This is a genomic window from Catenulispora sp. MAP12-49 (assembly GCF_041262705.1).
Classification (GTDB): domain Bacteria; phylum Actinomycetota; class Actinomycetes; order Streptomycetales; family Catenulisporaceae; genus Catenulispora.
The window spans coordinates 454103-511773 of record NZ_JBGCCP010000002.1; the positions used below are offsets into that span (position 1 = coordinate 454103).

A 57671-nucleotide genomic window follows, 5' to 3' on the forward strand; every position below is an offset into this window, starting at 1 on the left:
TTGCCGGATCGATCGTCATCGACCCGGCAACCGCTTTCGACGGCTTCACCGCTACTCAGCCCCCGGATACCACCGCTGAGGCTCCATCCCCTCCGACCGCACCCGCCCGCGCCCCTCCAGGTACACCAGGTGCGCCAGGATCTCCCGGGCCGCGCTGTACTTCACCGCGCCGGACAGCGTCGTCCAGGGGCGGGCCCAGGTCAGCCGGGCGGCGATGGACCAGCAGGCCGCGCCCGGGGTGTCGGCGACGGCGGCCTCGATCTCGGACAGCCGATGCTCGTGGTGGCCCAGAAGCTGGTCGACCCGGGTGCGCAGGCCGCGGAAGCGGTATTCGTGGGCCGGCAGGACCTCCTCGACCCGCAGGTCGCCGACCGCGGCCAGGGCCCCGAGGTAGTCCTGGAGCGGGTCGGGGCGCTGGCGGGAGTGCAGCGAGACGTTCGGCGAGATGCGGGGCAGGATGTGGTCGCCGGACAGCAGCAGGCCGTGTCCGGCCTCGAAGAAGCACACGTGGCCCGGGGTGTGGCCGGGGGTCCAGATCGCGCGCAGGTCCCAGCCGGGCAGGTCGAGCTGCTTGCCGTCCTGGAACAGGACGTCGGGCTGGGTCTGCTGGATGTACTTGCGCGCCTTGCGCTCGGACATGCCGCCGGATCCGCTCCCCGGGACGCCCAGGCGCGCGCGCATGGTCTCCCAGCCCGCGGCCAGCCCGGCGCGCAGGGCGTCGTCGTCGCGGTCGCCGATGGTCGCGGCGTCCTCGGGATGCAGGCCCAGCCAGGCGCCGGAGACGTCGCGGACCCGCGCGGCCAGGCCGTAGTGGTCGGGGTGGGCGTGGGTGGTCAGCACGGCCCGCACGTCCTGGATCTGCCGGCCGGCCTCGGCCAGCCCGGCGACCAGCCCGTCCCAGGCCTCCTCGGAGTCCCAGCCGGTGTCCACCAGCGCCACCCCGTCGGGCAGCTCGAAGGCGTAGGACAGGACGTAGCGCATGCGGCCCGGCATCGGCACCGGGATCGACCACAGGCCCGGACGGACCTGCTCGACCGGCGGGAACTCCTCCCGCGCCCAGGCCTCCTTCTGCAGGACGCCGGTGATGTCGAGCGCTGCGATGTCGGACGCTGAGATGCCGGACGCTGAGGTGTCGGTGCTGTCAGGCGCTGCGGAGTCCTCACCAGACTCGGCGGGGCGAGCGGGCTCGGCGGTGCGGGTGCCGCGCGCCGGGCGGTCGTCGCGCTCTGAGAAGATCCGCTCGTACGTCGGCAGCCGGCGGGCCGCGTCCGTGCGCGCTGCCGCGGCCTGCTCGCGGCTGGCCATCGAGCGCACCAGCCGGCGCTCCTCGGCCATGGCCTCGGCCAGGTCCAGGTCCAGGGTGATGTTCAGCAGCTTCTTGGCGGTGCGCAGGGCGTAGTCGGCGTGGCAGGTGAGCGAGGCGGCGAAGCGCTCGGCCTCGGCCAGCAGCGTCTCGCCGGGCACCACCCTGTCCACCAGGCCGATGCGCTCGGCCTCCGCGGCGTCGACCGGTTCGCCGGTCATGATCATCCGTCGGGCGGCGGCCAGGCCCACCAGGCGCGGCAGCCGCGCGGTGCCGCCGCCGAGCGGCAGCGCGCCGAAGCGGATCTCGGTGAGCCCGATCTTCGCCTCGGCAGCCATGATGCGGAAGTCGCAGCTCAATGCGATCTCGCAGCCGCCGCCCATGGCCGCGCCGTTGATCGCGGCGATCACCGGCTGCGGGATCCCGCTCAGGTCCGTCGAGCCGGGGTAGCGCTTGCGCGCCGCGGCGCGGACCTGACGCGATTCGCGCAGGTCGGCGCCGCCGGAGAAGTGCTTGCCGGCGCCGGTGAGGATCACGGCGCGCACCGATTCGTCGGCGGCGATGTCCGCCGCCGCCTCGAACAGCCCGGCGCGGATCTCGGCGCTGAAGGCGTTGGCCCGCTCGGGGCGGTTGAGGGTGATGATCGCGAGTCCGTCGCGGCGCTCGACCAGGACGGCCTGCCCGGCCGCCCCGCCGACGGTCCCGCCAACCGTCTCGCCGGTCACTTGAAGCCGTCCTTCCCAGCCCAGAACGGGGCGCGCAGCTCGGTCTTGAGGACCTTGCTCATCCCGTTGCGCGGCAGGTCCTCGACGAACTCGATCCGGCGCGGCCGCTTGAACGGCGCGAGCGTGGGCGCGATGAACTCCAGCAGTTCGGCCTCGGTGGCGCTGAAGCCGGAGCGCAGGATGCAGAACGCCATCACCTGCTCGCCGAAGGTCTCCTCCGGGATGCCGATCACCGCGGCCTCGGCGACCGCCGGATGCCCGGTGAGCGCGTTCTCGACCTCCGCGGGGTAGATGTTGGCCCCGCCGGCGATGATCATGTCCTTCACCCGGCCGGTGATGTAGAGGTAGTTGTCCTCGGTGAGGCGGCCGACGTCGCCGGAGCGGAAGAAGCCGTCCGGCGTGATGCGGTCGTCGCCCTCCTCGTGGTCGCCGAGGTAGGAGGAGATGGTGACCGGGGTGCGGATGTAGAGCTCGCCGGTCTCGCCCCGGGGCAGCTCCGAGCCGTCCGGCGCGATGACCCGGACCTCGACGTGCGGCCGCAGCAGGCCACAGGAACCGGGCCGCTCCAGGTGGCCGTCGGGCCGCATGACGGCCACCATGCCGACCTCCGAGGCGCCGTAGCCCTCGTGCAGCACCGGACCGAAGTACTCCATCACCCACTCCTTCACCGCCCAGGGCGTCGGAGCCGAGCCGGTGGAGACGGCCTTGACGGAGCCGACGTCGTAGGAGGCGAGCACCTCCGGCGGCAGCGCACGCATACGCTGCAGCATCGTCGGCACGGTCTTCCAGTGCGTGATGCGCCGCTTCTGGATGATCTCCAGGGCGGCTTCCGGGTCGTAGCGGTCCAGCAGGTAGACCGTGCCGCCGACCTTGTGGCAGGTCCGCGCGGACTTCGGCCCGACGCCGTGGTGCAGCGGCAGGGTCAGCAGGGTGCGGCCGCGCGGCCGGGACCGCTTGAGCCGGCTGACTTCGGAGAACTCGTTGATCCGGCGCTGGTGCTCCTCGTCCTGGGCGACCTGCTTGCGGGCACCCTTGGGGGTCCCGGTGGTCCCCGAGGAGTAGGTCGTCAGCGTGGCCCGCGGCGTGCTCAGCCGGCCGACCGGCTCCCGGGAGGCGATCAGCTCCTCCAGGTCCTGCGCACGGGAGTCCGGGGTCCGGAGCGAGACCAGGATCGGGACGCGCTCGGCGGCTGCGTCCAGCAGCGGCCCCGCCTCCTCGTCGTCGAAGAACAGCACCTCGGGGTCGACGTCCTCGACGATGCCGAGGACCTCGTGCGGCGTGAGCCGCCAGTTCACCGCGATGTGCTCCCAGCGCGCCTTGTTCAGCGCCAGGTTGATGACGAACCACTCGAAGCTCTGATGGGTCCGCACGCAGGCCCGCTTGCGCTCCGAGTCGAGGGAGACCAGCCAGTCGGCCAGCCGGTTCGCCCGGTCGTTCCACTCCTTGTAGGTCATCGAGCGGTCGCCGTCCACCACGGCCGGGTGGTCGGGCGTGACCTCGGCCCAGTGCTCGGGCTGCCCGCGTCCACGGACCGCCGCCGACTTCGGCGCCGGCTTGGGCTCGGTCTCCGACTGCATCTCGGTGTCCGGCTTCGGCTCGTTCGGCTCGGTCTTCAGCTCGGTCTCCGGCTCCGTCTGGCTCACGACAGTCCCTCCCCTATCGCTGCGGGCGCACGCACCCCGGTGAACACGTACTCGATCATGCCGCCGCCACCTCGTCGGCGGCCGCTACGACTCGCCGTAGTACGGACGCGACGAACGCGTCCGGGAACCTGCGGCGGTCATAGGAGGCCGACAGGCACGGCCGGTCTGCGATGTCGATCCAGAACCAGAGCTTGGACTTGCGCACGGCGAACGCCGAACCGCCGCCTTCGGCATCCGCGGGATCGGCGACATTGGCGCGATCGGCGGTGTTGGCGGCATTGGCGGCATTGGCCGGACCGCCGCCGGCCGGACCCACCGCCGCGCCGCCGGGCTGCGGTCCGGCGAGCCGGACGTTCACCGTGATCTGCGACAGCGGATGGGCCAGCCGGCCTTCCGGCCGGTACAGCGATTCGTCCAGCTCCCGGGACAACCGGGTGATGGTGTACGGCGGGGCCGACCGCTCGATGCCACGCCCGGTCGCCAACAGCGTGGCCCGGCACCGGGCGGCCAGATCGGCCGCCGGATCGACCTGGTGGCGCAGCACGATGCTGCGCGCGAAGAAGCCGATCAGCGCGTCGCTGCCGGGCCGGTCCCGGCCGTGGTGCATGAAGTAGTAGAGGAAGTCGTCACACTGATACTCCTCGGCGAGCGCCGAGAGCAACAGCGTCTGCCACACCGCGGCCGTCGTCACCCGCGCGGTCCGGGCGAACAGGGCGATGCGGCCGGCGGTCCCGGCGGCCGGCGCGGGAGCGGCCACCGATCCGGCCCAGCCCAGCGAACCGATCTCAGTCGCCCTGGCAAGCTTCGGGACGCTGCTGCTGTCCGAGACCAGATCCCGCCAGTACTCGAGCTGGCCGCCGGACAACTCGGCACCGGCCGCATGCTGGGCGGCCACGTGCGCACTCCAACTGGTCCGCAGCCGAGGCAGGACCGGACGCCGGCCGGCCAGCACGGCACGGTAGGCGGCCGACAGCTCGCCGACCAGGATGTCGCGGCACCAGTTGTCCCACGCCAGATGGTGCACGATCAGCAGCACGTCGCAGCCCGAGCCCGGCACCGCCCGCCGCAGCACCGCCGCCCGCACCGGCCCGGCCCCCCACACATCCAGCGGCACCCGCGAAAGCTCGGCGACCAGCCGCTCGACCGTCACACCGGCCCGCGGCTCGTGCACCGCGACCGGGATCAGACCCCCCGGCGCGCCGATCCGCTGCCGCACAACCCCGTCCGGACAGGCCACCAGCCGCATCCGCAACGGCTCATGCCGGTCGGCGACGAATCCCAGCGCGCGCGACAGGAGGGCGGGCTCGACGTCGAACGGCAGCCGCAGCAAGACCGGGAACTGCCAATGCCGCAGCATGTACCCCTGCGTGATCGCGGCCTGTTCGGTGGACAGCGGCAGCAGACCGGGCTCGATCGGCAGCCCGGCGCGATCGGCGGGCTCGGCAGGCAGGTCGGCCCCGGCACGCACGGCGGCCAGCTCACCAGGCAGCCCGGCCCGATCGCTGGGCAACCCCGCCCGACCGGCAGGCAGCCCCGCCCGATCAGAGAGCATGGGCCGCGTTCGCCAGCTGGGCGTACCTGCCGTCTCGCGAGACCAGTTCGCTGTGCGTGCCGATCTGCGCGATCCTCCCGTGGTCGAGCACCACGATCTGGTCGGCGTTGACGATCGTCGACAGGCGGTGCGCGATCACGATCGTGGTGCGGCCCTCGGCCAGGTTGTCCAGCGCTTCCTGGACGGCGCGCTCGGTGCGGGTGTCCAGGGCGCTGGTGGCCTCGTCGAGGACCAGGATCGGCGGGTTGCGCAGGATCATGCGGGCGATGGCCAGGCGCTGGCGCTCGCCGCCGGAGAAGCGGTAGCCGCGGGCGCCGACGATGGTGTCGTAGCCGTCCGGCAGGGAGGCGATCAGGTGGTGGATCCGGGCGCCCGTGGCGGCGTGCTCGATCTCGTCCTGGGTGGCGTCGGGGCGGGCCAGGAGCAGGTTCTCGCGGATCGTGGTGTGCATCAGGTACGTCTCCTGCGACACCAGGCCGACCGCGCGGCACAGCGAGTTGAGGGTGACGTCCCGGATGTCGGCGCCGTCGATGCTCACCACGCCCTGCTGCTGCTCGTACAGCCGGGTGACCAGGTAGGCCATCGTGGTCTTGCCCGAGCCGGTCTCGCCGACGATCGCGGTGACCGTGCCGGGGGCCATCGTCAGGGTGATGTCCTGCAGCGTCCACTCGGGGCTGTCGGCGTACCGGAAGCACACGTCGGTGTAGCGCACCTCGCCGCCGGTGACGGCCAGCTCGGCGGCGCCGGGCTTCTCGTCGATGTCGATCGGCAGGTCCAGCACGTCGAAGATGCGCGCGAAGACGGCCAGCGAGCTGGTCAGGTTCTGGGTGATGCCCTGGATCGAGCTGGCCGGGGCGACCAGCCGGTTCACCATGCTGGTGAAGGCGACCACGGTGCCGACGGTGGCGGCCTTGGCCCCGTGCGCGAACTCCAGTCCGGCCAGGCCGTACAGGATCGCCGGGATGATGGTCAGGCTCATCCGGCGGCTGGCGGTCCGCCACCGGCCGACCATGCTGGCCCGCAGCTCCAGCTGGGAGATCGCGCGGGACTGCGCGGAGAACCGGTCCCGCATGACCTTCTGCAGCCCCATGGTCTTGCTCAGCAGGACCCCGGGCAGCGACAGGGACTCCTCCACGTGCACGGTCAGCTGCGCCATCAGCCGCTGCCGGCCGCGGACCAGGTTGCGGCGCTGTCGGCCCAGGCCGATGGTGATCAGCAGGAACACCGGGACCACCAGCAGCGCCAGCGCGGCCAGCTGCCAGTCCAGGATCATCATCGCGCTGATCACCGCGACCACGGCGGTGCCGTTCTGCACGGCCGAGCTCGCCGTCGAGGTCAGCACGGTGTCCACGCCGCCGACGTCGTTGATCACCCGGGACAGCAGCTCTCCGGAGCGCATCTGGGTGAAGAAGGCCAGCGACATGCTCTGCAGCCGGGTGTACACGGCCAGGCGCAGGTCGTGCATGATCGCCTGGCCGATGATGTTCGACAGCTGCTGGGTGATCACGCCCAGGCCCCCGGAGGCCAGAGACGCCAGGATCATGCCGCCGACCAGCTCCAGCAGGAACGTCACGTTGCGGTGCGGCAGCGCGTTGTCCAGCAGCGTGCGCAGCATGAACGGCGAGGCGACGCCGGTGACCGCCTGCAGGATCACCATGACCGACAGGCCCAGCAGCCGCATCCGATAGGACTTGAACAGCCGGGCGACCCGCAGCAGCGGCGCCTTGCGCAGCCTGGTGCCGTCAGAGGTGGTGCCGATCTGGCCGGGGACGTCCACGCCGGCCTCGGCCGGGTCCGGACCCCGCTGCTTGCGCAGCGTCGGGATCCAGGCCTTGTCCTCTTGCTGCCCCGGACCGGGATCCGATCCGTTGGAGGGGACTGAAATTCTGAGCCACCTGCCCCTCGCGTCGTGCGATTCGGTGCCGGAACTGGCGAAAAATCCCATGGGGGAACGGCGACCGGGATCAGGCCCGGTGATCCACCCCGGGTGAGAATACCCCACCGGGGGTCGATCGCAGAAGCCTGATCCGGACGCCCCGGAAGCCGGTGGCCGGAAGGCCAACTGCGGGCCGCATCCGGGCACCGCCCCGGCGGACGGAGCACGGCTTGGCCGCCCTTCGCAGAACACTGCCACCGAGCTCGGTAGGATCGCGGCGTGACCCCCTCCTTCCCGGACGCCGGTCCCCCGGTCGGCTTCGACCTCGACATGACGCTCGTGGACAGCTCCGCGGCGATGACCGTCGCGCTGAACGCGGTCGCGCGCAGACTCGGGGTGGACATCGATGTCGAGTCCTGCGTCCGCTCCATCGGCGCGCCGCTGCGCGATCAGCTCGCCCGGTGGATCCCCCCGGAGCGGATGGAGGAGGCCATGACGGTCCTGGCCGAGGCGTTCGTGAACGAGGGCGTTTTGAAGGTACGGCCACTGCCGGGGGCCAAGGCGGTGCTGTCCCGGATCCGGGGCGGCGGCGGCCGCGTGCTGGTGGTCACGACCCGCCGCGAGCGGGTCGCACGGCTGTGCCTGCGCCGCGCCGGCCTCACCGTGGACGGGGTGTCCGGCGGCCTCGACCCGGCCGGGAAGGCGGACGTGCTGCGCGGCTCGGGAGCCGGATGGTACATCGGCGACCATCCGCTCGACATGGCCGCCGCGGTGACCGCGGGCATCCCGGGCATCGGCGTGACCACCGGATTCCACAGCGGGGAAGAGCTCACCGCCGCCGGCGCCACCCTCGTGCTGCCGGACCTGGCCGCCGCCGCCACCGGCACCGGCACCGGCACCGCAGACTCGGGACAGAGCTGGCCGTGGGAACGGTGAGCGCGACCGCCGAGCGGACGGGATTCCCCGTACGCGCCCACGTGATCCTGCGGTCCGACGACCGCATCCTGCTCACCCTGCGCGCCGCACGGATGGCCGGCGGGGGCTTCTGGCAGCTGCCCGGCGGACACCTCGAACCCGGCGAGACCATTGTGGAGTGCGCCCTACGGGAAGCCCGTGAGGAGATCGGCGTCTGCCTGACCGCCGAGCAGATCGCCTTCGTCCACGTGAGCCACGTGCTGACGGGACGCGGCGAATCCCGAGTCGCAATGTTCTTTGAAGCTCGCGCCTGGCAGGGCGAGCCGGTCAACCTCGAACCAGAGCTCTGCGACCGGATCGGCTTCTTCCCCATCGACGCGCTACCCCGCCCGACAGTGCCCTACATCGCCGAGGCGATCGAGCACTGCCGGAGGGGAGAGCCGTTCGCGGTCAGCGCAGGCGGACAGGCAGTTTCGCGAGCCCGCGCATGACGCGGTTGTCCTTATATATAGGGGGCCCTTCAACAAGCTCGAGATCCGGCGCACGTTCGATGAGGCTGCGCACCGCGATCTCGACCTCCATCCGCGCCAGTTGGGCCCCGAGACAGAAGTGGATCCCCATGCCGAAGCCCAGGTGCCGGACGTTCGGACGCGTCAGGTCCAGGCGCGCGGGATCGGCGAAGACCTCCGGGTCGCGGTTGGCGGCGCCGAGTACGAGCACTGCGTTGCTCCCCTTGGGCAGGCTGAGCCCCGCGAACTCCACGTCCTTCAGCGTCCGCCGCGCCATGAACTGCACCGGCGAGTCATAGCGGAGCAGCTCGTCGACCCATGGGGCGTTGTCCGGCAGTTTGCCGCCGCGCAGCAGGGCCAGCTGGTCCGGGTTCAGCAGCAGCGCCCGGACCGCGTTGCCGATCAGGTTGACCGTCGTCTCGTGCCCGGCCATCAGCAGCAGCACGCAGGTGGCCAGCAGGTCGCCGTCGTCCAGCCCCTGCTCGGACTCGCGGACCTGGGACAGAGCACTGATAAGGTCCGCACCGGGATTCCGGCGGCGCTTGACGAGCAGCTCGCCGAAGTACATCCGGAAGTACATGATGGCCCGGCTGCGCTCCCGCTTCTCCTCGCCGGACAGCGAGGACTCCGGGTCCTCGCCGCGGGCCAGCGCCGGCGCGAACCGGCTGAACTGCCCCCGGTCCTCCAGCGGGACGCCCAGCAGCTCGCAGATGACGGTGATGGGCAGCGGGAAGTTGAGCGCCTGGACCAGATCGACCTCGCCGCCGTCCCAGGCCGCGTCCAGCAGATCGTCCGTGATCTGCTGGACGCGCGGACGCAGCTCGGCCACCACGCGCGGCGAGAACGCCTTGGACACCAGGCCGCGAAGCCTGGTGTGCTCGGGCGGATCCTGCCGCAGGAAGGAGCGCCGCTGGCCGGCGGTCTCCCGGCCCCGGGCCCGTTCGCCCGGGGCACCCCGGCCCCACCGGTCGTCGCGCAGCACCGCCGAGCAGTACTCGTGGCTCAGGAACGTCAGCCCGACGGACGTCTGCTGCACCGTCGATTCGGCGCGCATCCGCTCGTACTCCGGGTACGGATCGGTGGTGCTGGTCAAGGAGAACGCGTCGGTCATGGGACGCGCGCCCCGCTGGGAGCCATCGGCGCTCAGACCTCGGTGATCGCGGCGAGATCGACGACCAGCTGCGCCGCGGTCGGCGAGATCAGCGCCGGGACCATGCCCAGCAGCTTCTGCTGGTCGCCCTCGACGACCACCCGGCCGGCCAGCAGGATGTCCGCCGGGTCGACCTGGCCGCGCAGCACCGCCAGCTCGTCGCTCCAGTCGTTGGTGATGGTCACCGACGGGTCGTCGATCTTGCCGAGCCCGGTGGTGACCAGCCGGCCCTCCACCACGTCGTCGTAGTAGTGGATGGTCCCGTCCGGACCACCGGTGACCACGTGCTGGATCCGCACCGTGGAGTCGCTCAGGGTCGGCGGGGCCGTCCAGGCCAGCCGGGAACGCTCCGCCAGCCACTCCTCGGACAGGAACTTGATCACGACTCTCCCGCTTCCCCGGCCGCGCCGCGGGCCGCGGGCACTGCCTTCTCCTTGAGCGCGTCCAGCGCCGCGGCGGCGGCCGCGAGCAGCTCCGGTATCTTGCTGTACTCCTCGAACCCGACGGTCGCGCCGACCTTCTTGCCCGGTGTGAACTCCACCGGCAGACCGCGGTCGGTGCGCACCTCCCAGGCCGGGCCGAGGCGCTCGCCGGGGCGGTCGCCCGCCTCGGCGGTGGCGGTGCCGGTCCGGTCGTAGTCGGCCAGCTGGTAGTCGCCCATCCGGTCCAGCACGTGCTGGATCATGATGTCGGCCTCCATCTTGCCCAGCAGGCCGCCGATGCAGAAGTGCAGGCCGTGGCCCAGGGCCAGGTGCCGGTTCGGGCTGCGGTCGATGCGGATCTCGTTGGGCTCCTCGAAGACCTTCGGGTCCCGGTTGGCCGCGGCGTAGCCGAGCACCACGCGCTCGCCGGCCTTGATGTCCTGCCCGCCCAGGCACACGTCCTTGGTGGCGGTGCGGGACAGGAAGGGCACCGGGCTGTAGTAGCGCAGGAACTCCTCGATGGCGCCGGGCAGCAGCGAGCGGTCCTTGTCGACGCGCTCGCGCTGGTCGGGGTGGACCGCGAAGTAGGACAGCCCGCCCAGGGTGAGCCGCGCGGTGGTGGCCATGCCGCCGATCACCATGGTGAAGCAGAGCTCGTACAGCTCCACGTCGGTGAACTTGTGGCCGTCGATCTCGGCCCGCAGCAGGTGCGAGATCAGGTCGTCGCGCGGCTCGGCGCGGCGCGCGGCGATGGCCTCGGAGGTCCGCTTGTACAGCAGCGCCCACGGCGGCTTGAAGCTGAACCGGTCCTCGCCGCGCACGTGCACCGCGTCGGCGATGATCTCGGCGTCCTCCACCGGCAGGCCCAGCAGCTTCATCGTGGTCATCGCCGGGACCAGCTTGGCCAGGTCGTGGAACAGGTCGATGCGGCCGGACTCGATCCGCCGGTCCAGGCACCAGTCCACGAACCGCTCGACCTGCGGACGCATCGCGTTGACCGCCGAGGGCGTGAACTTCGGGGCCAGCAGCCGGCGGTAGGCCAGGTAGTCCGGCGGGTCGATCTCGATCGGCACGGCGCGCACCGGCGTCGAGGGGATCATCACGCCGCCGAAGTCGGTGCTGCCGTTGGGCAGGTCGTGGCGCGAGCAGAAGGTCTCGGCGTCCTTGGCGGCCGCGGAGGCCTCCTCATAGCCGGCCACCATCCAGCGCCCGCCCTGGTACTCCCACCAGCTCACCGGCGAGGGCCGCAGATGGAACAGGCTGTACCGTTCGTCGAGGTCGAATCGGGATTCGGTCGGATCGGCCAACGACTCAGCGCCCACGGACGCCCCCCTACCAGGTTCCGATGGTCATAGCACGCACGAGTCCGAGGCGAATCAATCTTCTAATTCGCTTCGGACTGCGCCACCATAACGACGCCCCGTAGTACCGGTCAAGGCACTGCCGGCGGGGCGAACAGGCCCTGATCCGAGCCCGAAACAGCGCCTTTATATCAGCGGGCTTTTACCGTGGCGATCAGGAAATGCAGGGTTCTGCGCAGCTCCGGGTCCGGGGTGTCCAGATACCCGGTCAACAGATCCCAATCCGCCGCCGAACCGTGCCGTGCGATACACCGGGCCGCCTGCTGCCGGACATGAAAATTTTCACCGGAGTCGGCCAGCAGCGCGCGGCAGATCCCGGCCACCCCCGCGTCCGGCGCGGCGGCCGCGTTCAGCGCGATGAGCACGTGCGACACCACAAAGGGGTGGGCCCGCCGGTGCCCCTCCCGCAGCAGATCGACGACCCGGACGGCCAGCTCGGGCCGGTCGGGTATCAGGATGCCGAGATACTCCCCGGCGGCCGGGGCCAGCGCGGCGTGCCCGGGCAGCTCGGCCAGCAGCCAGTCCACCGCGTACGGGTCCTCGGCGGCTCCCAGCCGGGCCAGGGCGAACCGCAGGTCGCGGACGGCGGGCTCGCCGGCGGCCAGCGCGGCGTCGAACGTCTCGCGCGGGCTCAGGCCGCGCGGCAGGAAGTCGGCGACGATCTGGCGCGCGCCGGCCAGCTTCGTCTTGCCGCCGGGCAGCACCAGCCGCCGGGACCACAGCTCGCGCTCCAGCGCCGCGAACGCGCGCGCCAGGTCCTCCGGCGAGTCGCCGAACATCCGGATGTCGTCCTGCATCCGCACGAACCCCACGCCCAGGTCGCGCAGCACGGCGTCGCCGGTGCTCAGATAGAACGTGCCCAGCAGCGCCGCCGCGGACTGGTCGTGCGGCAGGCCCCAGGGCGCGACCGCCGCCAGCTGGTTCATCAGAGCTCTGATAATGTCCTCGGCGACCCCGCAGCCGGCGAGGTCGGCGGCCAGGACGCCGAGATCGACGTTCTGGCCGAAGGCCGCGACGTCCGTGGTGATCCCCCACCGGGCCTCGCGGGCGAGGGCGCGGGCGGCCTTCTCGAAGTCCAGCCAGCCCCGGCCGCTGACTCCGGTCGCGCCGCACACCTCCGGGCCGAGCCGGTCCTGGATCGCCGGACGGACGGCTTCGGCCAGCGCGGTGAGCACCACCCGGTCCACCGGGTCCAGCAGCGGCACCGGCCGATGGGTCAGCGCGCTCTTGGGCAGCTCCACGACGCGGGCCGGACCAGGCCGGTAGCGGCCCGCGGCCAGCTGCGCCGCCAAGTCCTCGCGGACGCGGTCCCAGTCCAGGGCCAACTCGCGATAGCGCTCCGGTTCGGGGACGGCGTCATTGAGGGCGTCCTCGCGCACCGTGCGCCATGCCCGGTCGAGCAGGTCGCGGTCGTACCACCGCGGCCCGCGGTCTCCCGGGGATCCGTATGCGGCCTGGCCCTGGCCGGGGCCGGCGGCCGACAGTACGACGGGCTCCATCAGCTCGCCCTGGCCGGCGCCCGCGCTGCGCAGTTCCTTCTTGAGCACCTTGCCGACGTCGTTGCGCGGCAACTGTGGCAGAACCCTGATCTCGGTCGGCAGCAGCTCCGCGGGCACGGCCGCGAGCAGGCGGCCGAGCTCGGCGCCGTCCGGGGCCTTCGCACCCGGCACGAGTTCGCAGAACACGACGACGTCCGGGAAGTCGGCCCGGCCGGGCAGCCCGACCGCCGCGGCGTCGACGATCGCGGGGTGTTCGCCAAGTGCGCGTTCCAGGACGGCGGCGGACAGCGGACCCGAGGGCCGCTGAATCAGGTCGCTGACCCGGCCGCTGAGGAAGACGTAGCCCTCGTCGTCGAGCCTTCCCATGTCGCCGACCCGCAGGAAGCCGTCGGCGGTGATCGGGAGTTCGCGGGCGTCGGCTCCCAGATAGGCCGAGTGCGCGGTCTGCGGAGTGCGGACGAGCAGCTCGCCTTCGGCACCCTCGGGCAGCGTCCGGCCGTCGGCGCCGACGACGCGCACCTCGACGTGCCGCAGCAGCCGCCCGGAGGAGCCCGGCTTGCGGTGCTGCTCGGCCGGCGGCATGGCCGCGATCACGCCGGCCTCGGTGGAACCGTAGAACTCGTACAGCCGCCCCTCGCCGAAGTAGGACGAGATCCAACGCTTCAGTCCGTAGGAGACCGCCGCGCTGCCCACGTTGACCGCCTCGATCGAGGAGACGTCATAGGCCAGCAGGACCTCGCGGGGCAGCGCCCGCAGCCGGTGCAGCATCCACGGCGCCGCGGCCCACTGGGTGATCCGCTCCCGCTCGATGGCGGCCAGGACGGCCACCGCGTCGAAGACCGGCGCGACGTGGACGGTGCCGGCCAGACTCAGCGCCCGGTGGGCGAACCCCGGTCCGGAACCGTGGTGCATCGGCATGCTGAGCAGGGTGCGGTTGCGCAGCCGGGCGTGGTGGGCGGCGACGATGTCCCGCTGGTACTCCTTCAGCCTCCGGGTCCGCTCGGCGTCGGCGCCGGGATCCGGGATCGCGCGGCGCACGCCTTGGCGCTCGCCGGTGGTCCCGGAGGTGTAGACCATCAGCGGTGCGTCGGCCCGGCTGCCGCGCGGCGTCCGGGTGCCCTCGTCGAGGAGCGCGGCCAGGCCGGATCGGCCGCAGACCAGGAGCACGCCGGGCCCGACGGTGTCCTGATCTGCTGCTGCGTCAACGCTGTCGGCGGACTCCTCAAGGAACAGGACAACCGCCCCGGTGTCGCCGACCATGCGGCTCAGCTGGCTGGCAGGCGCGTCCGGAGGCAGCGTGGCCAGTGTCCAGCCGAGTTTGGCCAAGGCCAGGGAGACGACGAACCAGTCCGGTCCCGGCGCCAGGGCCACGGCCGCGACAGTCGTCCCGGCAGCGGTGGTCCCAGCGTCGCTTGCCCCGGCCGCGTTTGCCCCGCCATCGTTCGCCCCGAGTCGGCGGCGGGCCAGCGCGTCGGCCAGGCGGTCGGCGCGCTCGTTCCACTCCCGGAAGGTCAGCGTGCCGCCCTCGGCGGTCACGGCGGGCTGGTCGGGGTAGAGAACCGCCCAGTGTTCCGGTCGCTGGCCGTGCACACGGCCGGCCGGTCGGATAGTCATCGAGCACGCACCGCCGTCTGTCGTACGGGCACTGACGGGACCGCAGTATATGAGGATCCTCAAATACCGGGCGGGTCGCGGACCCCCCGGCCGTGGGTGCGCTGATCTGCCTGCGCACGCTAGGGTCTGTCCCGGAACCGGCGGCCGCAAACGCCGTGCGCGCGCCGTGAACGGCGCCCCCATCCGCCGTCGCCGCCTGTTCATCGACCGCTCATCATCGATTGCTGATTCCACCCCTGCCGGGAGAGGACACCACCGTGCCGAGCCGCCGTTTGCGGATCCTGATGACCACCGGGACCCAGCCCGGGCACTTCTGGCCGATGGCCCCGCTGGGCTGGGCGCTGCAGGCGGCCGGCCACGAGGTCGAGGTGGGCTGCCTGCCGGATCTGGCGCCCTTCGTCGGCGCGGCCGGACTGACCGCGCGCGTGGTCGGCCAGGGCGTGGACCTGGAGGAGATCCTGGCCGAGCTCGGCGGGGGCGGCAGCGGCTTCTGGTCCCAGATCGGCGACCTGCGCGGACTGGTCCGCTGGAACGCCCGCGCCGCCATCCCCCTGGTCGACGGCCTGCTGGAATCGGTCCGCGTCCGGCCGCCGGACGTCATCGTGCATCCGCCGACCGAGCTGGCCGGCCCGCTGTTCGCCGGGCTGCTCGGCCGTCCGGCGGTGCTGCACCCCTTCGGCCTGCCGCTGCGTCCGTCGGTCAGCTCGGCCTTCCGCAGCGGCGGCGCCGCGCTGCGCAACCGCTATGGACTTCCCGACCGCCCCGGCGACCCGTCGCTGGTCCTGGACTTCTGCCCGCCGACGCTGGCCGCTGCGGCAGACCTTCCCGAGAGCAAGGCCCGGCCTTTGCGGTATATCCCCTACAGCGGCACCGCGACCATTCCGGACTGGGTCCGCGAGCCTTCCGCCGGTCGCAGGGTCCTGCTGACGTTCGGCACCGAACCGCCGGCCGCCGAGTCCGTGGCCCGGCTGGCCGAGACCGCCGAGGCGGTCGCCGGCGACGGGGTGGAGGTCGTCCTGCCGCTCCCGGCGAGCCTGTCGGGCGAGCAGCTTCCGAAGGTCGGCCCGGACGTCCGGGTCGTCGACTGGTCGCCGCTGCCGGTCACCGCTGCGAGCTGCGACCTGCTCCTGCACTCCGGCGAGGCCGGCAGCACCTTCACCGCGCTGTCCGTCGGGGTCCCGCAGGTCGCCATCCCGACCGTCGCGGAGGAGAACCGCCACGCGGGCGCGCTGGAGGGCGCCGGGGTCGGGCGGTCGGTGCGCTGGGACCGGCCGCTGTCGGAGGTCGCCGCCGCCGTGCGCCGGGTCCTGGACGAGCCCGCGTATCAGAAGGCTGCTTCAGCGCTGGCCGAGGAGTCGCGGCAGATGCCCGCGCCGGCCGCGGCGGTGTCGTGGATCGAGGAGCTCGCTCAGGGCTGAGCATCCCGGGCGGTCTCACGGCCGCCCGGACTCTGTCCATCCAGCCCATCCAGCCGGTCCAGCCGGTCCAGCCGGTTCAGCTCCACATGGAAGTCCTGGCCGCTGTGCTCGCCCGGGGTGAACGTCACGACCAGTCCCCGCTGCAACCGGTCGGTCCAGGTCACGCGCACCGGCTCCGCGGTCGGCTGATACTCGTTGGCGATCCGGTAGTCGGGCATGCGCCGGAGCACCTCCTCGATCATCACCGTGGTCTCGGCGCGCCCCAGCGCGGAGCCGATGCAGCTGTGGATCCCGTGCCCCATGGCCAGGTGCCGGTTGGGGGTGCGGTCCAGCAGGATCTCGTGGGCCCGCGGGAACACCGCGGGGTCCCGGTTCGCCGCGGCGAACCCCATCGCGACCCGATCGCCCTTGCGGATCCGCCGGACCCCGAAGTGGACGTCCGTCGACGCGGTCCGGCACATGAACGGCACCGGGCTGTAGTACCGCAGGAACTCCTCGATCGCGCCGGCCAGGAACTCAGGGTCCTGCCGGGCCCGCTCCCGCTCGTCCAGGTGCACCCCGAAGTACGACAGCGCCCCGAGCACCAGCTTCGCGGTCGTGGACATCCCGCCGACGACGACCGCAAAGCAGATCTCGACGATCTCCTCGTCGGTGCACACCCGGTCCCCGGCGCCGGGGCGCAGCAGCGTCGATATCAGGTCCGAAGCCGGCTCGGCCCGCCGCTTCTCGACGGCCTGCCCGATGCGCTCCAGCAGCACCTCCCACGCCGGGTTGAGGTCGAACCGGTCGTCGCCGCGGGCGTGCACCGCCTCGGCCACGATCAGCGAGTCCTCCAGCGGCAGCCCCAGCAGCCGCATCGTCGTCAGGCCCGGCACCAGCGCGATCATGTCGTGGAACAGGTCCATCTGCCCGGTGCCGATGTACCGGTCCAGGCACCACGTGGTGAAGCGACGGATGTCCGGGGTCAGCGCGCGCACCGCCGACGGCGCGAACGTCGATCCCAGAAGCCTGCGATAGAAGTAGTAGTCCGGCGGGTCAACCTCGGTGGGCACGGCCCGGATCGCGGTGGCCGGGGTCATCACGCCGACCCGCTCGGTGGAACCGGTCGGCAGGTCGTGCTCGGAGGAGTAGGTGTCGTCGTCGCGCAGCGCCCGCAGCAGTTCGTCGTACCCGGTGATGAGCCAGGTGGCGCCGTAGTACTTGAAGCGCGCCACCGGTGTGGCGATCTGCTCGTACTTCGGGTCGGTCTCGAAGCCCAGGTAGCGCTCGTCGACGCTCTGGTCCCCGCCCTGGTCCCCCGCGCCGCGCTCCGCCGGCCCGTTCATCGCTCACCGCTCTTCCGAGTAGACTCAGAATCCTGATCAAAGACAGAGCATACTGACCGGATCCAGCCCGCCCGGCGCCAGCACTGGAGGACCGAGTGCCGCAATCCGCCGTTCATTCCCTGGACCCCGACCGGTTCGCGGCCGACTATCTCCAGCCCGGTTTCCCGGTCGTCGTGCGCGGCGCGCTGGCCGACTGGACGGCCGCGCCGCCGTGGGATCTGGCAGCGCTGGGCGCGCGCTTCGGCGGGCACCGGGTTCCTTTGTACGACACGCTGTTCTCCCTGCAGAGCGTCTCGACGTTCGGCGAATACGTGGCCGCATACACCGACCGGCCGGCCGACGCCGCGGGCGGCCCGCCGTACCTGCGCTGGTTCACCCGGCAGAGCCGCGACCGGATGCCGTGGGCCGACGAGGCGTTCGCCGAGCTCGCCGGCGACTGGTCCATGCCGTCCTGGCTGCCGGACTCCGACTACGTCTTCCCCCGCCTGCCCGGCCCGGCCGATCCCACCCGGGACGCCTTCCCGGCCCGCGGACTGTTCGTCTGCGGCACCGGCGGGCGGACCCGGCTGCACGTGGACCCGTGGGCCAGCGACGCCTGCCTGTGCCAGATCACCGGCAGCAAGCGGTTCGTCATGTACCCGCCCGAGGCGGCCCCGCTGCTGTCCGACCGGACCGGCGCGCTCGTCGATCTGGAAGAGCCCGACGACGCGCGCTTCCCCCGCTGGCGCACGGCACAGCCGGCCTTCGAGGAGGTCGTCGGCCCGGGTGACGCGATCTTCATCCCGGCCGGCTGGCACCACGCCGCCGTCGCGCTGTCCGACAGCATCTCGCTCACCTGGAACTTCGTGCACCGCACTCACGAGCGGCGGTTCACCGACTACCTGCGCGCCGGCGGCTCGGCCGACCCGATCGTGGCGTTCTTCCGGTCCTCGGCGGTCAGCCGGCCCGCAGGTCCGCCCGCAGCGGCCGCATCACCTCGGTGAGGAACCGCTTGCGGAACTCGCCCTGGTACTCGGAGTCCGGACCGATGATGTGGAACCGGTCGACGCCCAGGGCCGCCAGTTCTTCCAGCCGTTCCCGGCAGCGGGCCGGCGAGCCGAGCACGGCGAAGCGCTCGGCGAACTCGGGGGTCAGCGCCTCGGACTGCGATCCGCGGCCGCCGTGCCGGGTCATCTGGTAGGACTTCGCCAACCCGGACAAGACTTCGCGCTGCCCCGGGGCCAGCGGGCCGCTGGGCTCGCCGTACATCGCCGAGAAGCGCGCGAACGAGGCGATCCGCCCGCCGGCGCGGCGCAGCGCGGCACCCGGGTCGTCGTGCACGTCGACGTTGACGAACGCCCCGATCGGCACGTCCGGGCGCACCGACCGGGCCAGCCGGATCGCCCAGGCGACCCGGTCCGGGTCGGCCCCGACGGCCAGCGTCACCCGGTCGGCCAACTCGGCCGCGGTACGGATCACCTGCGGCCCGGAGGCCGCGACCCACACCGGGACCTTCTGCTCCGGCGGAAGCCTGGCCACCCACTCCAGCCGGCTGGCGGACGGCAGGTCGGCCAGGGGCAGCCGGCCGTCGGCGATCAGGTGCGAGGCGCCGCGCGCGGCCTCCTCCATCGGCACCTCCTCGCCGCGCAGGTACGCCTGGACGCACGTGAGGTACCACCGGAACACCGGCAGCGGCGCCGGCCGCAGCCCCAGGTGGGCCAGGGCGCTGTCACCGCGCCCGAGCCCCAGGCTCACCCGGTTGCCGCCGGCCTCGGCCTGCACCGAGGCGATGGCCGAGGCGGTCACCGCCGGATGCCGGGTCCAGGGGTTGGTCACGCCGGTGGCCAACTGGATCCGGGAGGTGGTGACCGCCGCCGCCGTGAGCGCGACGTAGGGGTCGCCCGCGCGGTTCTGGGACTCGTTGAACGCCAGCCCGTCGAATCCCGCCGCCTCCAACTGCGCGGCCCGGCGGCTGCCGGGCACCGAGCGCGTCGAGAGCCAGAACTCCGGTCCCATATGCGTGGACGACCCTTTCGTTGTTCTACTGCACTTGTCTTCTTCGCTGTTCTTCTTGGCTGCTCGTCGACCGCCGCCGGGCGCTCAGCTGCGCCGGTCGCGCATAGACTCGGCGAGCTGCTTCAGCGCGCTGCGCGCCGGGATGGCCGGAACCCCGTCCAGGATGGCCAGGCACCGGTCCACCCGCTCGTCCAGGTCGTCCTGGGTCCGGGCCATCGCAGGGTGCTTACGCAGCAGCGAGAGCGCCTCCTCCAGCGCGGCGTCGTCCTCGGCCAGGTCCGAGTCCAGCAGCTCGCTCAGGCGCGCGTCCTCGGCCGTGGCCATGGCCCGGAAGTGCAGCACCGGCAGCGAGGCGACCTTGGCCCGCAGGTCGTTGCCCGGGCGCTTGCCCAGCTGCTCGGCGTCGGCGGCCACGTCGATGAGGTCGTCGGCGAACTGGAACGCCACGCCCAACTGCTCGCCGAACTCCCCGAGCGCCTCGGCCAGCTCCGGGTCCACCCCGGCCATCAGCGCGCCGACCTCGCAGGAGGCGCGGATCAGCACGCCGGTCTTCTCGGTGACCACATGCAGGTAGTGGTCCATCTTGTCCTGGTTGGGGCCGGGGCCGACCATCTCCCGGAACTGGCCGAAGATCAGCCGCTTGGCGACCCGGTTGTACAGCTCGGAGGCCTTCGGGCCGAGCTCCAGGCCGATCTCGGCGGCCTGGGCGAACAGGAAGTCGCCGGTGAGGATGGCCATCTTGTTGCCCCACAGGATGTTCGCCGTGGGCTGGCCGCGCCGCACGTCGGCCTCGTCCATGACGTCGTCGTGGTAGAGCGAGGCCAGGTGGGTCAGCTCGCAGGCCACCGCGCCGGGGACGACGCGGGCGTCGGCGACGTCGCCGAACTCGGCGGTCAGCAGGGCCAGCATCGGCCGGAACCGCTTGCCGCCGGCCAGCATCAGGTGCTGCGACGCGCGGGTGAGCAGTGCGTGCTGCGACTTGACGATGTCCCTGAGCATCTCCTCGACGCGGTCCATACCTTCGTCGAGCCGAGCCGACAGACCCTCGTCGACGTCGGGGCCCCAGTTGATTCCGCTGCTCACGTGGGTGTCCTCCAGTGGTCCGGCCGCGCCTGCGGCGCCGCGCGTGATGGACGTGGTCGGGTGTCCGGCGGGGTCGGCCGTCCGCGGGCGCGGCGGATCAGCCCAGGCGTGAGCGCCGGGCTGGAACCTCTTGATCCTGGCGGACCCCCCTGTGCTGCACTGCCGGACCGCGTGCGGTCCGCGTCCGGGCCGAGGGCGTCGATGGCGAGGGCTGCCGCCGCGTCCCCGAACCGGTCCGGTGCCCCGTCAGACTATCCGTCCGGCGGGGTCTGGAACAATATCAGCAGTCGTAGTCAGTACGGCGCACGGTGCGGCGGTTTACGGAAGGGGAAACGGCGCGTGACGACCAGCTCTGACACCGACGCGGCCAGTCCGGGCACGCTGTTCGGACCGGATTCGATCAGCCGCAAGGTGCACGCCGATCCGGCGATGTGGCCGGCCGGCGTGCGAGCCCTCTACCTCGAAGCACTGCACCCCCGCGCGGTCCGCGGAGTCCTCGACAACTCCTCCTTCAGACGCGATCCGATCGGCCGCCTCACGCGAACCGCGAAGTTCGTCGCGGTCGCCACCTTCGCCCCCGCGCAGGTCGCCGAGCAGGCCGCACGCCGCGTCCGCCGCATCCACCGCGCCTTGTCGGCCGCGGATCCACAGACCGGGGAGATATTCCCTCTTGACGATCCCGCGCTTTTGCTGTGGATCCACTGCGCGTCAACGTCTTCTTATATAGAGGTGGTCCGCCGTTCCGGACTGCGCCTGTCGCCGGCCCAGTCCGACCGCTACGTCGACGAGCAACGAGCCACCGCCGCACTGGTCGGCCTGGAACCGGACACCGTGCCGGGGAGCATGGCAGAGCTCGATGACTACTTCGCCGAGCAGCGTCCCCTGCTGCGGGCCGGAGACGACGCCCAGGAGATCTACCGCTTCCTCACCGACCCGCCGATGCCGCCGGGACTGCGGCGGCTCACGGCACCCCTGGGCCCCATGGGCACGCCGCTCTACGGCGTGGCCTCGCGCCAGGTCTGGAGCCGGATGTCGCGCGTGGCCTACTCGGCACTGCCGGACTGGGCTGTGGAGCTGTACGGCCACCGGGCCTACTCGGCAGCATCGACGACCCGCTCGCTGCGCTCCCTGCGGACCGCGGGCCGGATGGTGCCGCGGTCGCTGATCGGGCGGGTCGTCGGGCTCTGACCCGACCACCGGCCCGATGCCTGCTGCTTAACTCAGCCTTCGTACATCGCCGAGACGTTGACCGACTTGTACACCTGGAAGTCGGCCACGCCGTACCGGCCCATCTCATAGCCCACGCCCGACTGGCCGCGACCGCCGAACGGCGCGGCGGCGTCGAAGCGGCCGCCGTTGACGTCCACGCGGCCGGTGCGCATGCGGCGTGCAAAGGCGACGGCCCGGTGCTCGTCGGCGGACCACACGGCCCCGGCCAGTCCGTAGCGGGTGCCGTTGGCGATGGTGAGCGCGTGGTCCTCGTCGTCATAGGGGATCACGCACAGGACCGGGCCGAACAGCTCCTCCTGGGCGATCGGTGAATCAGGGTCCTGCACCTCCACGACCGTGGGCCGCACGAAGTAGCCGGTGGACGGCAGGTCCTTGCCGTCCGATCCCTCGACCACGCGCATCCCGGCCGCTCGCGCGGCCTCCAGGTGGGCCAGGACCGAGTCCCGGGCGGCGGCCGAGACCAGCGGCCCCAGCTGGGCGCCGGGGTCGGCGGGATCGCCGACGGGATAGCCGGCCATCACCTCGGCCGCGTACTGGACCGCCGCGTCGAGCGAAGCGCGCGGCACCAGCAGCCGGGTGGTGGCGGTGCAGGTCTGCCCGGAGTTCAACAGGCAGGATGCGACACAGTCCGCGACCGCTGCTTCCAAGTCCGCATCCGGAAGGACCACGAAGGCCGACTTGCCGCCGAGCTCCAGCGAGACCTTCTTCACCGTTCCCGCGGCCTGCGCGGCGATCCGGCTGCCGACGGCCGTGGAACCGGTGAACGAGACCATGTCCACGCCGCTGTGGCCGGCCAGGGCCGGCCCGACGATCGAACCCAGGCCGGCGACCATGTTGAACACGCCCGGGGGCAGTCCGATGCCGTGCAGGGTCTCGGCGAGCATCAGGGCCGACAGCGGCGTCTGCTCGCTGGGTTTGAGCACCACCGTGCAGCCCGCCGCCAGTGCGGCCGCGAGCTTCACCACCGCCTGGTTCAGCGGGTAGTTGAACGGGGTGATCGCCGCGACCACTCCGATCGGTTCGCGCAGGACCAGCGTGTCGCCGAGCCGGTCGGTCCGCTCCGCGTCGTTCAGCGCGTCCAGGAATCCGCCCAGCGCCCGCAGCGGCAACCCGGTCTGCACCAGCCGCGCGAACTCCAGCGGCGCGCCCATCTCGGCACTGATCGCCGCGGCGTAGGCGTCCCGGGAGGCGGCCAGCTCGCTGCGCAGCCGGCGCAGGTACCGGCCGCGCTCCTGCGGCGCGGTCGCCGACCATGCCGGCAGCGCGGCCCGGGCGGCGGCGACCGCGGCATCGACGTCCGCGACCGCGCCGTGCGGGATCCGCGCCACCTCGTGCTCAGTGACCGGGCTGCGCACGGAGAGCGTCTGCTCGTCCGCCGAGGGCCGCCACTGGCCGCCGACGTAGATCATGCGTGTGTCCACTGCTATGCCAGCTTCGCTATGACCCGGTCCGCGAAGCGCTGCATTCCCTCCAGCCGCGCCTCCTGGGTCGGGAAGCGCGATGTGGCCGCCCAGGAGGTGCAGACGAACGAGGTCACGCCGGCGGCGGCGTACTTCTCGTACACCGCCGGCCCCGGCCGGCCGCGCACGCCGACGATGACCTCGAAGTCCTTCGGGTCCCGGCCGGCCTCGTCCAGGTAGCGCGGCAGCCGGGCCAGCACGTCGTCGAGCTCGTACTCGTGCGAGTTGCGGCCGACCCAGCCGTCGCCGAGCCGGGCGGCCCGGCGCAGCGCCGCCTCGCTGGTGCCGCCGACGTAGACCGGCACCGGCTCGGCCGGCGCGGGCGTGATCTGCACCAGGTCGAAGTCGAAGTACTCGCCGTGGTGCTCGGTCAGCCCGCCGGTCATCAGCTTGCGCAGCACCGGGATCATCTCGTCCAGGCGGGCACCGCGGGTGGCGAAGTCGACCCCTGAGAACTTGAACTCCTCGGCGCACCAGCCGGCGCCCACGCCCAGCGAGACCCGGTTGCGGCGGCCGCCGAGCACGGCCGCGGTCGAGACGAGCCGGGCGACGTCGAAGACGTTGTGCAGCGCCGGCACGTACAGGCCGGTGGTGAAGTGGATCCGCTTGGTGGCCGCGGCCATCGCGCCGATCGTCACCCACGGGTCGGGCCACGGGGAGGTGCGCGACCAGGGCACGACGCCGCCGTCGTAGGGGTAGGGCGCGCTCAACTCGGCCGGATAGAGCAGATGGCTGGGCATGGTGATGCCCCAGTAGCCGAAATCCTCGGCGGCCCTGGCCACATCCAGAAGCTGTTCGGTCTCCCACCCCGACACCGACTGCCAGAACTTCACGTGCGTCCCTCCCCGGATACGCGGCCCGGCGCGGTGATCCGCGCCGGGTGAACCCTACCGCAGAGCACGGATATCAAACCTTTTGCACACCGGCCGGGACCGCGTCCTCGCGCTCGGTCAGAAGCCGGTCCAGATCGGCCCGCACCCACGCGGGATCCTTCACGCCGCGGTACCAATCGGTGGTGCGGCGCACCCCCTCGGCGAGGTCCACCTGAGGCCGGTAGCCGAGCAGCCGGTCGGCCAGCGCCACGTCCGCGGACCGGTACAGCGGCCCGGTCGGCATGTCCGGCCGCGCCACGACCTCGGCGCTGTGCCCGGCCGCCGCCAGGACGATCTCGGCGGCCTCGCGGACCGTGTGGTCCTCGTCGGTGGCGACGTTCACCGCGGTGCCGTCGTCGATCCGCTCGGCCGCCAACAGGGTCATCCGCACCAGGTCGTCGACGTAGATCCAGGACCGGATCTGCTCCCCGGTCCCCCACACCTCGAAGGGGTCGGCGCCGACGAAGGCCCGCGCGATCATGGCCAGGATCGCGTGCGACTCCCCACAGCGCGGGCCGTAGGCGGTGAAGAACCGGCAGATGGCGGCGGACATGCCGTTCTCCCGCGCGATCGCGCGCAGCGCCAGCTCCCCGGTCAGCTTCGCCATCCCGTACAGGCCGTCGGGGTCATAGGGCGGGCCGACCAGGTCCTCGCTGAGCCGCTTGCGCCCGGCGGACGGGTCGTCCTGCAGCCACCCCGGGTAGACGCAGGCCGACGAGGCGAAGACCACCTTGCCGGCGCCGGCGGCCAGCGCGGCCCGGTAGACGATCTGGTCCAGGACCATGTTCTCGGCGCAGGCCGCCTGGTGCGACTCGATGTAGCCGCGGCCGCCGTGCGCCGCCGCGAGATGGAAGACCATCTCAGCACCCTCACACGCCTGCGCGGCCGCCTCCGGCGAGCGCAGGTCGAGCTCCAGCATCCGCACGTGCCGCAGGGCCTCGCCCAGGTTCTCCGGCGAGCCGCTGGAGTAGTCGTCGGCGACGGTGACCAGCGCCCCGGCCTCCAGCAGCGCCTCGGTAAGGTGCGAGCCGATGAAGGAGGCCCCGCCCGTTATCAGGATCCTGCGTCCAGAGAAGTAAGCCATTGCGCCACCGTAGCCGGGCGGGGGCTCCGGATGAACATCGCGATGGTGAATACTGATATTCCTCGTCGGCAGCGCCGACCACCGTCGCGAGAGGCCGGTATCGCTGTGAACACCCCACCCATCCTGGTCCTGTGCAACGCCCGCTCCGGCTCGACACTTCTGCGCTATCTGCTGGACACCCACCCCGACATAGCGGCCCCGCCGGAGACCCCGCTGGGCGCCCTGTGCGCGAGCCTGTTGCAGTTCGCGAAGTCCCTGCCGGCGCGCGAGGAAGACCCGGCGGTGACCCTGCTGGCCGGCGGCCGGGAGCTCATCGACGCCGAACTGCGGCGGCACGCGGAGAGCCGCGGCAAGAAGGTGTGGCTCGACAAGTCCGTGGCGACGGTGGACGACCTGGACGCCGTCCAGCAGGTCTTCCCGGACGCGCGCTACATCTGCCTGTACCGGCACGCGATGGACTCGATAGCCTCCGGGCTGGAGGCCTCCCGCTGGGGCTTCGCCCGCTACGGCTTCCGCAAATACGTCCAGCAGCGCCCGCACAACACGGTCGCGGCGCTGGCGCAGTACTGGATCGAGCGCACGTCCAAGACGGTCGCCTTCGAGCGCACCGCCGCGGCCACCCATCGGGTCCGCTACGAAGACCTCTGCGCCCGGCCGGAGGAAACCCTTAAGGGAATCCTCGAGTTCCTCGAACTGCCCGCCGACCCCGATGTGATCGCCGCCATGGTCGCCGGCGCCCTGCGCACCGACCACGACCCGGGCCCCGGCGACTACAAGATCGACTTCTCCTCGGGCGTCGTGTCCGACTCGGTCGGAACAGGCCGCGCCATCCCGGCCGGACTCCTGGAACCAGCGCAGCTGAAATCCATGAACCGCCTCCTGACCCACCTCGCCTACGAAACCGTCGAATCCGACTGGAACACCCGCGGCGGCCCCACCGGCCGCACCGACGCCGACCACGACAGGCTCCGCCGCCAGGTCGCCGACGCCATGTCAGCCCTCCGCCCCCGCCTGGCCGAAGCACACGCAGGCCCCGCCCTCACCTTCGAGATCTCCTACGGCGACGGCGGCCTGGAGCACTGGTCGGCCGACCCGGCCACCGCCGACGTGGTCCTGCGCGACAGCGTGCCGGTGCGCCCGCCGACGTACCGCCTGCACGCCGACGTGTTCACCCGCCTGACCGCCGGGGCGCTCACCTTCGAGAGCGCGACCTATGCCGGGCTGGTGCACCGCACGCGTCCGGACGAGAACCAGGAGAGCGACCGGCTGGCGCGGCGGTTGTTCGCCGCGGGGACGGGCGGCAGCTGAGGCGGTTGGGGGCTGAGGCGGTTGGGGGCGGCGGGGTGTTAGGCGTGGGTCTTCCGTGTGGATGTGCGGGTGCGGTTTGTTCGTGGGTTGACAGTCAACGGCGTTTTCTGACGGCTTCGCGCGGGGTTGGCGGGATCCGTTGGTGGCGCGGGTCGGGGATGCCGCCGGTTTCGCGGGGCGGCGGTGGTGTGGGCAGGTGGTGCTGTCTACTGCCACAGTCAAGGTCAAGAGCGACAAGCAAGGTCAAGAGCGCCTCCGGCGGCGCCTGCGCGGCGAGCGGCCTCGCTCCGGGGAGTGGGGGGCCGCGCTGCTGGGCGGCGGTCGTTGCTTGTGGTCGCCTTTGTCCCGGATTCCCCGCCGCTTCAGCGCCCAGAGGGAACCATCCCGGCCTGGGCGGTGTCAAGCCGGATCACACGCTGCTGTGGCCCAGTATCAGCGGCTTGACACCGCCCAGTCCGGGATGGTTGTGCAAGCACCGCCGAAGCGACGGGGAATCCGGGACAACCCCGGCCTGTGGTGTGGACTCGGTCCACTCGGTGAGGCACAGCGGCGGCGAGGCGGCGTGTGCGCGAGGCGCGGGAACTCTTCCCACAGGTGGGTTTGTCCCGGATTCCCCGTCGCTTCGGCGGGCGAAGCCAAGCAGGCCGGGCCGGTGGTGTCAAGTCGCTGATACTGGACCACCGGCGGCGATCCGACTTGATACCACCGGACCGGTCTGCTTCCGTTAGGCGACGATGCGACGGGGAATCCGGGACAGAGGCGACCACAAGCAGCGTCCGCCGCCCAGCAGCGCGGCCCCCCACTCCCCGGAGCGAGGCCGCTCGCCGCGCAGGCGCCGCCGGAGGCGCTCTTGACCTTGCTTGTCGCTCTTGACCTTGACTGTGGCAGTAGACAGCACCACCTACCCACACCACCACCGCCCTGCGCTACGACCGCCACTGGCGACCCGCGCCACCAACGGATCCCGCCAACCCCGCGCGAAGCCGTCAGAAAACGCCGTTGACTGTCAACCCACGAACAAACCGCACCCGCCCTTACGCCGGCCCCGCCATGAAGTGCGACACCCCCACCGACAGATGCGTCGGCACGTCTCCGATCGGCTTCCACGGCGAGGGCCGGTACGCCGCGGGCCGGTCGCCGTCGATCATCGCCCGGTGCGCGACGCGGCGCTCGTCGCCGTAGTCGTTGACTGCGTGGTGCATCGTGGCGCGGTTGTCCCAGAAGCAGAGGTCGCCCGGGGTCCAGCGCCAGCGGACTGTGAAGCGGGGCTGTTCGCTGTGCTCGAACAGGAAGCGCAGGAGTGCGTGGCTCTCGGGCCTGTTCATCTCGATGATGTACGACGTGTTCGTCCTGTTCACGTACAGGCACGGTCGGCCCGTGACCGGATGCACGCGCACCACCGGGTGCACCGCTCCGCGCTTCGGTGTCAGCGTCGCCGCGCCGACGTGGCGGGCCGACAGGCCCTGCAGCAGCTCGCGCATGGGCTCCGACAGGGCCTCGTAGGCGGCGTACTGGCTCGACCACATGGTGTCGCCTCCGCTGGCCGGGCCTTCCACGTACTGGAACACGCTGCCGATCGTCGGCTGCTGGCGGAAGGAGACGTCGGCGTGCCAGGCGTCGGCGCGGCTGTTCTCGATGACGCGGACGATCTGGGTGCAGTCCTCGGCGATCGGTTGCGGGACCAGGGTGGTGCCCTCCGCGATCTTCGCGGGGTCCCAGGGGTGGTCCACGACCTCGCCGAAGCGCTGGGCGAAGTCGCGCTGCGCCGGTGGGTCGACGGGCTGGTCGGGGAGGAACACGACCAGGTGCCGGTACCAGACCTCGAGCAGCCGCTCGAACTGGACGTCGGTGATCTTCCGGTAGTCCAGGCCGGTGACCTTGGCGCCGAGGGCACCGGTGAGCGGCTCGACGACGAAGTCGGCTGCGGACATGGTGGTTCAACCTCCGAGTGCGCGGAATCGTGGAGAAATCAGTGTTCGAACAAGTCGGCTCCGAGGACGCCCGCCGCCGGCGCTCACAGGTGCAGCACCTCGATCGACCGTTCGTCGTGCTCGACCTGGGCCGCTGTGAAAGCGAGCCGGACCATGCCGCCGCCGCTGTACAGCCGGCTCTGGTCGGCCGCGTGCGGCGAATCGGGGTTGGCCGACTGCGAGTAGGCCAGGATCGCGTCGGCCGTCGGGCCGTGGGAGCCGTGGCCGCCCTGGGCGCCGAACTCCACGGCCACCAGGAACGTCACCCCGCTGGCGACCCCGGGATACCCGTGCGCCGCGGGGTCGAGCGAGGTGTCGACGACGTTGAACACGCCCGGATCGTCGCTGCCGGGAATCGGAATGTGCTGGCCGCCGACCACCGCGTACTCGACCGACCCCCAATCCGCGTCCAGCGCGATCCCCGCCTGCCCGAGCCGCTGCACGGCGTCGGCCAGACTGCGCAGCAGTGCCGGGTTGTCGGTGTTGAGATGCGCGGGGGTCGTCAAAGGCTGCTTCGGCGAGTACCGGTCGGAGAAGAATCCTCCAGCACTGATAGCCCCGGCGAGCATCTCGTGGAACAGAACCGCTCCCCGATCCGTCAGCCCGTCGCGGCCGTCCCATGCGGCCAGCGTGCTGCACGCGGGCCCGAGGTCGACGACGGCCCCGGCACTGTCGGCCGCAGACGGATGAAGGCGACAGTCGGCCACCAGATCGGACAGCACGAGTTCGGCCGTATAGTTCCGGTCTCCCTGCATGACCTGCTCCAGATCGGTCAGGTCGAAGCCGGTACCGGGCAGCCCGTCAGTGCCGGACAACCGCTGTCCGATCATCTCCAGTCCCAGCCGTCCGCGCAGACTCGGCGGCGCGGTACTGTCCGCGGTGATCTGCGGGAAGCCGGTCAGCGGTTGGGCGGGATTGGCCAGCCACGGACCGTCATTGCTGTTCGCCACATAGTCGGTCCGGGTCAGCGCCGGAAGCTCGGCGGCCCCGAAGACGCCGTCGGCCACCGAGTCCGGATCCCGCCCGGGCAGGCACGAGGAGGTCGAGCCGTCCAGCACCGGCAGCGCCACCACCTGGGAGACGCCCACCGCCGTCTGGCACTGCTGCACCTGCCGGTCGGTCAGGTGCGGGATCACCGAGACGTCGTCGAACAGCGCGTGCCCGCCCTCGTCCACGGCCACGGTGTTGACCCACGGCAGCCCGTCCCACCGCCGCTCGGCCGAGAACACCGCACCGGTCGAGCCGGAGGTGTCGATGCCCAGCAGGGTGTCCAGCAGCCGCAGGTTCGCCGCGTTCGGATCGTCCAGGGTGAAGGCGCTGGTGCCGGTCCAGGGCAGACTGGCGGTGGTGAGCATCGGCCCGATCGGCGAGGACCACAGGGTTCTGCTACTGCTGCCGATCCGGCCGTCCGGCTCCCGGACCGCGACCGTGACCTCGCGCCCCACGAGCCGGTGCACGCCGGTGTCGTCGCGGTACGCCGTGGGATCGCCGGGAACCAAAGAGAGTTGATACACGGCCGCCGCCTGCGCCGCGGAGACGGTGAACGACCACGCCGCGTGCGCGTTGAAGCCGATCATCACCCCCGGCGCGCCGGCCAGGGTCGCGCCCTCGACGTCGAGCTGCCCGGGGATGGTCAGGTGGACCTCCCAGAACCGCTCCGGCCCGGACCAGGGGAAGTGCGGATTGCCCAGCAGCAGCGCGCCGCCGCCGCGGGCCGCCTGCGAGCCGAGGCCCCAGGCGTTGCTTCCGACATGGCTGTCGGAGGCCGAGGGCAGAGTCGTTGGCGGGGGCGCAGTCGTGGGCGCGGCCACGGGCTGCTTCGGCGCGGCGGCCACAACCCCCGGCAAGTAGGCCCCTGATGTGTTCAACACAGAGAGCTGATACAACCGCCGCCACACATCCAGCGCGCTGATCGGGCGCACCCAGGCCGCACCGCGGCACGTCGCGTCGGGAAGCCCGCCGGCTCCGCCGACGTGTGCCAGGTAGGCGTCGTACCCGGCCGCGTATCCGCTCACCATGCTGCGGCTGTGCGCCGAGGGTCCGGAGTCCGCCGCCAGCAGATGCTCGACGACGCCGGAGCCGTTGATGTCCGCGTAGAAGAAGTCGCTGTCCAGGTTGGTGGTCTTCAGACCGTTGGCGACGTCCGTCGCCGCGCCGTCGGGTCCGAAGTAGCGGGACCGCTCACCGCTCAGCGTCACGATGTCCTGAGCCAGCACGCACAGGTCGTCCTCGGCGAAGGCGTAGCCCTGGCCGTATCCCGCGCCGTACCAGTCCGGGGCCGTGATGTGGGCGATCCCGTAGTCGGTGCGGATGATCCGCACCGCGCGCGGCAGGCTGTCGGCGGCCAGGCCGGAGGCGGCCAGGACCAGCACGACAGCGGCTGCCGCATGGCGCCGGAGCCACCGGCGCACGCTCAGCAGCGGCATCAGAAGAGGTCGTCTCGCCTCACAGCGAGGGCAGGTTCATCGCCGCCCGCAAGTGGTCGACGGCGGCGACCTGCCCGTCGTAGGGCCCGTTCAGCGCGCCGGTGACCTTGTCCGGGGGCACCGGGCCGGTCAGGGTGCCCATCAGGCCGGTGGCCGCCTTCAGCCAGGCGCCGTCGGCGTCCTGCAGCGCGCTCACCTTGCTCTGCAGCGCGGCCGGCCAGGGCATGGCGCCGATCTGCTGGTCGAAGGTCTGGGTGGCGGAGACCATCGGCTGCAGGGCCGCCTGCACGTCGCTCGCCGCCGCCGGCGCCTTGAGCGCCTTCATCTTGTCGGCGCCGGTCTGGATGGCGGTCAGCACCGTCTTCTCAGAGTCCAGATACTGCTTTATCAGTGCCTTGGAAACCGGCGTCGAGGCGCTCGCGGAGGACGATCCGGCCGAGGCGTGCGAGGAGGAGGAAGAAGAGGAGCAGCCGGCGGCCAGAAGGACCGCCGCTGCCACCGCGGAAACCGCCGCGATCCGGGTGTTCGTCAAGGTCATCGCCCCAGCCCTTCGATGATCCGGCAGATGGCCGCAACCACCAAGTCCGGCTGGACGTCCAGGTAGAAGTGCGAACCGGGGAACACCCTAACATCGAACTCTGATGCGGCAAGGCGGTGCCAATGCACGAGGGCGTCCCTGGGTGCGGTGTGGTCCGAAGCGCCCGCGAACACCGTCAGCGGAGCCGTTATCGAGCCTTCGGGGGTGTACGTCTCGGTCATTCTCATGTCGGCGCGCAACGTCGGCAGGAACGCGTCCAGGATGTCCGGCGCCTCGGCGAGTTCGGCCGGCAGGCCGCCGAAGCGCGCGAGCTCGGTGACGAACTGCGCGGCGGGCAGGCCGGCGATGGCCGTCCGGGGTACGCGGTCGTGGTCCGGCAGACATGCCGAGATCACCACGTGCGCCGCCGGCCGTCCGGCGTCCTGGAGCCGGCGGGCCAACGCGTACGCCAGCAACCCGCCCATGCTGTGCCCGAACAGCACGATCGGCCGCTGCGCGGGCAGCGCCAGCACGTCGGGCAGCACCGAGGCGGCGGCCTGGTCCAGGTCGGTCGTCAGCGGCTCGCCGAACCGGTCCTCCCGCCCCGGCAGCTGCACCGCGTGCAGCGCCACGGCCTCCGGCAGCAGCGCGCGCCACGCCGCGAAGGCCGCGGCTCCGCCCCCGGCGTGCGGCGCGCACACCAGGCTCACCGCGGGTTCGGCCGATGCAGCACGCCCCACGGGCTCCGCGGTGCGCAGCCAGGTTCCCTGGCCGCGCCACCGGACCCGGGGTCTTGTCGCCACGTTCTGAGACACTCCTCCTCCTTGCCTTCGCTCCGCGCCCGTCTTCCCCTCCGGTCCACCGATCCGGCTCAGGCCGGACCGGTGATCTCCAACCGGTGCCCTTCGGGGAGCACGCAGCAGAACTCTGTGTCGCCCCACTCCTCGCGGACCGGCGGCCCCTCGGTGGTCCCGCCGGCCGCCACCACCCGGTCGTACAGCTCAGCCACCGGTACCGCGCTGTCGAGCAGTACCGTCACCGGCGTGATCGGTTTGCGCGGGGTGGCGCGCAGCCGCAGGCTCGGGCCGTTGGACCAGGGCCACAGCTTCGCCGAGGCGTACCTGGCCGGCGCCCCGGGCGGCCCGACCCGGAAGCCGGCGGTGACGCCCAGCGCGGAGTCCAGGAAGGCCAGGGTGGCTTCGACATCGCGCACCGGCAGCAGGATGTGGACGGCGTGGAACGCGGTCCACACCCCGGGCCCGGTCCGGCCGAGCACGACCTTCTCCCGCATCCCGGTCTCGGCTTGTGCGTCGGGCACTGCGAACCGGCCGCGCTCGGTCAGGCCGGCACGCTCGGCGACCCGGATGGAGCCGGTGTTCGAGGCGTTGGCCCAGGCTTCGAGCATCGGGACGCCCTCGGCGAGGAGCACGTGCTCCACGACGGCGGTCACCGCCTCGCTCATGATCCCCTGGCGCCAGTGCGACTTGCGAAGCATCCAGCCCAGCCACGGCACCTGCCCGCCGCCGACCAGCTCGACCAGCCCCAGCGCGGTGTCCTCCTCGAGCCGGCGCACCGTCCAGATCCGAGTGCCGGTCGGAGCCAGCCGCTCGGCCAGCCGCTCCCGGGTCTGCTCCGGGCCGTCCGAGGCCGGCTCGTCGAGCCAGGGTCCGGTGACGTCCGGATCGCCGTAGGCGGCGTGCAGGTCTGCGGCGTCGGCCTCCGGGTCCAGCGGTGTGAGCCGGAGGTGTTCGGTGAACAGTTCCACCGTCTTGCGTTCTTCGTCGTTCACAGGGCGCTCTCGATCGTGACGCTGAACAGCTCCCCGAAGATCGGCAGCACGTAGGGCTGCTCGCCCCGGGCCAGCGCGGCGGTGTCCTCGGCGATCCGGGTCTCCCAGCCGACCGCGGGACCGGGCCAGCCGATTTCCACCAGGTTGGCGCCGGGGCGCAGGGCCGAGGCCGGAACCGCGATCTCAGTGGCCTTCCACCCCCGGACCGCCTCGAACCGTCCGGACTCGACGCCGTTGACCAGGACGACGGCCGCCTGCGGGCCGCCCTCGCGCCGCCGGTGGGTCAGCCGCAGCAGGCTGTCCGCCGGGGTGTCCAGGGCGAAGGTGATCCGGGTGGCGGCGGTGTTCGCCTGCAGATAGCAGCGCGGCTCGGTGAAGTTCGGCACGGCGCCGACGCCGAGCAGGGTGGTGGCGATGTCGAGCAGTTCCCGGCGCCCGCCGGCCGAGCCGGTCGCGCCGGTCGCGCCGGTCGCGCCAGTCAATGCGACGTGCTCGGGACCGAGGACCTGTGCCATGGCCTCACGCAGCGTCCACAGCCGCGACTTGTCCGGGCGGTATTCGCCCAGCCGCTCGAAGCTGCCGGCCGCGTTGGGCTCGCTGATCACCTGGGCGAAGTCAGCGCCGCTCCACAGCGGGCCGCCGGGGCGGTCCAGCAGGCGACCCAGGGCGATCATCAGATCCTTGACCTCCGGGCAGACCTCCAGAGCGCGGCGCAGGTAGGCGGCCACGGACTCGGCCGGCTGGCCCGAGAAGGAGTTGTAGGTGCCGGCCAGGACCAGGCTGACCGCCTCGGGCCAGGCGCCGACTTCTGGGCCGGGTATGCCGGCGGCGGGCACGGCCGCCTGCGCCGGGGCCGAACCGGCAGCGGTGGCGGCAGCATCGGCACCGGCCTTGGCCCCGGCACCGGCGCCCGCAGCGGCCGCACCGACAGCATCGGCCGCGGTGATCGCGCCGCCACCGGTGATCACCTCGGCGGTCTTGGCCATCGCGATGGTGATGCCGCTCAGGCTCATGTGGCAGTAGTCCAGGAAGTGCCGCGGGTCGGGCAGGCCCTCGGGTCCCAGTTCCTTGGTGAGGTCGACCAAGGTGATCTCGTTGCTGCGGCAGAAGTCGCGGATGAAGTCCTGCACCGCTCGCGAGATCCGGGGCAGGTGCTTGACCGGCAGGCTGTGCACACTGTCCCGCGCCCGTTCGTAGGCCTCGCGCGCCGCGGTGGGCTCGCCGGCCGCCTCCAGGGCCCGGCCGAGCAGGAATCCGGGCACCGGACTGGTGCCCTGGTCCAACTCGGCCATCTGCTCGGCCAGCGCACGCACCCGCGGCCAGTCGGCCGCCGCCAGGGCCGCGACCGCCTCGGCGCGCGCCTCGTACCAGCGCATCAGCGCCGCATCCGGCAGCATCGGCACGTCGATCTCGGCCACCCCGGCGCCGAGCGCGGACCAGCCGCTCAGGTTGAACTCCGGAAGCACGAAGACCGGCTGCACCCCCGCCTCGTCGCGCAGCCGTACCAACTCCCGGAGCAGTTCGGCGGCCTGAGGCAGGACGAAGTCCTTCAGCAGCGCGTCGCGCAGTCCGGCATAGCCGTGCCGGCGCAGCACCTCGGCGATGTCGGCCGGATAGTCGGTGCGCGGCACGTCGTCGGAGGTCGTGGTCCAGTTGTTGCCGGCGAACACCACCAGCACGTCCGGATCCAGGTGCCGGCTGTTGCGCACCATCAGGCGCAGCGCGGGCAGCCGGATGCTGACCTGGGCCAGGTCCACGCACTGATAGCTGCCGGCGCCGACCCTGGCGTCCAGATAGTGCCGCAGCGCGGCGGTCGGTGTGAACACCGGATCCAGCAGATAGCCGCGGGCGACGGACTCGCCGAGCACGATCACCCGGCGCGCGTCGCCCTTGCCGGGGACGTCGCCCTCGGCCGACCACACGCTGCTCTCCCACAGCGGCGTCTTGCTCCGCCGCCGCAGGCCCGGGCCCGCCGGGGTGTCGACGATCTCCCAGACCCCGATGAAGCGGGGCCGGCGACCGGCGGCCGGGCCGGAGGGCATGGACGGCCTGGACGGCATGGAGGGTCCGGGCGTGCGGTTGGCCGCGGCGGCGCCGAAGCGCTGCAGGGCCAGGACCGTCTCCGTGCCGCGCTGGTCGGCGAGCAGGCGGGCCAGGGTGTCCGCGGCCTGTCGCGCCGGGAACTGGTCTTCCACGAGGGCGTCTCCTTCGGAGGCGGACTAGACGAAGAACGTGTAGGCGTCCGCGGACACCGCGGGAGCGTGATATCTCGCCGCCTGGTCCGCGTATCCGTACCAGGCCGGCGGCACATCCTCCCGGTGGACCACGAGCGGTCCGGCCACCAGGGTGTGCAGCCGGGCCCGCAGGAAGCACGACAGCGCGTCGAGCTCGTCGCCGACGATCGGCTCGCCCTTGACGTTGAAGGAGGTGTTCAGCAGCACCGGGACCCCGGTCAGCTCGCCGAACCTGACGAGCAGCGCGTGGAACAGGGCGTCGTCCTCGGCCGTCACGGTCTGCACCCGCGCCGAGCCGTCGACGTGGGTGACCGCCGGCAGGTGCGCGTCGGGCAGCACGGCGACGGTCTCCAGCATGAACGGCGAGGGCACGTCCAGGTCGAAGTACCGCTCGGCGTGCTCGGCGGCCACCGCGGGGGCGAAGGGCCGGAACTCCTCGCGCTTCTTCACCAGCATGTTGATCTGGTCGCGCATGGTGCCGTCGCGCGGATCGCCGAGGATCGAGCGGCTGCCCAGGGCCCGCGGGCCGAACTCCATCCGGCCCTGGTGCCAGCCGATCACCTTGCCCTGGGTCAGCAGGGTGGCGGTGGCGGTCAGCAGCTCGGACTCCCGGCCGGTGTAGTCCTCGTAGTGGACCCCGGCCGCGTCCAGCACACCGGCCAGCGCCGACGGGGCGCCCTTCGGACCGAGCCGGGCGTCGGTCAGGCGCCGCGTGCCGCGCCGGCCGGTCAGCCGGTGGTGGACCAGCTGCGCCGCGCCGGCCGCGGATCCGGAGTCGCCGGGCGACGGCGGGATGAACCACTCGGTGAACGGGCCCTTGCGGCGCACCCGGGTGTTCGCGACACAGTTGAGCGCCACGCCGCCGGAGTAGCACAGGTTCGGCGAGGGAGTCAGGGTGTGGAGATACTCGAGCTTGCCGAGCAGCAGGTCCTCGGTCAGCGACTGGATGCTGGCGGCCAGGTCCTCGTGCTCGCCGGCCACCTCGTCGCGGGACCGCCGCGGCGGCATGCCGAGCAGCTCGGCGAGCTGGTCGGTGTACATGCGCCCGGCCGAGCGCAGGTCGAAGTAGCGCTGGTCCAGCCGGAACTGGCCGCCCTCGTCGGAGAGCACCATGGTCTCCAGCAGCTCGCGCATCCGCGGCTTGCCGTAGGAGGCCAGCCCCATCACCTTGTACTCGTCGCTGTTGACCGCGAAGCCCAGGAACGAGGTGACGACGCTGTAGAACAGGCCCAGCGAGTGCGGGAACGCCACCTCCTCCAGCAGGCGCACGCCGTCGTCGTCGCCGACGCCGTAGCTGGTGGTCGCCCACTCCCCCACGGCGTCGGCGGTGAACAGCGCCGCGCTGGGGAATCCGGAGCTGTAGAAGGCGGTCGCCGCGTGCGCCTCGTGGTGGTCGACCACCTCGAAGCGGCCGTCGAAGCCCAGCCGCTCGCGGATCTCGCGCTCGGGGTGGGTCGCGTCCAGCACCGGCGGGTTGGCCGCGGCGCCCAGGCGCGGCAGCTCCATCCACAGCTGGCGGCCCAGCTTCTTGACCGGGTCCTCGTAGTACGCGACGCAGTCGATGTCCGCCGGGGTCAGCCCGGCGTGCTCCAGGCAGGCGCGGTAGGCGTACAGCGGCACGCTCTTGTCGAACCTGCGCCGGGTGAAGCGCTCCTCCTGGACCGCCGCCACCAGCTCGCCGTCCTGCACCAGGGCGCAGGCCGAGTCGTGGTAGAAGGCTGATATCCCGATGATGTTCACGGCGCCTCCGCCCGGGCCGGGATCGGAGCCGGACGGCTGCGACCGGCGAGGTACTGGTCGATCAGGGTCTGCACGCGCGGCGCGTCGAGCAGTTCGTCGAGGTCGGCCTCGAACCCGAGGTCGGCTTCGAGGTCGGAGATGACGCGGATGATCTCCAGGGAGGTCGCGCCGACCTCGAACAGGCTCAGCTGCGGGCTCAGGCCCGGGATGCCGAGCGCGGTGGCCACGGCGGTGAGGATGCGGTGCGGGCCGGGGTCGTCGGGCTGCTGCGCGGGGTCCGGCTGGGGGGCCGAGGCCGAGGCCGAGTCAGAGCCCGAGGGCATCGGCGCGGGCTCGGACTGCACGGACCCCAGCAGCGTTTCGGCCCGGGCCGCCAGGTTGCTGCGGTGCACCACTCCGGACGCGGTGACCGGAAGCGCCGGGACGGTGACCACTAGGGCGGGAAGCGCGTCGGCGTCGATCCCGGCCTCTTCTGCACGCGCACGCAGCGCGGCGAGCAGGTCGTCGCCATCGATCCGGACCCCGGTGACCGTCTCGACGAACACCACGGTCCGGCCGTCGCGGGCGTGGGTCACCCGGGCCATCCGCACCGTCGTCCATTCCTCGACGAGTGCTTCAATCGCCGCGGGGCCGGACAGGCCGTTTGCGGACGGCTCGACCAGCGGCCGGACCTCGACAGCGTCGTCCTGAATCGCGCCGCGCACGGCGAACAGTTCCAGGTCGGAGCCCGCCGCCCGGCGGAGCAGGCCGGCCAGCCGGGCCGGCGGGCGGTCGTCGAGCAGCAGCACCGCGCGCAGCGTCGGAAGCGTCGCCTGGTCGGCCGCTGCGACATCGGCGAGCAGGCTCGCCGGCCGAGCCGCGGACACCAACACGGTGGCCGAACGAGCGGTCAGGGCCGCGAGCAGATCGTCGCCCTCTGATACCGCGCGCCCTGGGGCAACCGCGGTCGCCCCGGCCAGCAGACCCGCGAGCAGACCGGCCAGTACCGGCGCGGCGTGCGGGAGGCCGACCAGCAGGACCCGGTCGTCGGCGGTCAGGTCCAGGCCCGCCGCGATCGCCGCGACCGAGGCCGCGACCTGGGTGGCGGCCGGACGCGCGACCCAGTCCTGGTCGTCGGCCTCGAACGCGAACTCCGGTAGGCCCGCGGGCTCGCGAGTGCCGATCTCCTCAGGCTGCCCGGGCTCGACCTCGTCGAGGTGGATGACCGGTCGGTCCCCGGTCCACGGACCGTCGGGGAACCCGGCCAGCACCACGGCGTCCACGCCGAGCATCTCGATCCGGGCGGCGCGCAGCTCCGGCGCCTTGCGGATGTCGAAGGGGTAGAGCACGGCTCCCAGCTCGGCCGCCGCGACGGCAGCGACCGCGAGATCACCGAGGGCGTAGACCGCTGCGGCCACGACCCCGCCGGTCCGCACCCCTGCGGCCGTCAGTTCGCGGCACAGCCCGGCGGCGCGTGCCGCGAGCTCGCCGTAGTCGAGGTCGAAGCCGGGTTCTGCGATGGCCGGCGACTGAGGGCGTGCTCGCGCGTGGGCTCGGACGGTGGATGCCAACGCGTCGACCGACACACCACTGTGCTGAACGGTCATACTCGCTGCCTCCCCGAAGCCGAGGCCGAAGCCGGCGTGACCTGCAGTGCCCCGTGCCGGAACTCGACGGCCTGCAGGTCGCGGGTGTCCAGGTAGGACTCGATGAACTCCAGGACCGGCTCGGAGAACACGGTGCTGACGCCCTCGGCCTCCCGGCTCACCCGGCTCAGCTGCATCGCGGACATGAACGTCTGCATCTCCTCGGTCCAGGCGGCCTGGTCCTGGCGGCGGACGCGCTCGGCGTCGACCAGGCGCGGGTTGGGGACGTCGATGAGCAGCACCACGCGCGGGCCGTCGCCCTCGTGCCAGACCTCGTGCTCGAAGGAGTCGTCGAACACGAAGCTCTGTCCGTCCTCCCAGCCGCGTTCCTGATCGCCGACGCGCATGCGCGCCTTCGGGTCGGTGCGGATGCAGAAGTGGGTGCGGGCCTTGGAGTTCGTCGGGCCGCAGTGCGGGGCGATCCAGGTGCCCGGCTGGAGCCAGGAGAGCATGACGAAGCCGTTGCCGAACTCGGTGGCCTCCGGGATGGCCGAGAGCAGTTCGGCGGTCACCGGGAACAGCTCGTGCGCCCGCTCGAAGCGCCGGCCCCGGTCCCAGAACATCAGCTGGTGCCACTTGCCGCCGCGCACGCTGGAACCGTCCAGGCCGGCGGTCGACATACCGGCCGCGACCGGGTCGGCGACGCTGTCGATCTCGGCGCGCACCTGCGGCCAGTTCTCGGCCAGCAGGTCCAGGAACCAGAAGTCCGCCGGGTCGAAGAACGGCTCGCTGCCGGTCGCCGGGTGCAGGGTGATCGGCCGGTGCAGCCGCTCCTCCCACAGTCCCTGCGCGACCGCTATATCAGCAATCTGATACGCTTGCTCGCCCCGGCCCCGGCCCAGCAGCTCGCAGATCAGTGCCTCATACTGCTTGCGCAGAAGCTCGACCTGATCGGTGCCGCCCGCCGGGCCGGCCGCCCGGATACCCGCAGGCCCCATGCTTTCCATGTCTGATTCCCCTTTAGACGGATGCGCCCACGAGCGCTGACCGGAAGGAAGCACCGCCGTGACCGCCCTGGCCAAGGACCTCTATCCCTTCGACCGCGGCTACCGGCTGGGCGGCGGTTATCTCAGCCCGGCCGGACACGTCCTGTACGTGAACATCCCCAAGAACGCGAGCACCAGCTTCCAGCGCCTGCTGCTGCCCAACGGCTTCCGGTACACCACGGCCCACCGCACCCGACCGGTCCCGGCGGGCATCACCGTGTTCGCCGTGGTGCGCGAACCGGTGGCCCGCTGGCGCTCGGCGATGCTGGAGTTCCACGGCACGCCGGCCCAGACGCTGCCGTTCGCCGACTTCGTCGAGCAGCAGCTCGACCTGCTGCACCGCGGCGACTACCGGCCGCTGGACGAGCACCTGACGCCGCAGTCGACGTTCCTGCTGCCGACCATGCCGGTGGAGCGCTGGCTGCGCTTCGAGGAACTGGACGCGGACTACGCCGCGCTGTCCGCCGAGTTCGGCCTGCCCGGTCCGGTCCGGCACCACCACCGCGGGCAGAGCGCCGAGGCCGCCCTGATCTCGGCCCGTCTCAGCGACCGCGACCGCGAACTGGTCGCCGAGTACTACACCGCGGACGTCGAGCTCTACGAGCGGATCAAGGCCCTGCCGCGGTGAGTGATCAGCCACCTGCGCCCCCGGATCCGGGGGCGGACAGGGGCGCGGGCGCGGCCAGATCGAAGTCGTCGGGCACCGCGAAGCCCAGCTGATCCCGGCAGAACGCCTCCCACTCCGGCGAGACGAGGTCCGCGCCGAACAGGACGCCCTCGCCGGGCCAGGCCTGCTCGGTCACCGTGAGGTCGTCGTGCAGGTAGACCAGCGCCTCGGCCGAGGAGGCCGGCTGCGGCCAGCCCGCGAACGCGCTCAGCTCGGACAGCGGGTAGGCACGGCAATACGGACCCCACGACCGGTCTCGCAGGGCCGCCGGATCAGCCACGTCCTCGGCCTCGCGCAGCGCGCGGGCGGCGTCGAGGTGGCCGGCCGCCAGGGCGATCAGGTACGGGGTGCGGCCGTCCGGCGTCGCGGCCAGGGGGTCGGCCCCGGCTTCGAGCAGCCTGCGGACCGCTTCGGCGTCGCCGCGGCCGGCGGCCCGGTCCAGGTCCGACCACCCGTCGGCGTCGCGCGTGACCGGCGCTGGCGCCGAGGCCGAGGCCGATCCTGCTGCCGGCGCCGAAGCCGCGGCCGATCCTGCTGCCGAAGCCGCCGTCGCCGCCGAATCCTGCTGTGGTGCCATCGTGCGTCCTTTCGTAACCGCGAGCCGCGCCGCCTCAGGCGCCGGCAGCCGGGTGGGTGTCGAAGACCAGGGCCCCGTCGCGCAGCTCGACGCCGCTCACGTCCCGCTCCCGCAGGTACCGCGAGACCTGCGCCGCCGTCCCGGAGTCCAGCGCCACGCGCAGATCCTCGCCGTCGGCCTCGATCCGGCTCAGGCCGCGCTCGCGCATGAAGCCGCCGACGCGCTCCTCATAAGAGGTGCGGGAGTCGAGCATCCGCTCGCGGGTCGCGTCGTCCAGCTTCGGGTGGGTCACGTCCATCAGAAGGATCACCCGGGGGCCGTCGCCCTCGTGCCAGACCTCGTGCTCGAAGGAGTCGTCGAACACGAAGCTGCGGCCCTCCTCCCAGACCAGCGTCTCCTCCCCGACCCGCAGCCGGGCCCCGCCGGGCACCCGGATGCCCAGGTGCACGCGCAGGCGGGCGTTGGTGCCGCCGCAGTGCGGGATGATGTGCGTGCCCGGATACAGCCAGGACAGGGTCACCACGCCGGCGCCGGCCGCGGCCGCCTCAGGGATGCCGTCGATGATCGAGGCCGTGACCGGGAAGCGCTCGCAGGCGTCCTGGAAGCGGACGCCGGCCTCGTAGAAGGTCACCTGGTCCCAGCGGCCGGCGCCGAGCAGCGGTTCCTCGACCGGGAGGAACCCCGAGCGGGCCGGGTCGGTGACCGCGTCCAGCTCGGCGGTGATCAGGGGCTGGTTCTCCTCCAGGTACGAGCAGAACCAGAAGTCGGAGGCGTCGTAGACCGGGACCGGGTCCAGGGCCGGGACGTACTGGACCGGACGCTGCGACGGGTCCCGCCACAACCCCTGCCGCACGGCCAGCTCGGCGCACTCCCGCGCCTGCTGAACCGCGCCGGTCGCGGTGAGCGCGTCGATCAGCTGGGCGTAGGACCTGCGGACGGCCTCCGGCCAGGCGGTGATCGTCGGGGACACGGACGTACTTCCTTCCATCGCTTCGCGCGGCTCAGCCCCGGGCCAGGGCCAGGCCGTGCGACATGGTGTATGCCAGGTGGGTGATGTAGGCCTTGTGGATCACGGCCCGCTCCATCCGGAAGCCGCGCTCGTCCTCGACGAACCGGCCCCCGCACTCCTGGAGCAGGTCGAGCCAGGCGGCGAAGTGCCGGGTGGTGCGCAGTTCGTCGAACCCGAACCCGGTGAGCCGGCGGAAGCGCGCGAAGTCGACGCCCTCGCGGGTCATCAGCGCGCCGCCGACCAGGGCGGTGAGCCGCTCGGGCTCCTCCAGGCTGAAGCGCTCGGCGTGGGCGAACTGCAGCGGGGCCCGCAGATAGTCCGCGTACTGCGCGCTGGGGTTGAGCAGCATGTGATGGCCCAGCAGCGACTCCGCCCCGGAGCCGAAGCCGATCTTGTCGCCGGCCAGGTCGTACTTGTAGTTGCCGTCGACGTCCTCGTCCTCGGCCCGGCGGACCCAGTACCCGTGGCAGTACTCGTGGTATCCGGCGGCGGTGAGCATTTCCATGGCCAGTTCGTAGGCCTCGATCATGCTGCCCACGTCCCAGGCTTCCATCTGCTCCCGGTCCAGCTGCATCGCCATGACCGTCTTGGGGGTCGCCCGGTAGGGGTAGACCGAGACGTGCGGCGGGTTGCGCTCCAGGATCGTCTCCAGCGTGGCGGCCAGCCCGGCCGTCGAGGTCTCGCCGGGGAAGCTGCTGATCAGGTCCACGTTGAAGTTCTCGATGCCGGCCGCGCGCAGCAGGTCGATCGCGGCCAGCGCCTGATCGCGGTTGTGCGCCCGGCCGGCCCGGCGCAGCTGCGCCGGATCCAGTGACTGCACACCCACGCTGACCCGGTTCACCCCCAGCTCGCGCATGGTGTCCAGCCGCTCTGCGGTGAGGTCGTTCGGCGTCGTCTCCATCGACCACTGCACCAGTCCGGCCAGGTCGAAGGACTCCTCCAGCGCCTCGTGGATGGCGCGCATCTCCTCCGGTTCCAGCCGGGTCGGCGTGCCGCCGCCCCAATACATACAGTGCGGCTGGTACCCGAGCCGGGTGAGCAGCGGCCCGTAGTAGCGGATCTGCTCGCGCACCGCCGCCACATACGGGCTGCGCGCCGTCTGGTCGCCGCGCAGCCGGTTGACCGGGATGTCGGTCACCCAGTCGCAGAAGTGGCACTTGGACGCGCAGAACGGTACGTGGACGTACAGCTCCAGCGGCTGGTCGGTCAGTCCGTCGAGTTCGGCGGCGACCGCCTCGACCAACTGCGCCGGCCCGATCGGCACGGTCACCGTTCCCCCCGGCGGCTGAGCACCAGATTCGGCAGGACCAGGTAGTCCAGCTCGGAATCCAGCAGGGTGCGCACCGCGTCCTCGGGCGTCTCCACGATCGGCTCGCCCTTGACGTTCAGGCTCGTGTTCAGCACCAGCGGCACGCCGGTGCGCTCGTGGAAGGCGCTGATCATCCGGTGGTAGTCCGGGTTGTCCGCGCTGCGCACGGTCTGGATGCGCGCCGATCCGTCGACATGGGTGATGCCGGGGACGACGTCCGGTTTGCTCACCTGCGCGGCCCGCAGCATGTACGGGCTGTCGTCGATGCCGAACCACTCCTTGGAGTGCTCGTCGAGCACCGACGGCGCGAACGGCCGGAAGAACTCCCGGAACTTGATCGTGGCGTTGATCCGGTCCTGGATGTCCGCGCCGCGCGGGTCGGCCACGATGCTGCGGTGCCCCAGCGCGCGCGGGCCCACCTCGCTGGCGCCCTGGTACCAGCCGATGACCGCGCCGCCGGCCACCAGTTCGGCGGCGCGCGCCGCGTGGTCGGCGACCTGCTCGACCACCAGGCGGTCGGACTGCTTGTCGACCGCGCGCTGCACCATCTCCGGCGAGTACTCGCGGACCGAGTACATCTGCTGCGCCGGCTTGTGCTCCTGGCGCGGGTTGCCGAGCACGTGGTGCCAGTACCACAGGGCCGCGCCGATGGCCGTGCCGTCGTCGCCGCACGCCGGGTGCAGGTACAGGCTGTCGAAGTCGGCGGCGTCGAAGGCGATCTGGTTGGCCACGACGTTCAGCGCGGTGCCGCCGGACATGGCGATGTTCCGGTCCAGCCCGTTGCGCACGCAGATCTCGCCCAGTTCCTTGAACACCCGGGTCACCTGGCGCTCCAGGCCGGCCTGGATGTAGTAGGCCAGCGTGGCGTTCAGGCTGCGGCCGCCGACGTCGACGATCTTCGGGTCCTGATGCGCCAGCGTCATCAGTTCCTCGAAGGTGGACATGGCGGCGGGGGCCGGCGCGGGGTCGGCCGGCTCGCCGTACGGGGCCAGCGCCATCACCTTGCCGGCCCCGACGATCCCGGAGCCGAACATGAACTTGGCGACGCTGGTGTAGCCGACGTTGGCGTTGAACCAGACGTCGAAGTCGTGCAGCACCGGGTACAGCTTGTTCTCCTGGCCGATGAACCCGCGGCAGCCGGCCGGGTCGATGGCCAGCGCGACGCCGGAGGAGAACGGCGAGGTGTAGTAGGCGGTCGCGGCGTGGATCAGGTGGTGGTCGGGGTTGACCACGGCGGCCAGCCGGTGCCCGCGGATCTGGGCCTGGTTCTGCGCCTGGTTCAGCCAGAACTCGAACCAGGTGTCCTTCAGGTCCGACCCGTGCAGCGTGACGATGTCCGGCGAGTCCATGTTGTGCAGGTTGCACAGCATCACCAGGTCGACGTCGGCCAGCCCGATGCCGGCCTGGTCGAGCAGCTCGTCGAGGTCCTCCTCGCGCAGGCCCGGGTGCTTCTTTATCCGGGAGAAACGCTCGGTGTTGACGTATCCGGCCACCGCGCCGTCGACGAGCAGGACCGCCGAGCCGTCATGATTGAAGTTGACGGACAGCAGCACTCTGATGCCGGCGTTGTGCTCCTGGTCACTGGGCACGGACTCCTCCTGGCTGCATCGGGCGCAGCCGCAGCTCGGCGGCGGCCTCCTGGAACACCTTGTCTTCGCCGAGGTCGGTCAGGCACCTCGGATAGGGACCGTCAGCCCCCTGATAGGGCACCGTGCACCGGAACTCGCACTCCCGGCCGGCGACCTCGTCCACCTCGTGCACGATCCCCTGGCACGGGTAGTGCAGCGAGACCCCGCGGTGCCGCGGGTACACCCGGGCCCACAGCAGCTGGGTGCCGGTCGGCCCCAGGATCGCCACGGTGGGCGTGCCGACCCCGGCCGCGACGTGCAGCAGGCTGGAGTCGTTGCCGATCAGCAGGTCGGCGCCGGCCAGCAGGTTGGCGGTGCGGTTCAGCGAGGCGTCGGCCTCGATCCGGACGTGCGCCGAGGGGGCCTCGGCGAGCACCCCTTCGCGCAGCCGGGTCAGCTCCTTGATCTCCGACTGCGTGCCGAGCAGGCACAGCTCGGCGTCGAACTCCCGGACCAGACGCGCCCCCAGCACGCCGAAGCGGTCCAGGGGCCAGCGCCGGTTCCAGTGCGGCTGCCCGACCGCGTGGATCGCGATCAGCGGGCCCGCGGTGCGCCGCGCCGGCAGGTCCTCCGGCTCCCGGGGCAGCGGAGGCACGGCTTCGGAGGCCAGCGGCGGCTTGATGCGCAAGGCACCTGACAGCGCACTGGCGTAGTCGTACAGGTCGGGAAAGCCCAGCACCGGCGGCCGGAGCCGGATCGGCGTGGTGAGGTAGGCGTCCCCGGGCCGGCCCTGCGGATAGCCCAGCCGGACCTTGATGCCCGCGGCGTGCGCGTGTTCGGCGCTGAGCCCGTGTGAACCGGGGTCCACCAGGCACAGGTCGAACTCCTTTGCACGCAGCTCGGCCAGGAACGCCTTCCAGTGCTCCGGATCGGTGTCGAACGGGTCCGGGCACATCATCAGATCGGTCGCGTAGCAGTGCGCGTCCAGGAAGTCCGCGTACTGGGCCCGCAGCTTCGGGCCGAGCACGAGGGTCACCGTGGCGTCGGGATGGGCGCGGCGCAGCAGCCAGAGCATCATGTTGCGCTGGACCATGTCGCCCAGCCCCGGTCCGTGCAGTTGGGCGAAGACGCACACTCGGCGCACCGGCCGGCCCGCCGTAGCGGACCGGCCCGCGGCCGGCGCACCGTCAGTGCTCGCCGACACGCTCGAGCCGTCCGGTGCCGGCCAGGGTGGCCAGGTCGATCTTGGCGTGGCAGCGCACCGGCTCGAAGTCCAGGGTGAGCGTGCCGGTCAGCGCGACGGTGCCGGAGGCCGCGGCGAAGTCGGCGCCGGCCAGGTCGACGTCGCCGTCGAGCTGGACGCCGAGCTCGGTGCCGCCCTCGGTCCCGGTGAACCGGACGAACACATAGCCGCGGTCCAGCGCCTCGCGCAGGGCGGACAGGCTGCGCTCGGGCCGCAGGCTCGCCTCGACCGGGTGCTCGCCCTGGCTGAGCCGGTCGACCAGCGTCGGGCCCTCGTCGGCGAACAGGTCGTCCGCGGCGGGCACGTCGTCGGCGTGCTCGGCCATGAACCGGCGCAGGCTCGCCGGCCGCATGTCGGTCCACACCTGCTCGATGTGCTCCAGGCACTCCTGCTCCGGGCCGGACGTGCCCTCGGCCCGCCAGCCCGCGGGCAGCTCCCGGTCGGCCGGCCAGATCGAGTACTGCTCCTCGTCGTTGAGCACGACGTGGTAAACCTGCCGCAGATCCTCGGCGGTCTCGCTCATATCAGGCTCCTCATTTCGTTGCTTCGGGTCGGGGCAGGGGTGCTTCGGGATCGGCCGCGGCGGCGGCGATCAGGGCGGCCAGGCCGTCCATCAGCCGGTCGGCGGCCGGGCCCTGATTGACGTCGGCCACCAGGGTCACGCCGCCGTGCCGCTCGCCGAGCCGGACGTCGACGTTGGTGCCGTCCCAGTCCTGGTCCGGGCCTGCGCTGGTGCCGGTGCTGGTACCGGTGCCGAGCAACTCGGCCTCGCAGAACAGCTCCGCCTCGATGCCGTTCTCGGTGCCGCGGCTGCGGCCGCTGCTGGGCGGATCGGCGCACAGGTGGACGTCGACGTCCCACAGCGCGGCGGTGCGCGGCCGGCTGATCCGGCCCGAGGCCACGCCGAGCTCGACCAGATCGCCGTAGGGCAGGTAGTGCGTCGCCGCCTTCAGGATCCCGGCCTGGGCCCGGCGGTAGACGGCGCGGTAGGACGGCGCCGCCTCGGCCGGGGGCTCGACGCGGAAGACCGTGCGATCGGTGAGCGGACCCACGACCCGGCCCAGATCGAAGTAGTCCCGCAGATCCAGCACGGTGGCCAGGGCCGGGGCGGCCGGGCCCCGCACCCCGCGCAGCCACCACGCGACCAGGGCGGCCACCCCGAGCGACCCGTTGTCGCGCAGGGCGCCCCCGGAGGAGGCCAGGGTGCGCCACTGCGGTCCGGCGATCTCCAGCCGCACCGTGCTCACGTCTCGGCGCGCCGGGGCATTCGCGGGCGCGTCCGGGCACTCGGCGAGCCACTTGGTCCACCAGGTACGGCGGGCGGCGATCGCGGTGTCGGTGAGCGGGTGGTAGTCGAGCATGTCGGCGGCGTCCTTGTACCCGGTACCGCGGAACCGGTCCTGGTAGGCCTGAAGCACGGCGCCGAGCACGAGATACAGGGACCTGTCATCCAGGATCAGCTCGTGCGCGACCAGCCCGAGCACCCACTCGTCGTCGGCCAGCCGGATCAGGCTGAACCGGGTGCCGGGCTCATCGGCCCGGCTGCCCCGGTCACGATCGGCGCGCAGCAGGGCGACGCACGCAGCGTCCCGGGCCGCCGGCTCCAGGGCGCCGAGGTCGTGGTCGGCGCAGGGCGCGATGGCGCAGCGACGCAGGCCGAGCCGGCCGTCCTGCTCGACCAGCCGCATGCCCAGCGAGGGCAGCTCGGCCTGCACCGAGCGCACCGCTTCGCGCAGCCGGTCGGCGACGACGTCTCCGGTGAAACGCACCGCGCGCACCGTGTAGCCGGTGCCGGGTGCGCCGCCGCGCAGCCGTGGCCACAGCCCGCGCTGCAAGAACGAGGCGGGAAGGAGAGCGGACTCGCCGGGCGGCGGTTCGCCGGTCACGCCGGCCTGTGCCTCCCCGGTCACGCCGACCTGTGCCTCCCGGGTCACGCCGACCTGCGGTTCGGCCGTCATGCCGGCCTGCGGCTCGCCGGTCATGCGGCCTCCGTCCGCCGAGCATCCACCTGATCCCAGGTCAGCGCCCCGGCCATGCTGACGGCGACCTGCCGGGGACCGGCGAACGGCTGCCGACCGTGCGCGGCCGCGAGGTTGTCCACCAGCAGCACATCGCCGCGCTGCCACAGCACCGCCGACTCCTCGGCCGCGTAGGCCTCGAGCAGCGTCCCGACGACCTCCGACGGGATCGGACTGCCGTCGCCGAAGAAGGTGTGACTCGGCAGGTCCTGTTCCTCCACCTGTTCCAGCAGCGGCACCCGGACCGGCTCGGGCAGCGAGTGCACATTGAAGAACGCCGCATGGTTGAACCAGGCACGCCGACCGGTGACCGGGTGCCGGGCCACCGCCGGGCGAACCTGCCGCGTGGCGAGCCTGCCGTCCGAGCGCCAGTCGACCTCGATGCCGCGTGCTTCGCAGTACTCTGCGACCACGGCCCGACTGTCGGTCTGGAAGACCTCCTGCCACGGCAGCCCGAGACCGCCGCCGAAGGTCCGAACATAGGCGACACCGAGCTCTTCGAAGCGCCGCACGATGTCATCCGGGATCCGCGCGAGCACCTGCCGGACATCCGCCACCGGAGTCGCGCCGCCCTCAACCGGCGCCTGCAGGCAGCAGAACGCCAGCCGGGCCGGGAAAGCCGCTTGGTAGGAGTTCTCGTTGTGCAGCACGATCGGCTGATCGGCCGGATGGTCGGTCGCGGTGTAGACCCGGTCGCCCAGCGCGGTGCGCGGCGAGGAGCGCTCGACGTACTCCTCCGGCTCGCCGGCCAGCGAGCGCGCGACCGCGCCGAACCCGTCGAGATCGACGTCGAAGCCGCGGAAGAGCACCGCGCCGTGCGCCGGCAGCCACTGGCCGACCCGGTCGCCGTGCGCGGCGGCCCACGCCGCCAGCGTGACGTCGCTGCCCTCGGCCCGCCGCACCAGCAGCGGCAGGCTCGCGCCCGAGGGCGCACCCTCGACCACCGCCGCGTCGGGGTCGACCGTCATCGCCAGGGGACGCCGCCGACCGGCGACGGGCGGGCCGCCGGGGGGCGTCATCGCGCCTCGTCCGCGGGCACGCCGCCGACCAGCGTGTGCAGGAACCGGTCGCCCTCGACCAGGCCGAACAGCTCCGGCAGCGCCGAGACGTCGACCGTCCCCACCGAGCACAGCCCCAGGCCCGCCTCCGCGGCCGTCTGGCTCAGCAACTGGGTCAGGGCACCGGCTTCGAAGACTGTGAAGTCCCAGGAAAGCTCGCCGTAGAGCGGGACGATCGCGTCCATCCGGCCTATGAGGAACAAGGAGAAGGCACTCTCGCGGAACGCGGCCCGGTTGATGTCGGCGTGCGCGGAGGCCGGAAGAGTGCCCTGCGGGTCGAGCAGGACCAGGCAGTCGCGCTCGGGGTGGTAGTAGTAGCTGCCGCCCGGCAGGTCCCGGACGCGGCCCGGCGCGACCAGGACGTAGAGCTGCACCGGATAGGCGCCGCCGGCCGAGGGGTACCGGAACGACGGCTCGCCGCCGCGCGTGCCCATCCGGGTCGTTGATATCAGGGCTCGAAGAGACTCCAGGGCGACGGGACGGTCGTCGAAGGTGCGCACACTGCGCCGGACCGCCGCCGACTCCGACTCCTGCTCGGCCGCCGGCCATGCGACGGCGGGACTGTCGTCGAGGTCGTGCCGGATACCGCGGTGGCCGTCCTTGAAAGCCTGCCTGGCCAACAGATCGGTGAGCATTTCGGCCGCAGGCGCGGGCTCCGCCAAGGCAGCAGGCTCCGTGTCCTCGCCACCCGCCTTGTTCGCCGGAGCGGCACCCTGCTCCACGGCGCTCAGGTGACTGCCCACGATGACCGCGATGGACGGGAAGAGCAGCATCTCCTCGACGGAGACGGTCAGTCCGAGCTCCTCCTCCAGCACCGTGGCCAGCCGGACCAGCTGGTAGGACGTCGCGCCGATGTCCAGCATGTTCACGTGCGGCTCGATGTGGCTCACCGCGAACTGCCGGCACGCGATCTCCGTGACGCGGCGCATCAGCTCGGCGTCGTCGGCGTCGTCGGCGGTGCCCGCCGCCGGATCGCCGGCGGCGGCCTCCTGGACGGCGGCCGCCTCGCGCGCCTTGGCGGCGAGCGCCGACCGGTCCACCCTGCCGTCCGGGGTCAGCGGCAGCGCCTGGAGTATGTCGATCGTCTCAGGAAGCAGATACGGGGAGACCTTGCGCCGCAGGTAGTCGGACAGCTCCGCAGCGGTCACCGCGGACGCGGGCCGGACGCGGACGAAGGCCGCAGAGCCGGCGCCGTCGGCCGTCGTGATCGGGACGGCCGCCGCCTGCCGGACCTCGTCGTGGGCCGCCAGGGCGACCTCCAGGTCCTGGAGCCGCAGCGCCCGGCCGTGCACCGTCACCTGGGCCGTCTCGTCGCCCGTGACCTCGATGACGCCCTCGGGCAGCAGCCGTCCGAACAACGTGGTGGCGACCACGCTCTCCCCGGACGGCGTCACGACCGCCTGAGCCGGGACGTCGGCGTCGGCGGCCGGGACGGCGGCCAGGCCGCCGAAGTGGATCCGGCCGGCCACCCACAGCGGGCACGGCGCGAGGGCCTCGGACAGGATGTGAACCCTCTGATTCGCCATCGGCCGGCCCAGCGGCACCGAGGCGCGGCCGTCCTCGACGTCGTCGGGCTCGTGCCAGGCCGCCCACGGCTGTTCGGGCGCCGGGGAGGTGGCGTACGCGACGGCCACGTCACTGCCGGCGGCGGCTGCGCGCAGCTCGCGCACCACGTCCGAACCCAGCCGCTCGCCGGCCGCCACGACCGCGCGCACCGCGGCCGGAAACGGCTCGGCGGCTTCGGCCAGGTGGTCCAGGACCAGGGAGAGCATCGAGGGGGTGGTCAGCCAGACGCTCACAGCGTCGTCCCGCAGCTGCGCGGCGCAGGCGGCCGGGTCGTTCTGGTCGATGTCCTGGCCGAACACGGCGGTGGCCCCGGCCAGCGCGGAGCCGAGCATCTGGTGCAGCGACAGCGGCGTGTCGGCCTGGCCGGTGATCAGAACCCTGTCTTGCGGGCCCAGGGCCAGCCGGGCGTTGACGTCGAGCACGGCGGCGGCCAGCGCGCGGTGGGTCACCGCGGTCCGGCCGCCCCGGCCGTCGGGCAGCAGCAGGGCGGCGGCGTCCGGTTCGACGTCGGCGAAGGCGGACTCGGCCGGCGCGGACTCGGCCCGCGCGTCCTCCGGCGCCTCCTCCGGCGTCTCGACGGTCAGCACGGCCAAGCCGTCGGGCCAGGCGATCCGGCCGATCTGCCACCACTGGGTGACCACCGCGGCCGCCTTGACCGCGGCCGCCGCGTCCCAGCGGGTGATCTGCGCCGAGCCCGGCGCGATCGGGACCGCGACGCCGCCGACCCGCCACACCGCCAGCAGTCCGGCCAGCTGCTCCCAGCCCAGATCGGCGCACAGGACCACCCGGCCGCCGGGGGTGACACCGGCGTCCAGGAGCCGGCCGGCCAGGTCGGCGACCGCCGCCGCCAGCTCCCGGTGGGTCAGCTCGCCCCGGGCCGAGATCGCCGCGGTCCGCTCGGCGGCCTCGGGGGCGTTCACCGCGTCGGCGTCGGCGAACAGCCGGGCCAGACCCGCGGCGGGCAGCGGCGAGGAGGTGTCGTTGACGATGTCCGTCAGTTCCTGCCAGGACGGTGTCGGCCGCGTCTCGGGGGCACCGGAGGTGTTCACAGGTCAGCCTCTCCTGATGGCATGGCGGATGTTCGGGCCTGGACCGTCAGTGAAATCAGGGCACGATCGAAGGACTCGAACATACTATCGATGAGACCGGGCGGAAAGATCGCGGACACGTAGTCCCAACTGCATATCAGGCGACCCTCGTGCTCCGTGGCCTGATGGTCGAGCAGGACCTGAGGGGTCTGACTCACCGTGTGTACCGGCCGGGCGGACCAGGCGGCTGCCGACGGAGCGACGCTATCGGAAAACAGGGTACTGGTAAACACGACCGGCATCAGGGCCTCGGCCCGCGCTCCGCGCTCGCGCCGCAGCATGCGCAGCACGTCGACGCCGCCGACCAGCCGGTGTTCGAGGTCCTGCCACAGCCGGTCCTGGAACCGCCGCGCACCGGCCGCCAGATCGCCGGCCGGGACGTCCACGGCCAGCAGCGTCGTGGTGGTGAAATCCCCTACGAGGGCCTCGACGTCCGGGTGCACCGGGATCCGGCTGAAGGTGGTCACGTTCAGCGTGAAGCGGGGGCTCTCGCTGTAGGCGGCGAGCACCTCGCAGAACGCCGCGCCGACGACCGCCGACGGCGTCAGCCCGGCTGCGGCGGCCCATTCGCGCACCGCCTGCCAGTCCGCCGCCGCCAGGCCCGTGCTCAGCCGGACGAAGGTGGCCCCGGTGACCTCGTCGGGCCGCTGGAGCAGCGGCAGCACCGGGGCCGGCGGCAGGTCCGGCAGCCGCGAGCGCCAGTAGTCGAGGTCGCGCGTGTACCGGTCCCCGGCCCGCATCTGCTCGACGGCCAGGACGTAGTCGCGGAACCCCAGGCCCGGCGCGGGCCCGAGGTCGGCAGCACCGGCGTAGAAGGCGAGCATCTCGCCGGTGACGATCTGCATGCTGCGGGCGTCGACGGTCATCAGGTCGAAGCTCAGGTGCAGGCGGGTATGGACGTCGTCCACGCGCTGCGCCCGGATCTCGAACAGCGGCCAGCTGCCCAGGTCGCGGACTTCGTGCGACATCTGTTCCCTGAGTTGCTCGCGAGCCTGGTCCGCGGCCTGCGGCGAGAGTCCGCGCAGATCGGCGAGCGGCACCCGGAACGGCGGCGGATCGGCCAGCACCTGCTGGAGGCCGTCGGGGCGGACGACGGTGCGCAGCGCGTCGTGCCGCTCGATGACCGCGCGGACCGCCGACTCCAGGCGGGCCAGGTCCAGATCGGCCACCTCGAGTTCGAGATAGCTGTGCGTGGCGACGCCGCCCAGGGCGTTGCCGGCGCGGCGGCCGAGCCAGTACGCCTGCTGGATGCCGGTCAGCGGGAACGGCTCGTGGCCGCCGGCGGTGTCGGGCTGGATGACCGGCAGTGGTTGGGCCTGCGCACCGCGCTGAGCAGTCGCCAGCACCGCGGCGAACGCCTCGACGGTGTTCGCGGTGAACAGCTCCGGCAGCGTGACGGCCGCGTCCCAGCGTCCCTGGACCCGCGAGAGCATGCGGATCGCGGTCAGGGAGGTGCCGCCGAGGGCGAAGAAGCCGTCCGCCGGGTCGACGCGCGGCACGCCGAGGACCTCGGCCCACAGTTCGCAGACTTCGTCGAGGAGTTCGGCCGGCACAGCTGCGGTGGTCGATGGCACCGACGACGTCTCAGCGGATCCGGATCCGGATCCAGCTATTGGCCCCGACGCCGTCCCGGCCCCCGTCCACGATCGCAGAACGCTGTGATCGACCTTGCCGTTCGAGGTGAGCGGCAGCGTCTCGTGCGTCACCCACGCGGCCGGGACCATGTAGTCCGGCAGGCTGCGTGCCAGATTCGCCTTGGCCGCCTCCAGGGTGAACCGCGCCGGGTCGGCGGGCACGACGTGGGCCACCAACCGCTTGCCGGTGCCAGCGGCCCCGACGGCGACGACGGCCGCGGCCCGGACCACCGGATCGCGCTCCAGCGCCGTCTCGATCTCCGCCAGCTCGATGCGATAGCCGCTGATCTTGACCTGGAAGTCCTCGCGGCCGAGGAACTCCAGCTCGCCGTCGGGCAGATGGCGGGCGATGTCGCCGGTGCGGTACAGGCGCTCGCCGTCCGGCCCGCGCACGAAACTGCGCTCGGTCAGCTCCTCATCGCCCCAATAGCCGAGCGCCACACCGACGCCTCCGATGTAGAGCTCTCCGGGCACCCAGTCCGGACGCGGGCGCATCGAATCATCGAGGACGTACACACTCTGGTTGGCCATCGGGTGGCCGTAGGGGATGCTGCGCCAGTCGGGCCGGACCGTGCGGACCGGGTACCAGACCGACCAGATCGAGGCCTCCGTCGCGCCGCCGAGACTGGTGACCCGGGTTCCGGTCAGGGCCCTGATGCGGTCGGGCAGGCTCACCGGGATCCAGTCGCCGCTGAGCAGTACCGCACGCAGGCTCGTCAGCGCGTCCGGCGCCAGCGCCTCGGCGTGGTCGGCGAGCAGTTCGGCCAGCGCCGGCACGGAGTTCCACAGCGTGATGCGCTCCCGGCGCACCAGCGCGGCCCAGTGGCCGGGGTCGCGACGGCGCGCGTGGTCCGGGATCACCAGAGCGCCCCCGGCGGCCAGGAGCCCGAAGACGTCGTACACCGCCAGATCGAAGCTCAGCGAGGAGACGGCCAGGACCTTGTCGTCGGGGCCGACGGCGAAGTAGTCGTTGACGCACGCGATCGTGTTGGCCGCGCCGCGGTGGTCGATGGCCACGCCCTTGGGCTCGCCGGTGGAGCCGGAGGTGAAGATCACGTAGGCGAGGTCGTCGAGGCCTTGCACCGGGTTGAGCGGGGCGTCGTCGGGGTCGAAGGTGCCGTCGCCGTCGCCCTCGCCATCGACCGCGAGCAGCTTGGCCCCGGCCAGATCCGGCAGCCGATCGAGCAGATCGGCGGTGGTGAGCACCATCTGGACCCCACCGCGGGCGGCCAGATGCGCCAGCCTGTCCGCCGGCAAGTGCGGATCCAACGGCAGGAACGCCGCGCCGGACTCCAGCACACCGAGCGCCGCGACCACCTGCTGCCACCCGCGCTCGGCCGACACGCCGACCAGAGTGTTGGGCTTGGCGCCGAGGGAACGCAGCGTGCGGCCGATCCGCCGGGCCCGGGAGACCAGCTCGGCGTAGGTCAGCCGGACCTCGCCGGAGACCACGGCGACCCGCTCCGGGTAACGCGCCGCCGCCTCGGCCACGGCCTCGTGCAGACACCGCGTCGGCAGCGGCGCGTCGGTGGCGTTGACGCGCGCCCGACGCTCGCCCTGTTCACGCGGCAGCAGCGCACCGACCGGCCGCTCCCAGACCCCGGGCGACTCGGCGAGCGCGTCGAGCAGCCCCTGGTAGGCCTCGAACATGGCATCGAGCACCCCGGGGGCGAACAGGTCGTCCACGGTGTCCCAGTTGAAGAGCAGCTCGCCATCCTGCTCACTGACCTGGTGGTCAAGATGGACCTGCGGCGTCTGAGTGATGGCATAGCCGAGCTCGCCGAGCGCCGCAGGCCGCCCCGGCCCGGCCGCCGCCCCGGCCATCGGCAGGTTCGAGGTGAACACGATGGGCGTCAACGCCTGCGGCTCCAGCCCGCGAGAGAGCGCCCACTCCCGATTCACGGCGACACCACTGACCGAAGCGTGATCCAGATCGGACCACAACCGCCGCTGAAGCTGCCCAGCCCGCTCGGCGAACGCGCCGGCCTGCCGATGGTCGACCTCCAGCAGGCTCAGCGAAGTGAAGTCACCGACAATCGCCCCGACCTCCGGATGCACCGGCTCCCGGTCGAACACGGTCAGCATGATCGAGTAATGAGGACGCCGACTCCACCGAGTGAGCACCTCGGCGAACGCGGCGAGCAGCACAGCCGACGGAGTCAGGCCAGCAGCGGCGGCACGCTCCTTGAACACGGTCCACGCCGGCGCCGGGAGACGACCGAGGCGACGGTGGAAACGGTGGGCGGCAGGCAGATCGGCAGTCCTGCCGGCAGGCAGATCGGCGGCACGGCCAGCAGGCAACTCGCCAGTCCGCCCGGCGGGCAGCTCCGGTCCAGTGGGCAGGTCGGCGAGGCGCTCGCGCCAGTACTCCAGTGCCGCCGCATGGCGGGGTGTGCCGGTGATCGCGGTTCGGTGGCGGACGTAGTCGCGGAAGGTTGCCTCGATGTCCGGGAGCTGCGTGTCGGGTTCGCGGTAGCGCAGGGTCAGCTCGTCCATGACCAGGCCGAAGCTGTAGGCGTCGCAGATCAGGGAGTCGATGCTGACGTGCAGTACCGCGCGTTGCCGGCCGAGCAGGGATGCGCGCACGTCGAACATCGGCCAGGCGTGCGAGTCCAGTACCTGGTGCGACATCGTGCGGCGGACCTCGGCGAGGGCGGCTTCGCGGTCGGCCGGATCCAGGGCGCTCAGGTCGGCGGTGCGGACCTCGTAGTCGGGCACGTGCTCGAGCACCTGCTGCGTCCCGTCGGGCCGGACCACCGCGCGCAGCATCGGGTGCCTGGCCACCACGGCACGCAGCGCCGACTGGAAGCCGGCCGGGTCCAGGTCCTCGACCTCCACCTCCAAATACGCGTGCGTCGACACACCGCCGAGTCGCAGATCCGATCCGCGTCCGACGTAGTACGCCGCCTGCACATCCGTCATCGGGAACGGCTCGTACCGCCCCTCGGGATCCGCGGGGAGTGCAACCGGCTCGGCGCCCTCGCCCTCGTCCCGGCGCGGCAGCTTCGCCGCACGCACGGCCAGTCCGGCGGCGGTGGGTTCCGCGAACAGGTCCGCCAGGCCGATCTTGACGCCGAGCCGCTCGCCGAGCTGCCGCACCAGCGCGGTGGCCAGCACCGAGTGACCGCCGATGAGGAAGAAGTCGTCGTCGGGGGCGACCCGCTCCAGCCCCAGCATCTCGGCGAACGCGGCGCTCACCACGTCGAGCGGACCGTCAGCCGCCGATACCGGCCCGGCGACAACATCGGGCAGGACGCTTCCCGTCGGCGCCGGCAGCGCAGTCCGGTCGATCTTGCCGCCCGCCGTCGTCGGCAGCTCGGACAGCTCCACGAAGGCCGACGGCACCAGATGACCGGGCAACACAGACCGCAAGTACGTACGCAACATCTCTGGCGAAGCGGCATCAGCATCGGGCACGTAGTAGCCGACAAGCGTCGCAGCGCCAGTGGTGTCAGGCCGTGCGACGACGGCCGCGGCCCGCACCCCCGCATGGCGAAGCAGCACCGCCTCCACCTCGCCCGGCTCAACCCGATGGCCGCGGATCTGCACCTGCCCGTCGCGCCGTCCGAGGTAGCCGATCTGACCGTCGGCGAGCAGACGGCCCACATCGCCGGTGCGGAACAGCCGACCGCCGGGCACGCCGAGCGGATCTGGCCGGAACGCCCGCGCCGTCAGCTCCGGCCGGCCGTGATAGCCGCGGGCCACGCCCTCGCCGCCGACATAGATCTCCCCGACGGCCAACGCCGGGCGCGGGCGAACACCGTCCTGCCCGATCCACGCCGTCGCGCCATCGATGGCCCGCCCGATCGGCACAGCGGCCGGCACAGGATCAGAAACCACTACAGCCGTAGCATCGGCAGCCACTTCCGAGGAGCCATAAAGATTAAGGAGAAGCCGTCCCGGAGCCGCCGCCAAGAACCGCGCAGCCAGCTCCGCACGCAGTTCCTCGCCGCTGGTCGTCAGCACGGCCAGTGCGGGAAGCAGCGCGCCAAGCGAGGGCGAGGCGGCCAGAAGCATCTGCAGCAGCCCCGGAACAACGACCATGCGGGTCACCCGCTCGGCCGCCAACAGATCCAGCAACGCCTCAGCGTCGGCGGCAACCGCTGCGGGCACGACGGCCAGACTCGCTCCGGCAAGCATCGGACCGAGCATCTCCCAGACCGCGTCGACGAAAGCCGGCGAGGTTCGCAGGGCACAGATATCCGACGGCGCGACCGGATGCACAGCCTGCGTCCAGCGCAACCGATTCAGCAGACCACGCTGCGGACCCGCGACCGCCTTCGGGCGTCCGGTCGAACCCGAG

At 72.2% G+C, this 57671-nt stretch carries 40 protein-coding genes (1 of these 40 cut by a window edge); 7 read left to right on the top strand and 33 right to left on the bottom strand.

All coding sequences use genetic code 11. The features are described 5' to 3' along the window. Window positions 1-51: 51 nt before the first annotated feature. From ABIA35_RS06170 to ABIA35_RS06185, 4 genes are all read right to left on the bottom strand, one after another. Window positions 52-2028: an enoyl-CoA hydratase-related protein gene (locus tag ABIA35_RS06170; RefSeq protein WP_370357203.1), complete on the bottom strand. Its 1977-nt coding sequence runs from the start codon at window positions 2026-2028 to the stop codon at window positions 52-54. Continuing rightward, a complete protein-coding gene (locus ABIA35_RS06175) occupies window positions 2025-3671 on the bottom strand; it encodes a class I adenylate-forming enzyme family protein (RefSeq protein WP_370357204.1) in 1647 nt (548 codons plus the stop codon). Before ABIA35_RS06175 ends, ABIA35_RS06170 begins: the two co-directional genes overlap by 4 nt. A 55-nt stretch (window positions 3672-3726) precedes the next feature. After that, window positions 3727-5139, bottom strand: a complete 1413-nt coding sequence (locus ABIA35_RS06180) for a condensation domain-containing protein (RefSeq protein WP_370357205.1) — start codon at window positions 5137-5139, stop codon at window positions 3727-3729. Between the two features lie 73 nt (window positions 5140-5212). Further along, window positions 5213-7168, bottom strand: a complete 1956-nt coding sequence (locus tag ABIA35_RS06185) for an ABC transporter ATP-binding protein (RefSeq protein ID WP_370357206.1) — start codon at window positions 7166-7168, stop codon at window positions 5213-5215. Between the two features lie 210 nt (window positions 7169-7378). Between ABIA35_RS06185 and ABIA35_RS06190 the strand changes: the two genes are divergently transcribed. Both ABIA35_RS06190 and ABIA35_RS06195 read left to right on the top strand, forming a co-directional pair. Beyond that, the gene (locus ABIA35_RS06190; protein ID WP_370357207.1) at window positions 7379-8035 is read left to right on the top strand and encodes an HAD family hydrolase; all 657 of its coding nucleotides are present in this window, start codon (window positions 7379-7381) and stop codon (window positions 8033-8035) included. Beyond that, entirely contained in the window at window positions 8032-8505 is a 474-nt protein-coding gene (locus ABIA35_RS06195) for an NUDIX domain-containing protein (protein ID WP_370357208.1), read from the top strand. The genes ABIA35_RS06190 and ABIA35_RS06195 overlap by 4 nt, the downstream gene beginning before the upstream one ends. Here ABIA35_RS06195 and ABIA35_RS06200 read toward each other — a convergent pair. From ABIA35_RS06200 to ABIA35_RS06215, 4 genes are all read right to left on the bottom strand, one after another. Continuing rightward, window positions 8465-9634, bottom strand: coding sequence for a cytochrome P450 (locus ABIA35_RS06200; RefSeq protein WP_370357209.1), 1170 nt, complete (start codon window positions 9632-9634; stop codon window positions 8465-8467). The genes ABIA35_RS06195 and ABIA35_RS06200 overlap by 41 nt on opposite strands. A 32-nt stretch (window positions 9635-9666) precedes the next feature. Beyond that, window positions 9667-10056, bottom strand: a complete 390-nt coding sequence (locus ABIA35_RS06205; protein ID WP_370357210.1) for a hypothetical protein — start codon at window positions 10054-10056, stop codon at window positions 9667-9669. Continuing rightward, window positions 10053-11417 (bottom strand): cytochrome P450, encoded by a 1365-nt coding sequence (locus ABIA35_RS06210; protein WP_370357211.1) that lies wholly within the window; start codon window positions 11415-11417, stop codon window positions 10053-10055. The genes ABIA35_RS06205 and ABIA35_RS06210 overlap by 4 nt, the downstream gene beginning before the upstream one ends. A gap of 170 nt (window positions 11418-11587) precedes the next feature. After that, window positions 11588-14569 carry an AMP-binding protein gene (locus ABIA35_RS06215; protein ID WP_370357212.1) on the bottom strand — a complete coding sequence of 994 codons (2982 nt, stop codon included), beginning with the start codon at window positions 14567-14569 and terminating at the stop codon, window positions 11588-11590. A 257-nt stretch (window positions 14570-14826) separates the two neighbouring features. Here ABIA35_RS06215 and ABIA35_RS06220 point away from each other — a divergent pair, with 257 nt between their 5' ends. Continuing rightward, entirely contained in the window at window positions 14827-15987 is a 1161-nt protein-coding gene (locus tag ABIA35_RS06220; protein ID WP_370357213.1) for a nucleotide disphospho-sugar-binding domain-containing protein, read from the top strand. On the opposite strand, the gene ABIA35_RS06225 is transcribed toward ABIA35_RS06220, so the two are convergent. Beyond that, entirely contained in the window at window positions 15978-17312 is a 1335-nt protein-coding gene (locus ABIA35_RS06225) for a cytochrome P450 (protein WP_370357214.1), read from the bottom strand. The two genes, ABIA35_RS06220 and ABIA35_RS06225, sit on opposite strands and share 10 nt — an antisense overlap. A 95-nt stretch (window positions 17313-17407) precedes the next feature. Between ABIA35_RS06225 and ABIA35_RS06230 the strand changes: the two genes are divergently transcribed. Further along, window positions 17408-18295, top strand: coding sequence for a cupin-like domain-containing protein (locus tag ABIA35_RS06230; protein ID WP_370357215.1), 888 nt, complete (start codon window positions 17408-17410; stop codon window positions 18293-18295). Here the strand turns inward: ABIA35_RS06230 and ABIA35_RS06235 are convergent. Together ABIA35_RS06235 and ABIA35_RS06240 are read right to left on the bottom strand one after the other, a co-directional pair. After that, on the bottom strand, window positions 18249-19307 hold the full coding sequence (locus tag ABIA35_RS06235; RefSeq protein ID WP_370357216.1) for an LLM class flavin-dependent oxidoreductase: 1059 nt from the start codon (window positions 19305-19307) through the stop codon (window positions 18249-18251). The two genes, ABIA35_RS06230 and ABIA35_RS06235, sit on opposite strands and share 47 nt — an antisense overlap. 84 nt (window positions 19308-19391) lie before the next feature. Next, window positions 19392-20390, bottom strand: coding sequence for a polyprenyl synthetase family protein (locus ABIA35_RS06240; RefSeq protein WP_370357217.1), 999 nt, complete (start codon window positions 20388-20390; stop codon window positions 19392-19394). A gap of 339 nt (window positions 20391-20729) precedes the next feature. On the opposite strand from ABIA35_RS06240, the gene ABIA35_RS06245 reads away from it, so the two are divergent. Further along, entirely contained in the window at window positions 20730-21578 is an 849-nt protein-coding gene (locus ABIA35_RS06245) for an oxygenase MpaB family protein (RefSeq protein ID WP_370357218.1), read from the top strand. Window positions 21579-21610: 32 nt separating this feature from the next. Here the strand turns inward: ABIA35_RS06245 and ABIA35_RS06250 are convergent, their stop codons facing one another. The 3 genes from ABIA35_RS06250 to ABIA35_RS06260 form a co-directional block, all read right to left on the bottom strand. Beyond that, the gene (locus ABIA35_RS06250) at window positions 21611-23041 is read right to left on the bottom strand and encodes an aldehyde dehydrogenase family protein (protein ID WP_370357219.1); all 1431 of its coding nucleotides are present in this window, start codon (window positions 23039-23041) and stop codon (window positions 21611-21613) included. A gap of 2 nt (window positions 23042-23043) precedes the next feature. Further along, window positions 23044-23913 (bottom strand): TIGR03619 family F420-dependent LLM class oxidoreductase, encoded by an 870-nt coding sequence (locus tag ABIA35_RS06255; protein ID WP_370357220.1) that lies wholly within the window; start codon window positions 23911-23913, stop codon window positions 23044-23046. Window positions 23914-23986: 73 nt separating this feature from the next. Beyond that, complete coding sequence (locus ABIA35_RS06260) at window positions 23987-25036, bottom strand: NAD-dependent epimerase/dehydratase family protein (protein ID WP_370357221.1); 1050 nt, start codon at window positions 25034-25036, stop codon at window positions 23987-23989. A gap of 105 nt (window positions 25037-25141) precedes the next feature. Here ABIA35_RS06260 and ABIA35_RS06265 point away from each other — a divergent pair, with 105 nt between their 5' ends. Next, complete coding sequence (locus ABIA35_RS06265) at window positions 25142-26344, top strand: sulfotransferase (protein WP_370357222.1); 1203 nt, start codon at window positions 25142-25144, stop codon at window positions 26342-26344. Between the two features lie 1034 nt (window positions 26345-27378). Here the strand turns inward: ABIA35_RS06265 and ABIA35_RS06270 are convergent. The 9 genes from ABIA35_RS06270 to ABIA35_RS06310 all read right to left on the bottom strand — a co-directional run bounded on the left by ABIA35_RS06270 (window position 27379) and on the right by ABIA35_RS06310 (window position 39592). Continuing rightward, window positions 27379-28275, bottom strand: coding sequence for a TauD/TfdA dioxygenase family protein (locus ABIA35_RS06270; protein WP_370357223.1), 897 nt, complete (start codon window positions 28273-28275; stop codon window positions 27379-27381). An 83-nt stretch (window positions 28276-28358) separates the two neighbouring features. Continuing rightward, window positions 28359-30740, bottom strand: a complete 2382-nt coding sequence (locus ABIA35_RS06275) for a penicillin acylase family protein (protein ID WP_370357224.1) — start codon at window positions 30738-30740, stop codon at window positions 28359-28361. Between the two features lie 19 nt (window positions 30741-30759). Next, window positions 30760-31278 carry a hypothetical protein gene (locus tag ABIA35_RS06280; protein ID WP_370357226.1) on the bottom strand — a complete coding sequence of 173 codons (519 nt, stop codon included), beginning with the start codon at window positions 31276-31278 and terminating at the stop codon, window positions 30760-30762. Next, on the bottom strand, window positions 31275-32060 hold the full coding sequence (locus ABIA35_RS06285) for a thioesterase II family protein (RefSeq protein WP_370357227.1): 786 nt from the start codon (window positions 32058-32060) through the stop codon (window positions 31275-31277). The genes ABIA35_RS06280 and ABIA35_RS06285 overlap by 4 nt, the downstream gene beginning before the upstream one ends. A gap of 68 nt (window positions 32061-32128) precedes the next feature. Beyond that, complete coding sequence (locus tag ABIA35_RS06290; protein ID WP_370357228.1) at window positions 32129-33046, bottom strand: GNAT family N-acetyltransferase; 918 nt, start codon at window positions 33044-33046, stop codon at window positions 32129-32131. Then, window positions 33043-35241, bottom strand: coding sequence for a hypothetical protein (locus ABIA35_RS06295; protein ID WP_370357229.1), 2199 nt, complete (start codon window positions 35239-35241; stop codon window positions 33043-33045). The genes ABIA35_RS06290 and ABIA35_RS06295 overlap by 4 nt, the downstream gene beginning before the upstream one ends. 24 nt (window positions 35242-35265) lie before the next feature. Beyond that, complete coding sequence (locus ABIA35_RS06300) at window positions 35266-37020, bottom strand: carbamoyltransferase (protein ID WP_370357230.1); 1755 nt, start codon at window positions 37018-37020, stop codon at window positions 35266-35268. Beyond that, the gene (locus ABIA35_RS06305; protein ID WP_370357231.1) at window positions 37017-38606 is read right to left on the bottom strand and encodes an AMP-binding protein; all 1590 of its coding nucleotides are present in this window, start codon (window positions 38604-38606) and stop codon (window positions 37017-37019) included. The genes ABIA35_RS06300 and ABIA35_RS06305 overlap by 4 nt, the downstream gene beginning before the upstream one ends. Beyond that, window positions 38603-39592 (bottom strand): aspartyl/asparaginyl beta-hydroxylase domain-containing protein, encoded by a 990-nt coding sequence (locus tag ABIA35_RS06310; protein ID WP_370357232.1) that lies wholly within the window; start codon window positions 39590-39592, stop codon window positions 38603-38605. Before ABIA35_RS06310 ends, ABIA35_RS06305 begins: the two co-directional genes overlap by 4 nt. Before the next feature lie 58 nt (window positions 39593-39650). Here ABIA35_RS06310 and ABIA35_RS06315 point away from each other — a divergent pair, with 58 nt between their 5' ends. Then, window positions 39651-40259 (top strand): sulfotransferase family 2 domain-containing protein, encoded by a 609-nt coding sequence (locus ABIA35_RS06315; protein WP_370357233.1) that lies wholly within the window; start codon window positions 39651-39653, stop codon window positions 40257-40259. A gap of 4 nt (window positions 40260-40263) precedes the next feature. Here the strand turns inward: ABIA35_RS06315 and ABIA35_RS06320 are convergent, their stop codons facing one another. The 10 genes in view from ABIA35_RS06320 to ABIA35_RS06365 are tightly spaced (at most 34 nt apart) and all read right to left on the bottom strand, a layout consistent with a single transcriptional unit that may run on beyond the window. Then, window positions 40264-40875, bottom strand: a complete 612-nt coding sequence (locus ABIA35_RS06320; protein ID WP_370357234.1) for an ankyrin repeat domain-containing protein — start codon at window positions 40873-40875, stop codon at window positions 40264-40266. Between the two features lie 34 nt (window positions 40876-40909). Further along, window positions 40910-41845: an aspartyl/asparaginyl beta-hydroxylase domain-containing protein gene (locus ABIA35_RS06325; RefSeq protein WP_370357235.1), complete on the bottom strand. Its 936-nt coding sequence runs from the start codon at window positions 41843-41845 to the stop codon at window positions 40910-40912. 31 nt (window positions 41846-41876) lie between these two features. Beyond that, window positions 41877-43154 carry a coproporphyrinogen-III oxidase family protein gene (locus ABIA35_RS06330; protein ID WP_370357237.1) on the bottom strand — a complete coding sequence of 426 codons (1278 nt, stop codon included), beginning with the start codon at window positions 43152-43154 and terminating at the stop codon, window positions 41877-41879. Further along, window positions 43151-44782: a carbamoyltransferase C-terminal domain-containing protein gene (locus tag ABIA35_RS06335; protein ID WP_370357238.1), complete on the bottom strand. Its 1632-nt coding sequence runs from the start codon at window positions 44780-44782 to the stop codon at window positions 43151-43153. Before ABIA35_RS06335 ends, ABIA35_RS06330 begins: the two co-directional genes overlap by 4 nt. After that, complete coding sequence (locus ABIA35_RS06340) at window positions 44772-45965, bottom strand: glycosyltransferase family 9 protein (protein WP_370357239.1); 1194 nt, start codon at window positions 45963-45965, stop codon at window positions 44772-44774. Before ABIA35_RS06340 ends, ABIA35_RS06335 begins: the two co-directional genes overlap by 11 nt. Then, window positions 45949-46527: an MbtH family protein gene (locus tag ABIA35_RS06345; RefSeq protein ID WP_370357240.1), complete on the bottom strand. Its 579-nt coding sequence runs from the start codon at window positions 46525-46527 to the stop codon at window positions 45949-45951. The genes ABIA35_RS06340 and ABIA35_RS06345 overlap by 17 nt, the downstream gene beginning before the upstream one ends. 10 nt (window positions 46528-46537) lie before the next feature. Then, window positions 46538-47986, bottom strand: coding sequence for a condensation domain-containing protein (locus tag ABIA35_RS06350; protein ID WP_370357241.1), 1449 nt, complete (start codon window positions 47984-47986; stop codon window positions 46538-46540). Next, on the bottom strand, window positions 47983-49041 hold the full coding sequence (locus ABIA35_RS06355) for a TauD/TfdA family dioxygenase (RefSeq protein ID WP_370357242.1): 1059 nt from the start codon (window positions 49039-49041) through the stop codon (window positions 47983-47985). The genes ABIA35_RS06350 and ABIA35_RS06355 overlap by 4 nt, the downstream gene beginning before the upstream one ends. Further along, the gene (locus tag ABIA35_RS06360) at window positions 49038-51695 is read right to left on the bottom strand and encodes an AMP-binding protein (protein ID WP_370357243.1); all 2658 of its coding nucleotides are present in this window, start codon (window positions 51693-51695) and stop codon (window positions 49038-49040) included. Before ABIA35_RS06360 ends, ABIA35_RS06355 begins: the two co-directional genes overlap by 4 nt. Then, a protein-coding gene (locus ABIA35_RS06365) for an amino acid adenylation domain-containing protein (RefSeq protein WP_370357244.1) crosses the window boundary here: on the bottom strand, window positions 51692-57671 show its 3' portion. It continues 2018 nt past the right edge of the window; the window shows 5980 of its 7998 coding nt (coding positions 2019-7998); its start codon lies beyond the right edge, outside the window — the gene reads right to left on this strand; it ends in the stop codon at window positions 51692-51694. The genes ABIA35_RS06360 and ABIA35_RS06365 overlap by 4 nt, the downstream gene beginning before the upstream one ends.

Bases quoted from the DNA above. Each gene is read 5' to 3' on its own strand.
- ABIA35_RS06185 (WP_370357206.1), bottom strand. From the start codon at position 7,168: ATGGGATTTTTCGCCAGTTCCGGCACCGAATCGCACGACGCGAGGGGC.
- ABIA35_RS06200 (WP_370357209.1), bottom strand. From the start codon at position 9,634: ATGACCGACGCGTTCTCCTTGACCAGCACCACCGATCCGTACCCGGAG.
- ABIA35_RS06215 (WP_370357212.1), bottom strand. From the start codon at position 14,569: ATGACTATCCGACCGGCCGGCCGTGTGCACGGCCAGCGACCGGAACAC.
- ABIA35_RS06225 (WP_370357214.1), bottom strand. From the start codon at position 17,312: ATGAACGGGCCGGCGGAGCGCGGCGCGGGGGACCAGGGCGGGGACCAG.
- ABIA35_RS06235 (WP_370357216.1), bottom strand. From the start codon at position 19,307: ATGGGACCGGAGTTCTGGCTCTCGACGCGCTCGGTGCCCGGCAGCCGC.
- ABIA35_RS06260 (WP_370357221.1), bottom strand. From the start codon at position 25,036: ATGGCTTACTTCTCTGGACGCAGGATCCTGATAACGGGCGGGGCCTCC.
- ABIA35_RS06270 (WP_370357223.1), bottom strand. From the start codon at position 28,275: ATGTCCGCAGCCGACTTCGTCGTCGAGCCGCTCACCGGTGCCCTCGGC.
- ABIA35_RS06275 (WP_370357224.1), bottom strand. From the start codon at position 30,740: ATGCCGCTGCTGAGCGTGCGCCGGTGGCTCCGGCGCCATGCGGCAGCC.
- ABIA35_RS06280 (WP_370357226.1), bottom strand. From the start codon at position 31,278: ATGACCTTGACGAACACCCGGATCGCGGCGGTTTCCGCGGTGGCAGCG.
- ABIA35_RS06305 (WP_370357231.1), bottom strand. From the start codon at position 38,606: ATGACCGTTCAGCACAGTGGTGTGTCGGTCGACGCGTTGGCATCCACC.
- ABIA35_RS06310 (WP_370357232.1), bottom strand. From the start codon at position 39,592: ATGGAAAGCATGGGGCCTGCGGGTATCCGGGCGGCCGGCCCGGCGGGC.
- ABIA35_RS06320 (WP_370357234.1), bottom strand. From the start codon at position 40,875: ATGGCACCACAGCAGGATTCGGCGGCGACGGCGGCTTCGGCAGCAGGA.
- ABIA35_RS06345 (WP_370357240.1), bottom strand. From the start codon at position 46,527: ATGAGCGAGACCGCCGAGGATCTGCGGCAGGTTTACCACGTCGTGCTC.
- ABIA35_RS06350 (WP_370357241.1), bottom strand. From the start codon at position 47,986: ATGACCGGCGAGCCGCAGGCCGGCATGACGGCCGAACCGCAGGTCGGC.
- ABIA35_RS06355 (WP_370357242.1), bottom strand. From the start codon at position 49,041: ATGACGCCCCCCGGCGGCCCGCCCGTCGCCGGTCGGCGGCGTCCCCTG.